General features: G+C 69.0%; 36 protein-coding genes. 23 read left to right on the top strand and 13 right to left on the bottom strand.

What is annotated here, in order from left to right:
- Positions 1 to 3: 3 nt before the first annotated feature.
- Together ABD134_RS14770 and ABD134_RS14775 are read left to right on the top strand one after the other, a co-directional pair.
- The gene (locus tag ABD134_RS14770; protein WP_344230688.1) at positions 4 to 4,899 is read left to right on the top strand and encodes an NAD-glutamate dehydrogenase; all 4,896 of its coding nucleotides are present in this window, start codon (positions 4 to 6) and stop codon (positions 4,897 to 4,899) included.
- Positions 4,900 to 4,908: 9 nt separating this feature from the next.
- Positions 4,909 to 6,546, top strand: coding sequence for a sensor histidine kinase (locus tag ABD134_RS14775; RefSeq protein WP_344230690.1), 1,638 nt, complete (start codon positions 4,909 to 4,911; stop codon positions 6,544 to 6,546).
- A gap of 113 nt (positions 6,547 to 6,659) precedes the next feature.
- Here ABD134_RS14775 and ABD134_RS14780 read toward each other — a convergent pair whose 3' ends face one another.
- Positions 6,660 to 6,908 carry a WhiB family transcriptional regulator gene (locus tag ABD134_RS14780; RefSeq protein WP_010144519.1) on the bottom strand — a complete coding sequence of 83 codons (249 nt, stop codon included), beginning with the start codon at positions 6,906 to 6,908 and terminating at the stop codon, positions 6,660 to 6,662.
- Positions 6,909 to 7,311: 403 nt separating this feature from the next.
- On the opposite strand from ABD134_RS14780, the gene ABD134_RS14785 reads away from it, so the two are divergent.
- Positions 7,312 to 7,668: a hypothetical protein gene (locus ABD134_RS14785; RefSeq protein ID WP_344230697.1), complete on the top strand. Its 357-nt coding sequence runs from the start codon at positions 7,312 to 7,314 to the stop codon at positions 7,666 to 7,668.
- Positions 7,669 to 7,849: 181 nt separating this feature from the next.
- Here the strand turns inward: ABD134_RS14785 and ABD134_RS14790 are convergent, their stop codons facing one another.
- Positions 7,850 to 8,221 carry a DUF1844 domain-containing protein gene (locus tag ABD134_RS14790; RefSeq protein WP_159551538.1) on the bottom strand — a complete coding sequence of 124 codons (372 nt, stop codon included), beginning with the start codon at positions 8,219 to 8,221 and terminating at the stop codon, positions 7,850 to 7,852.
- 361 nt (positions 8,222 to 8,582) lie between these two features.
- Here ABD134_RS14790 and infC point away from each other — a divergent pair, with 361 nt between their 5' ends.
- The 4 genes from infC (at position 8,583) to ABD134_RS14810 (ending at position 11,374) form a co-directional block, all read left to right on the top strand.
- Positions 8,583 to 9,566, top strand: a complete 984-nt coding sequence (gene infC / locus ABD134_RS14795) for a translation initiation factor IF-3 (RefSeq protein ID WP_378108163.1) — start codon at positions 8,583 to 8,585, stop codon at positions 9,564 to 9,566.
- Between the two features lie 125 nt (positions 9,567 to 9,691).
- Positions 9,692 to 9,886: a 50S ribosomal protein L35 gene (rpmI, locus tag ABD134_RS14800; RefSeq protein ID WP_159551536.1), complete on the top strand. Its 195-nt coding sequence runs from the start codon at positions 9,692 to 9,694 to the stop codon at positions 9,884 to 9,886.
- Between the two features lie 88 nt (positions 9,887 to 9,974).
- Positions 9,975 to 10,361, top strand: a complete 387-nt coding sequence (rplT, locus tag ABD134_RS14805; protein ID WP_115931568.1) for a 50S ribosomal protein L20 — start codon at positions 9,975 to 9,977, stop codon at positions 10,359 to 10,361.
- Positions 10,362 to 10,417: 56 nt separating this feature from the next.
- On the top strand, positions 10,418 to 11,374 hold the full coding sequence (locus ABD134_RS14810; RefSeq protein WP_344230701.1) for a TrmH family RNA methyltransferase: 957 nt from the start codon (positions 10,418 to 10,420) through the stop codon (positions 11,372 to 11,374).
- Between the two features lie 101 nt (positions 11,375 to 11,475).
- Here the strand turns inward: ABD134_RS14810 and ABD134_RS14815 are convergent, their stop codons facing one another.
- Together ABD134_RS14815 and ABD134_RS14820 are read right to left on the bottom strand one after the other, a co-directional pair.
- Complete coding sequence (locus ABD134_RS14815; RefSeq protein WP_344230703.1) at positions 11,476 to 11,748, bottom strand: GlsB/YeaQ/YmgE family stress response membrane protein; 273 nt, start codon at positions 11,746 to 11,748, stop codon at positions 11,476 to 11,478.
- A gap of 131 nt (positions 11,749 to 11,879) precedes the next feature.
- Complete coding sequence (locus ABD134_RS14820) at positions 11,880 to 13,130, bottom strand: MFS transporter (protein WP_344230705.1); 1,251 nt, start codon at positions 13,128 to 13,130, stop codon at positions 11,880 to 11,882.
- Positions 13,131 to 13,244: 114 nt separating this feature from the next.
- Here ABD134_RS14820 and ABD134_RS14825 point away from each other — a divergent pair, with 114 nt between their 5' ends.
- The gene (locus ABD134_RS14825) at positions 13,245 to 13,754 is read left to right on the top strand and encodes a (deoxy)nucleoside triphosphate pyrophosphohydrolase (protein ID WP_378108290.1); all 510 of its coding nucleotides are present in this window, start codon (positions 13,245 to 13,247) and stop codon (positions 13,752 to 13,754) included.
- Between the two features lie 4 nt (positions 13,755 to 13,758).
- Here the strand turns inward: ABD134_RS14825 and ABD134_RS14830 are convergent, their stop codons facing one another.
- On the bottom strand, positions 13,759 to 14,877 hold the full coding sequence (locus ABD134_RS14830) for an Rv2578c family radical SAM protein (protein ID WP_344230709.1): 1,119 nt from the start codon (positions 14,875 to 14,877) through the stop codon (positions 13,759 to 13,761).
- A gap of 55 nt (positions 14,878 to 14,932) precedes the next feature.
- Between ABD134_RS14830 and pcp the strand changes: the two genes are divergently transcribed.
- On the top strand, positions 14,933 to 15,664 hold the full coding sequence (gene pcp / locus ABD134_RS14835; RefSeq protein ID WP_344230711.1) for a pyroglutamyl-peptidase I: 732 nt from the start codon (positions 14,933 to 14,935) through the stop codon (positions 15,662 to 15,664).
- A gap of 6 nt (positions 15,665 to 15,670) precedes the next feature.
- Here pcp and ABD134_RS14840 read toward each other — a convergent pair whose 3' ends face one another.
- Both ABD134_RS14840 and ABD134_RS14845 read right to left on the bottom strand, forming a co-directional pair.
- Positions 15,671 to 16,855 (bottom strand): MFS transporter, encoded by a 1,185-nt coding sequence (locus ABD134_RS14840; protein WP_344230713.1) that lies wholly within the window; start codon positions 16,853 to 16,855, stop codon positions 15,671 to 15,673.
- A gap of 226 nt (positions 16,856 to 17,081) precedes the next feature.
- The gene (locus ABD134_RS14845) at positions 17,082 to 17,504 is read right to left on the bottom strand and encodes a hypothetical protein (protein ID WP_344230716.1); all 423 of its coding nucleotides are present in this window, start codon (positions 17,502 to 17,504) and stop codon (positions 17,082 to 17,084) included.
- A gap of 172 nt (positions 17,505 to 17,676) precedes the next feature.
- On the opposite strand from ABD134_RS14845, the gene pheS reads away from it, so the two are divergent.
- The 3 genes from pheS to ABD134_RS14860 all read left to right on the top strand — a co-directional run bounded on the left by pheS (position 17,677) and on the right by ABD134_RS14860 (position 22,214).
- Positions 17,677 to 18,747 (top strand): phenylalanine--tRNA ligase subunit alpha, encoded by a 1,071-nt coding sequence (gene pheS, locus ABD134_RS14850; protein WP_344230718.1) that lies wholly within the window; start codon positions 17,677 to 17,679, stop codon positions 18,745 to 18,747.
- Positions 18,748 to 18,753: 6 nt separating this feature from the next.
- Positions 18,754 to 21,384, top strand: coding sequence for a phenylalanine--tRNA ligase subunit beta (gene pheT, locus ABD134_RS14855; protein ID WP_344230720.1), 2,631 nt, complete (start codon positions 18,754 to 18,756; stop codon positions 21,382 to 21,384).
- Between the two features lie 89 nt (positions 21,385 to 21,473).
- A complete protein-coding gene (locus ABD134_RS14860; RefSeq protein WP_344230722.1) occupies positions 21,474 to 22,214 on the top strand; it encodes a 4'-phosphopantetheinyl transferase superfamily protein in 741 nt (246 codons plus the stop codon).
- Here the strand turns inward: ABD134_RS14860 and ABD134_RS14865 are convergent.
- The 3 genes from ABD134_RS14865 to ABD134_RS14875 form a co-directional block, all read right to left on the bottom strand.
- Positions 22,206 to 23,699 (bottom strand): M1 family metallopeptidase, encoded by a 1,494-nt coding sequence (locus tag ABD134_RS14865; protein WP_344230724.1) that lies wholly within the window; start codon positions 23,697 to 23,699, stop codon positions 22,206 to 22,208. The two genes, ABD134_RS14860 and ABD134_RS14865, sit on opposite strands and share 9 nt — an antisense overlap.
- Positions 23,696 to 27,856: a Pls/PosA family non-ribosomal peptide synthetase gene (locus ABD134_RS14870; protein WP_344230726.1), complete on the bottom strand. Its 4,161-nt coding sequence runs from the start codon at positions 27,854 to 27,856 to the stop codon at positions 23,696 to 23,698. The genes ABD134_RS14865 and ABD134_RS14870 overlap by 4 nt, the downstream gene beginning before the upstream one ends.
- A 187-nt stretch (positions 27,857 to 28,043) precedes the next feature.
- The gene (locus ABD134_RS14875) at positions 28,044 to 29,039 is read right to left on the bottom strand and encodes a quinone oxidoreductase family protein (RefSeq protein ID WP_344230728.1); all 996 of its coding nucleotides are present in this window, start codon (positions 29,037 to 29,039) and stop codon (positions 28,044 to 28,046) included.
- 167 nt (positions 29,040 to 29,206) lie between these two features.
- Between ABD134_RS14875 and argC the strand changes: the two genes are divergently transcribed.
- From argC to ABD134_RS14905, 6 genes are read left to right on the top strand one after another with little or no spacing between them, the layout of a single operon-like run.
- On the top strand, positions 29,207 to 30,247 hold the full coding sequence (argC, locus tag ABD134_RS14880) for an N-acetyl-gamma-glutamyl-phosphate reductase (protein ID WP_344230730.1): 1,041 nt from the start codon (positions 29,207 to 29,209) through the stop codon (positions 30,245 to 30,247).
- Positions 30,244 to 31,404, top strand: a complete 1,161-nt coding sequence (argJ, locus tag ABD134_RS14885; protein WP_344230732.1) for a bifunctional glutamate N-acetyltransferase/amino-acid acetyltransferase ArgJ — start codon at positions 30,244 to 30,246, stop codon at positions 31,402 to 31,404. Before argC ends, argJ begins: the two co-directional genes overlap by 4 nt.
- Before the next feature lie 17 nt (positions 31,405 to 31,421).
- Complete coding sequence (gene argB, locus ABD134_RS14890; protein WP_344230734.1) at positions 31,422 to 32,387, top strand: acetylglutamate kinase; 966 nt, start codon at positions 31,422 to 31,424, stop codon at positions 32,385 to 32,387.
- 9 nt (positions 32,388 to 32,396) lie between these two features.
- Positions 32,397 to 33,791, top strand: coding sequence for an acetylornithine transaminase (locus ABD134_RS14895; RefSeq protein ID WP_378108289.1), 1,395 nt, complete (start codon positions 32,397 to 32,399; stop codon positions 33,789 to 33,791).
- A gap of 2 nt (positions 33,792 to 33,793) precedes the next feature.
- Positions 33,794 to 34,837 carry an ornithine carbamoyltransferase gene (argF, locus tag ABD134_RS14900; RefSeq protein ID WP_344230738.1) on the top strand — a complete coding sequence of 348 codons (1,044 nt, stop codon included), beginning with the start codon at positions 33,794 to 33,796 and terminating at the stop codon, positions 34,835 to 34,837.
- Positions 34,834 to 35,331 (top strand): arginine repressor, encoded by a 498-nt coding sequence (locus ABD134_RS14905; RefSeq protein ID WP_344230741.1) that lies wholly within the window; start codon positions 34,834 to 34,836, stop codon positions 35,329 to 35,331. The genes argF and ABD134_RS14905 overlap by 4 nt, the downstream gene beginning before the upstream one ends.
- 28 nt (positions 35,332 to 35,359) lie before the next feature.
- Here the strand turns inward: ABD134_RS14905 and ABD134_RS14910 are convergent, their stop codons facing one another.
- The 3 genes from ABD134_RS14910 to ABD134_RS14920 all read right to left on the bottom strand — a co-directional run bounded on the left by ABD134_RS14910 (position 35,360) and on the right by ABD134_RS14920 (position 37,769).
- Positions 35,360 to 36,109, bottom strand: coding sequence for a hypothetical protein (locus tag ABD134_RS14910; RefSeq protein ID WP_344230743.1), 750 nt, complete (start codon positions 36,107 to 36,109; stop codon positions 35,360 to 35,362).
- Positions 36,110 to 36,342: 233 nt separating this feature from the next.
- A complete protein-coding gene (gene rpf, locus ABD134_RS14915) occupies positions 36,343 to 37,068 on the bottom strand; it encodes a resuscitation-promoting factor Rpf (RefSeq protein ID WP_344230745.1) in 726 nt (241 codons plus the stop codon).
- 242 nt (positions 37,069 to 37,310) lie between these two features.
- The gene (locus ABD134_RS14920; protein WP_344230747.1) at positions 37,311 to 37,769 is read right to left on the bottom strand and encodes an ankyrin repeat domain-containing protein; all 459 of its coding nucleotides are present in this window, start codon (positions 37,767 to 37,769) and stop codon (positions 37,311 to 37,313) included.
- 221 nt (positions 37,770 to 37,990) lie between these two features.
- Here ABD134_RS14920 and ABD134_RS14925 point away from each other — a divergent pair, with 221 nt between their 5' ends.
- From ABD134_RS14925 to tyrS, 5 genes are all read left to right on the top strand, one after another.
- Positions 37,991 to 39,238: an argininosuccinate synthase gene (locus tag ABD134_RS14925; RefSeq protein WP_344230749.1), complete on the top strand. Its 1,248-nt coding sequence runs from the start codon at positions 37,991 to 37,993 to the stop codon at positions 39,236 to 39,238.
- Positions 39,239 to 39,250: 12 nt separating this feature from the next.
- Positions 39,251 to 40,735 (top strand): argininosuccinate lyase, encoded by a 1,485-nt coding sequence (gene argH / locus ABD134_RS14930; protein WP_378108288.1) that lies wholly within the window; start codon positions 39,251 to 39,253, stop codon positions 40,733 to 40,735.
- A complete protein-coding gene (locus tag ABD134_RS14935) occupies positions 40,732 to 41,460 on the top strand; it encodes a DNA-3-methyladenine glycosylase (protein WP_344230751.1) in 729 nt (242 codons plus the stop codon). Before argH ends, ABD134_RS14935 begins: the two co-directional genes overlap by 4 nt.
- 136 nt (positions 41,461 to 41,596) lie before the next feature.
- Positions 41,597 to 43,837 (top strand): HelD family protein, encoded by a 2,241-nt coding sequence (locus ABD134_RS14940; protein ID WP_344230945.1) that lies wholly within the window; start codon positions 41,597 to 41,599, stop codon positions 43,835 to 43,837.
- An 83-nt stretch (positions 43,838 to 43,920) separates the two neighbouring features.
- The gene (gene tyrS, locus ABD134_RS14945; RefSeq protein WP_344230753.1) at positions 43,921 to 45,267 is read left to right on the top strand and encodes a tyrosine--tRNA ligase; all 1,347 of its coding nucleotides are present in this window, start codon (positions 43,921 to 43,923) and stop codon (positions 45,265 to 45,267) included.
- Positions 45,268 to 45,940: the final 673 nt, after the last annotated feature.

Below are 45,940 nucleotides of genomic sequence, written 5' to 3' on the forward strand. Positions count from 1 at the left end.
CCTTTGTGGACCGATCAGCAGGCCCCCGGCACCCCGGATGCCCCCATCGGTCTCGAGCACCTGGCCCGCGCGTACTTCGAGCATGTCTCGGAGGCGGATTTGGCCGAGCTGGACCCACCAACGCGTGAGAGACTCGTCGCCACGCACGTGGAAATGGCCGCCAGCCGTGGCACCAGCGAAGCGGTCGTGAGGGTAACCCCCAGCCGGCCGCACGGCTTCGTCCAGATCGTGCATGCGGACATGCCCTACCTCGTGGACTCCGTCACGAGTGAGCTGACCCGCCAGGGACACGCCATCCGCATGGTCGCCCATCCGACCGTGATCACCCATCGGGCCAGGGACACCGGGCATCTGACCGCTGTTCACCGAGTTCCCACTCAGCAGGGCACCGCCAGCGGTGACACCACGGCAGCGCTCGCTGACCTCGGCCCCCTGGTCGCCGGTGATGGCGCACGCACCGGGGTCGAGTCCTGGATCGGCGTGCAGACCGTGGGTCCGTTGGACGATGAGGAGGCCGCCCGGCTCGAGAAGGGTCTCGGCCACGCCCTGGCGGACGTGCGCGCCGCCATCGCCGACGCTGACCGCATGCGCGCGGCAGCCTTCACCGCCGCTCGCACCCTGACGCACGATGCCCCGGCGAACGTGCAGAGCGTGCGCGAGAGCAGTGAGTTGCTGAACTGGATGGAGGACGGCCACTTCACGTTCACCGGCTACCGCGAGTACGTGCTGCACAGTGGGGACAACGGCCAGGTGCTGGTCCCGGTGGAGGACACCGGCCTGGGCATCCTGCGCCGGCGGCCCACCACGCCGCCGGCACCCCTGTCCATCGCCGGTCGAAATCAGATCGAGCGACCCATCCCGCTGATCATCACCAAGGCGAACTCGCGTTCCCGGGTGCAGCGTTCCGCCTATATGGACTACGTGGCGGTGAAGACCTACGACCGTGACGGCAAGGTCACCGGTGAACGCCGGTTCGTGGGACTGTGGGATCCCAAGGCGTACTCGGTGTCACTCGAGGACATCCCGCTGGTGCGGGAGAAGGCCGCCGAGGTGCTGCACCGGTCCGGTTTCCCGCGGGACTCCCACTCCGGTGCCGAACTCCAGCAGATCCTCGAAACCTACCCGCGTGACGAACTGTTCCAGGTGGGCGTGGATGAGTTGTGGGAGACCTGCCGGCAGATCCTGCAGCTGCAGGAACGCCGCCGTACCAGGCTGTTCTTGCGGCCGGATACCTACGGTCGCTTCATGAATGCCCTCGTCTTCCTGCCGCGTGACCGCTACAACACGGATGTGCGCGGCCGTATCCAGAATGTGCTCCTCGAAGCTCTGGGCGGGGAATCCCTGGACTTCCAGGTCAGACTCACCGAATCGGTACTGGCACGTCTGTACTTCCGCATCCGGCTGCCCCGCGAGCGCGAACGCGCCGCACCGGTGGACGCCAAGGACCTCGAGGACCGGCTCGTCCGGGCCGTCCGATCCTGGAAGGAGGGGGTGGACGAACAGGCGGTCGAGGCGTTCGGCGCCGATTCAGGCGTGGACGCCGCCCGGTTGTGGGACGAGGCCTTTCCGCCCGCCTACCGGGTGGCCTACGAGATCGACAACGCACTCGAGGACATCGGCCGGTTCAACGGGCTTCCGGGAGAGGGCGCGCCCGTGGTGCATGTCGTCCCCGAGCACCAGGACGAGCGATCACGGATCGCCGAGGAACGGGTCACGGACCTCACGATCGGGCGAATGAAGGTCTATTCGGACCGGCCCCGCACACTCACCGAGATCTTGCCCGTGCTGCAGAACCTCGGCCTGTCCGTGTTGGATGAGCGGCCCTTCGAGGTGGAACCGGCGGACGGACGGAAGTTCTACCTCTACGACTTCGGGTTGGGCTACCCGGTGGGCACTGAATCCGAGGCCACAGCCGGGCTGCTGGAGGACGCGGTCGTCGCCGCCACCACGGGCGTCTCGGAGTCCGACGCCCTGGATCGCCTCGTCCTCGCCCATGGCCTGGATTTCAGAACGGTGAGCGTGCTGCGCGCCTACGCGAAGTACCTGCGGCTGCTCGGGATGCAAAACTCCTTCGACTTCATGGCGGACGCTCTCTTGTCCCACGAAGCCGTGACGCGGGCCCTGGTCGACTACTTCTTCACCCGTTTCGATCCCACGACCCCCTCGGCCGCAGGTGACGACGGCCCGGATGCCGGAGAGACCCGTCGTCAGAGCTTGGAACAGGTCCGTGAACAGGCCGACGAGGCGCTGGAGGCCGTGGCCACCCTGGACGCCGAACGCGTGCTGCGGGGCTTCCTGACTGTCATGCAGGCCACCCAGCGCACCAACTTCTTCCAAGGGCATCGGCGCCTGAGCTTCAAGATCGCGACCTCGGAGATCGATTTCGCCCCGCAGCCCCGGCCCTCGCGGGAGATCTGGGTGTACGACCCGGAGGTCGAGGGCGTGCACCTGCGCTTCGGTCCCATCGCACGCGGCGGCTTGCGCTGGTCGGACCGCCGGGAGGATTTCCGCACTGAGGTCCTCGGACTCGTCAAGGCCCAGCAGGTCAAGAACGCCGTCATCGTCCCCACCGGGGCCAAGGGCGGTTTCTTCGCCAAGCGGCTGCCGGACCCGACGGTGGACCGCGGTGCCTGGATGGAGGCGGGCCGGGAGGCATACCGGACCTTCATCCGCGGCCTGCTGGACATCACCGACCAGCAGTCGCGCAGCACCGACGGAACTGAGATGGTCTTCTCCACCCGAGAGCGGATCGTGCGCTATGACGAGGACGACGCCTACCTCGTGGTGGCGGCGGACAAGGGCACGGCGTCCTTCTCCGACACCGCCAACGCCATCTCCGCCGAGTATGGCCACTGGCTGGGTGACGCGTTCGCCTCCGGCGGTTCGGTGGGCTATGACCACAAGGCGATGGGCATCACCGCCCGGGGCGCCTGGGAATCGGTCAAGAGTCACTTCGCGTCACTCGGCCGGGACACCCAGACCGAGGACTTCACCGTGGTGGGGATCGGGGACATGTCGGGTGACGTGTTCGGGAACGGCATGCTGCTGTCCGAACACATCCGGCTGGTGGCCGCGTTTAACCATCTGCACATCTTCCTGGATCCGACTCCGGACCCAGCCGTGTCCTTCGCCGAGCGCCAGCGGCTGTTCGACCTGCCCCGGTCCTCATGGTCCGACTATGACGCGTCGTTGCTCAGCGAGGGCGGCGGCGTGTATGACCGCAACGCCAAGTCGGTCCCGGTGAGCGCGCAGGTCCGGGAGCTGCTCGACCTGCCGTCGAGCACGACCGAGTTGAGGCCCAACGAACTGCTTCAGACGATTCTGAAGGCTCCCGTGGACCTGCTGTACAACGGTGGCATCGGTACCTACGTGAAGGGAGAGACAGAGGTCCACGCCGAGGTCGGAGACCGGGCCAACAATGCCATTCGCATCAACGGCAGTGAGTTGCGTGCGGCCGTCGTGGGGGAGGGCGGCAACCTCGGCTTCACCCAGCGCGGGAGGATCGAGGCCAGCCTGTCCGGGGTGTTGATCAACACGGACGCGATCGACAATTCGGCCGGGGTGGACTGTTCTGACCACGAGGTCAACATCAAGATCATGGTGGATCAGCTGGTCTCGACCGGCGCGTTGGACGCCGAGGACCGGTCCGGCCTGCTGGAGTCCATGACGGATGAGGTCGCAGAGCTGGTCCTGACAACGAACGTGGACCAGAACACCCTGTTGCGCAATGACTCGCAGAAGGTGTCGGAATGGTTGCCGAGCTTCGAGCGGCACATCCGGTGGCTGGTCGAGCATGCGGACCTGGACCGTGAGCTCGAAGACCTGCCCAGTGATCACGAACTGGGTCAACGCCTCGAGCAGGGCCAGTCCCTGGTCACGCCTGAATTGGCGGTGCTGGTGGCCTACGCGAAGACGAACCTGTCCGACCAGTTGCTGGACTCGGCCCTGCCGGACGATCCCTGGTATGACCGAACCCTGGATGCATACTTTCCGTCCGCACTGCGGGACCGGTATGCCGAGCAGATCCAGCAGCACCCGCTGCGCCGGGAGATCATCGCCACCGTTGTGGCCAATGACGTGGTCAACACCGGCGGCACCACCTTCGTGTTCCGGGCCATGGAGGAGACGGGGGCGGATGCCGCAACCGTGGTCGCCGCCTACTCGGCGATGAAGGAGATCTACGGTTACGGCGACTACTTCGAGTCGATCCGGGCGCTGCCTGCCAGCGTGGACAGCGAGGTCAGGGCCCGTGTCTACCTCGATGCCCGCAGACTCCTGGACCGGGCGGTGCGATGGCTCGTCAACCACCGGGCGGAGGGCGAGGGCATCGGCGCGGTCGTCGAGTACTACGCCGCCCCACTCCAGACTCTCGTCGCGGACCTGCCCCAACTGATGCAGGGCCAGGACGCCGAACGCTTCGCGGAATGGCGGGATGCCTCCCTGGAGGCAGGCCTGCCCGCAGACCTGGCCATCCGGCGGTCCGTCCTGTTCGAGTCCTTCGGTCTGCTGGACGTGGTCCGCCTGGCCCGGCAGACCGGAAGGGAACCGCGGCACGTGGCGGACGTCTACTTCCGTCTCTACGACCGGTTCGACGCTGAGGGGATGCTCAACCTGATCACGGACCTGCCCCGCAGTGGACGCTGGAAGGCGCTGGCCCGTGCCGCCCTGAGGGATGACCTATACGCCCTGATCGTCAACGTCACCACCGATGTCCTGACCGGCGGGACCGGGACGGACGCGGACGACGGGGCCCGCCTGGTCGAGGCCTGGGAGAAGGAGAACGCCACCCGGCTGGAGCGGGCCGAACGCTTCCTCGAGGAGATCCGTGCGTCGGGCTCGGACGATCTGGCCTCGCTCTCCGTGGCGTTGCGCCAACTGAGATCGGTGGCGGCCCAGTAGAACTGATCCATGGCCTTGTTCACCGACCCCCTCCACGACGACCCCACTCTGGCGGAGGGCGATGTCGACTGGCTGCACATGGTGGTCGGTGAGTGGCAACTCATCGCTGATCTGGACTTCGCGGACCTGGTGCTGTGGTATCCGGTTGCGGGCTCGGAGGTCACCGGCCGCGGTTTCGTGGCCCTGGCCCAGGCCCGGCCCTTCACCTCACAGACCTCCCTGCACCGGGACATCGTGGGCAGCCGGGTCCGGAGCGACCTGAAGTCCCTGGTGGACCAGGCCTGGACCACCGGGGAGCCGACGGCGACGGCACCTTCGGTGCACGGTCCGGACAGCTCCATGCGGGTGGCGGTGTGGCCCGTGGTCCGCCTCCACCGGAGCATCGGGGTGGTCACGGTCCACCAGAACCTCACGGGCCAGCGCACGCCGTCCCGGCTCGAGCTGGTCTACCGGGAGAGCGCCACGCACCTGCTGACCATGCTGTCCCGCGGTCAATGGCCGGAGACGGACGACCCCGTCAGCGGCTCTCACCGGGGTTCACCCCGGGTCGGTGACGGTGTCCTGCGCCTGACGGCCGAGGGGTTGGTGGATTTCGCCACCCCGAACGCCGTCTCGGCCTTCCGCCGGTTGGGGGAGACCGAGCCTCTGGAGGGGCGGTCCCTGGCGAGGATGGTCACTGACCTGCAAGATGAGCGCCGACCTGTGGACGAGTCCCTGCCGCTGGTCCTGACGGGCAAGGCCGCGGCCCGCGCCGAGTTGGAGGTCCGCTCGGTCAATCTCACCCTGCACACGGTGCCGCTGCGTGACGACGCGGGCCGTTTCGGGGCGTTGGTGCTCCTGCGGGACGTCACGGAGCTGCGTCGGCGGGAGCAGCAGCTCATCGGCAAGGACGCCACCATCCGTGAGATCCACCACCGCGTGAAGAACAATCTCCAGACCGTGGGGTCCCTGCTGCGCATGCAGTCGCGGCGGATGCACTCAGAGGAGGCGAAGAAGGGCCTGGAGCAGGCGATGCGCCGGGTGGACACGATCGCCCTGGTCCACGAGACGCTGTCCCGGGGCCTGGAGCAGCAGGTGGACATGGACTCCCTGCTGGGGCGCCAGTTCCGGCTCGCTGTGGAGGTTGCCGGTGACGGCCGGGAGGTCAGCACGGAGTTCCGCGGCGGTTTCGGCCAATTGCCCTCCGAGCTGGCGACCCCCTTGGCCTTGGTGATCAACGAACTCGCCATGAACGCGGTGGAACACGGGATCGGGCCGGAGGGCGGCCAGGTGGGGCTCTCGGCGCGGCGGACGCAGACGCCCTCCGGCGAACGACTGGAGGTCCGCCTCTGGGACAGTGGAACGGAGGCGGGCGCGGGGGACCATGGTCGGGTGCCCGACGGCGGCCGCGAGCCTCGGCGGATCGCTGACGGTCCCGAGATGGGCGTCGAGGGCGATTCCCGGCAAGGCCGGGGAATGAAGAATGAGGGTGAGAAGGTCCAGGGCGAGGCGGCCGGCGTCGCCCCGGCGCCGGGGCCGAGCTCCGGACTTGGCCTGCACATCGTCCGCACTCTGGTGGCGGGGGACCTGCGGGGCACCATCGACTGGATGGCGCTGGATTCCGGTGGCACCGAGGTGGTCATCCAGGCACCGGTCCCGGAGCGCTGATCACCGATGGAGTGCCGAAGGCTATGACAGGACACGCCACAGGCCCTGACCTCACGAGGTCAGGGCCTGTGGCCTGGTGCGGTATCCGAGGGGTTCCCGGTCTGGCTACCGGTCTAGGAAGCGCGGCGGGCGCGGGCGGCCCGGCGCTTGAGGGCGCGGCGCTCATCCTCGCTCATGCCGCCCCAGACGCCGGAGTCCTGTCCCGACTCGATGGCCCACTGCAGGCACGTATCGACCACTTCACAGGTGCGGCAGACAGCCTTGGCCTCTTCGATCTGGAGCAGGGCCGGACCCGTGTTCCCCACTGGGAAGAAAAGTTCCGGGTCCTTGTCCAGGCACGCTGCCCGGCTACGCCAATCCATGCTGATCGTTCACTCCTTCGCTGCCGGGCACACGGGTGGCCCCGGCAATACTGTCTCGGGTCATCGGACGGTAGTCCTCAAGCGGGGGCTGATCTGTGGCATCCTGCCGATGGCAACAAAAAAGGGCCGTTGCGACGACCCCCGCTGAACTTCGTGAAATATCTTTTCATGTGGAATACGAGTAAACAAGAGGCCGAGCAGGTTAACTTGCGGTTATCATGCGATGTTGATCACAGCGCTGAAGGGGTGCCGTAGACTATTCCGGCCCGCCGTCACCACTGTCAAGGGTGGGGTCATCAGCCTGCAGCGCAACAGAAAGCCGAATGCCGTGCCCACGTCAGAACACCAGGCCACCCCCCGGTCATCGCCCCCTCGGGAACGCGGGCGCCGGCCGCCGACTGTGGTGACATTGACCGTGCTGTTGCTGCTCCAGGCCATCGCGGTCCTCGGTGTGGCCGTGGTGTTCGCCCTCGAGATCGGCAGCGGCGTGTTGAACCTGGGCGCGCAGATCTTCCTGGTGGTCCTGGTCGCGGCCGCGGGAGCATGGATCGGTGCTGCCGGCCTGGGCCTGTGGGCCGGCAGGGCTTGGGTCCGGGCCGCGGTGGTGGTGATCGAACTGTTCGCTGTGATCCTGTCCGTCAGCTTCTTCTCCGCCGGAAATGTGACGACCGGGCTGCTCTTCCTGCTGCCGGCCGCTGGGATCCTGTTCTTGATGTTCAGCCGGCAGGTTGCCGAGCACCTGGCGGGCCTCCACCGCTGACGGCGCGTACCCGGACGGTGACTCGCCGCGGCCAGTGTCGAGGCCAGTCGAGGCATGCAGACGCCGCAGGGGCCCGGTGCCGTCCGTGGACGGTGCCGGGCCCCTGCGTTGTCCGCTCACGGTGAGGCCATTGGTGTGGCCAGGCGGTGGGGGTCAGGTCATGCGGTCTGTCGGTCTGTGGTCAGTTCACGGCACCGGTGTACTTCTCGCCCGGACCCTTGCCCGGGGCGTCCGGGAAGGGCGAGGCCTCGCGGAACGCCAGCTGCAGCGAACGCAGCCCGTCGCGCAAGGGTCCAGCGTGCTGGCTGCCGATCTCCGGGGCAGCGGAGGTGACGAGGCCGGCCAGCGCGGTGATCAGCTTGCGCGCCTCATCCAGGTCGATCAGCTCCTCGGCGTTCGGCGTGTCGGCCAGGCCGACCTTCACCGCTGACGCGGTCATGAGGTGCACGGCGGCGGTGTTGATGAGTTCCACGGCCGGGACCTCATGGATCTCCCGCACCCGATCGTTGACTGGATCGTCTGAGGGGGAGGGATTCTGCTGTTCGTCATTCATGCTGGTAAGCTTGTCACAGACCAGCTGGTCCCGTGCCTCAATCCACTGCAGTACGTGTGTGAGATGGGTGACGAGATCAGCCATCGAAGTGGAGGCCATCTCCCACCCGCGTCAGCAGGACGTCCGCCTCGGCGGACCGAGTTGCCGGGTCACCGGTCGGACGGCCCCCGGAAGGGGGTTCGTTGACCGATGGGTTGTCGGATACGTTCGTCAGCCAGGCCTCCGTCTGCGTTGAGCACGGAGGCCTTAGTCGTCTCCGGATCTGCGCAGGGAGCCGCACCGGGAAGGTGGCCCCGCATCCACAGCGTCCAGAAACAGGAGTTGCAAGATTAGCGAGCCAAGAATCAACGAACGGATCCGCGTGCCCGAGGTGCGCCTGGTCGGCCCCCAGGGCGAGCAGGTGGGAATTGTGCGCATCGAGGATGCGTTGCGTCTAGCCGCCGAGTCCGATCTGGACCTCGTTGAAGTGGCCCCCACGGCCAAGCCGCCGGTCTGCAAGCTCATGGACTTCGGCAAGTGGAAGTACGAGGCCGCTGTCAAGGCCCGTGAGGCCCGGAAGAACCAGACCAACACGATCCTCAAGGAAGTCCGCTTCCGCCTGAAGATCGACAAGCATGACTATGAGACCAAGACCGGTCATGCCCGAAAGTTCCTCACCGCTGGGGACAAGGTCAAGGCCATGATCCAGTTCCGTGGACGTGAGCAGCAGCGCCCCGAGCTGGGCATCCGCCTGCTCCAGAAGTTCGCTGAGGACGTGGCCGATGTCGGCATGGTCGAGTCGAGCCCTCGCCAGGACGGCCGCAACATGGTCATGGTGATCGGTCCGCTGAAGAACAAGTCCGAGGCCCGTGCCGAGGCCCGCAAGCACCAGGAGCCGAAGCAGGATCGCGTTGGTTCCCGCCGTGACGTGGCGGCTCGTGAGGCGAAGCAGAAGGTCGCCGAGGACACCTCCTCGGCGCCGCTTTCCAGCACGATGTCGGATGCCATGCCGGAAGAGCTGAAGAAGCTGGCTCAGGCCGGTACCGAGGCTCCGGCCACGGAAGCTCCGGAGGCTCCGGTGGAGAAGCCGGCCGAGAAGCCTGCCAGCCAGCAGGCCCCGGCCCAGGCTGCTCCGGCAGACAAGCCGGTTCCGGCCAAGGCAGCTCCGGCCGCCAAGCCGGCGGCCGCGAGGCCAGCCGCCGCCAAGCCCGCTGCGGCCAAACCTGCCGTGGCACCCAAGCCGGCGGCGGCCAAGCCCGCCGCGAAGCCGGCACCGGCTCCCAAGCCGGCCATGCCGAAGCCGTCTGCGGCACCCAAGCCCGGTGCAGTGCCGAGGCCCGGTCCCAAGCCGGGCGGAAGCAAGTAGACCAGCACCACCCTTTCGTCACCGGCTTCTGGCCGGTACGGACCAGATCGGCCCGCCTCAGGGAGGGTCCACGTAGCACTGTCCGCCCGACGGGCGGACAGCCAACATGAAGGAGAACGGCAGCCATGCCGAAGATGAAGACCCACAGCGGAGCCAAGAAGCGCTTCCGCGTGACCGGTTCCGGCAAGCTGATGCGTCAGCAGGCCAACCGCCGCCACTACTTGGAGCACAAGCCCTCCACGCTGACCCGCCGTCTGGCCTCCGACCAGTTGGTCTCCAAGGCCAACGTCAAGACCATCAAGCGGATGCTGGGCATCTGACATTTCCCCGTGGCCTTCTCGGCCGCACACAGCTAGCCGCCGCGACTGACGAAGTACGCGGTGGGCATCGATTCTAAGGAGTACGCACGTGGCACGTGTGAAGCGGGCAGTCAACGCCCACAAGAAGCGCCGGGTGGTCTTGGACCGCGCGGCCGGTTACCGCGGACAGCGTTCCCGCCTTTACCGCAAGGCCAAGGAACAGCTGCTGCACTCGTATGTCTACAATTACCAGCACCGCAAGAAGCGCAAGGGCGACTTCCGCCGCCTGTGGATCACCCGTATCAACGCGGCATCCCGCGCCAACGGCATGACCTACAACCGCTTCATGCAGGGCCTCAAGCTGGCCGGCATCGAGGTGGACCGCCGCATGCTCGCCGAGCTGGCCGTGTCCGACTCTGCCGCGTTCGCCGCCCTGGTGACGGCCTCCCGCGCAGCCCTGCCGGCTGACGTCAACGCCCCGGCAGTCGCGAAGTAAGTACGCGCACCCGATGACGGTGGCCGCCCCAGGTCCGCCACCGAACTCGGAACACCATGAACGAGCGCCCCGATCAGGACGTGATGACCAACCCCCGGGCAGACCGGGTCAGGAAGGTCGCACGCCTGGCGGGGCGCTCGTCGCGTTCCCGGGAGGGCTTGTTCCTCGCCGAGGGACCGCAGTCCTCCCGGGAGGCGCTGCGGGCGCACCTGGGGATGCTGGGGCCTCATCCCGAGCATGATGCCGGCACTGCCCAGTCCGCAGACCGTCAGTCACCCCGTCCGGAGGGTTACACCCAGTGGATTCCGGGGAGGGTCGTGGAGTCCGTCTACCTCTCCGCCCGGGTGGCAGACCGTGACCCGGAGCTGGCGGGCCTGGTCGGCCATGCCGCCGGTCGAGGCGTGATGGTGCGGTGGGCGAGCGACGAGGTCTTGGATGCCATGGCCGATGCCGTCACCGGGCAGGGCATCATCACCGTGTGTCACATCCCGGACACCGACGCCGCTTCCGTCCTCGCCGCCCTGCCGGAGCCGGGTCTGGCCGCTGTCCTGTGCCGAGTCCAGGACCCCGGCAACGCGGGGACCGTCCTGCGGGCGGCGGATGCCTCGGGCGCCGGTGTCGTGGTGCTGACGGCCGGTTCCGTGGATGTGTTCAATCCCAAGGTGGTGCGCTCCACGGCCGGTTCACTGTTCCACGTACCCGTCGTGACCTCGGTGGAGGCCGTTACCGCCGTGGGAACACTCCGGGACCGTGGTCTGGTGGTGCTGGCAGCGGACGGCTACGGGTCCGTGGTGCTGGACCGGCCGCCGTCGGGCCTGCTGACCGGGCCGACGGCCTGGTTGTTCGGCAATGAGGCCCAGGGTTTGTCCGCCGATGAACTGGCGTTGGCTGACGAGAGGGTGGCGGTCCCGCTGTACGGTCGGGCCGAATCACTCAACGTGGCCACGGCGGCGACCGTCTGCCTCTACGCCTCGGCCATGGCGCAGCACGCGCCGGACGGCGCCTCGGCCTGAGGTGATCTGAACCTCCGCCGCAGGCACGGCCACGACACGACGAAGGGCGCCCCCTCAGGAGGGGGCGCCCTTCGTCTTGACGGGGTGGGGGTGGAGGACGGTCAGGCCTCCTTGTTGCTGGTCCGCCGGGTGATGGCCTGCCAGGCGAACGCAACGATCACGCCGCCGATGATGGCGAAGATCCACGTTCCGAAGCTCCAGAACTCGTCCATGGCACCCACGCCGACCAGGCTGGCGATCCAGCCGCCCAGCACGGCGCCGATGAGGCCGGTGATCAGGGCAGTGATCCATCCGCCGCCCTGCTTGCCGGGAAGAATGAGCCGGGCGATGACGCCGGCGATGAGTCCGAGGATGATCCAGCTGATGAAGCCCATGTTGTCTACCCCTTCGTGCTCGTGAATCAGAACGGATACGGAAAGTGTCCGTCCGTGGCGGGCCTGGTCCACGGTTGATGGACGTTCAGGAACTGCGCCTGGGCACAACATAGCAAGCCGGGCCGGAATTTTCAGGTGTTGCGGGACCGTAGTAGCACGAGGGACAGTAGGAGTCCGACGCAGGCGAGGGCCGCTCCGGCGCCCGCCGGCACCTGCAGGCCGAGACCGGCCTGGATCACGGATGCTCCCACCCAGGCGCCCATGGCGTTGGCCAGGTTGAGGGCCGAGTGGTTCAGTGCCCCGGACAGTTGAGGTGCCTGCGGGGCGGCGTCGACGAGCAGGACCTGCAGGGATGGGACCAGCGCTGAGGCGGCCATCGCGGCGGCAAGCAGCGGCACCAGCGAGAGGAGCCACCACTGGGCGGTCAGGCTGAAGCAGGCCAGGGCCACGGCGACGATGGCGAGCATCCACTGCAGGGTCCGCCGTGCTGAGCGGTCGGACAGGGCGCCACCGATTAGGGTGCCTACCACCATGCCGACCCCGTAGAGGGCCATGATGACCGGCACCAGCTGCGGGGCCATTCCACCGACGTCCGTGAAGACGGGGGCGATATAGGTGTAGAGGGCGAACATTCCCGCGAAGCCGATGATGCCGACCACGATCGCCCGCCAGAGCGCCGGCGATCTCAGGGCCGTCAGCTCACCGCGCACGGAGGCTCCGGGGGGAGCCGGGACGCGGGGGACCAGCCAGGCCACGGTGGCCATGGTGGCAGCGCCGAAGAGGCCTGTGACGATGAACATCCACCGCCATCCGGAATTCTGGCCCAACCAGGTGGCCAACGGAACCCCGATGAGGTTCGCGACGGACAGTCCCGCCATGACCCAGGCGATGGCCTGGCCGCGGCGGGCCGGTCCGGCCAGGTGGGCGGCGGCCAGGGCGGCGGCCGAGAAGTACGCGCCGTGTGGCAGACCGGAGATGAACCGGGCCATGAGCATGGTGGTGAAGTCCGGGGCGAACAGGCTGGCGGCGTGGCCGATGACGAACAGTGCCATCAGCCACAGGGCGGAGGTGCGCCGATCGATCCGGGCCATGCCGGCGGCCAGCAGGGGCGCCCCGATGACCACGCCGAGGGCGTAGGCCGAGATGAGGATGCCGCCTGCCGGCAGATCGACTCCCAGGTCTGCCACCGCTTCGGGGAGCAGGCCCATGATGGCGAACTCGGTGGTGCCTATCGCGAAGCCGCCGAGGGCCAGTGCGAGGATGCCCGGCAGGATGGCGCGACGTCCAGGTGGGTCGGAACGCGAAGCGGACGATGACGTAGTTGACGAGGAGGGCGTGGATGGTGAGGCGGAGGAGGGGTCGTCGGAAGCGGTGTTCGGCACTGATACAGACTACGGTCCCCACGCTCCCATGGCGCGCTTCGCGGGCGGTCCTCTCCGGTGGCGATCGCCCGCGCAACGCAGGGGGAGGGTGGGTAGGCTCGGGGGATGAGTGACATCACCTCGGAGCCCCCGGCCGTGCCCCTCCACGTGAAGGATCCGAACGCGGTGTCCCGTCCGGTCTCCCGCCCCGTCTCCCGAACGCCTCGGCCGGTTGTTGGGGCCGCCGTGCTGGACGAGGTGGCGGCCCCGTCGGCGCTGCTGGCCGCCCGGCGAAGCGCACCGGAGGCCCTGGCAGGCCTGTGGGAGTTCCCAGGCGGCAAGGTGGAGCCGGGGGAGGACTCCCGCGCCGCGCTGGTCCGGGAGGTGCGCGAGGAGCTCGGGGTTCACATCCGGCTGGACCGCGAGGTGGCCGCCGACCATCCGGAGGGCTGGCTGCTGGGCAACGGCGCCAGGATGCGCGTCTTCACTGCCGTGATCATCGATGGCGATCCCCGACCACTGGAGGATCACGATCTGCTCGAGTGGCGTGCCCTCGATGGGGCCACGCTGCAGGAGCTGGACTGGATTCCGGCGGACCGACCCATCGTGGATGCACTGGTGGAGCTCGTGCGCCCCGAGGGTTGATGCCCTAGAACAGCGCCGGCTGTGGTGCGGGAACCGGCTGGGCAGGGCCCGTGGTCCCGGCTGGAGCCTGGTGGGCACCCTCGCCGGGGCGATGGGCCGCGGGGCTCGGTCCGCCATCGTCCGGACGGGTGATGCGGTGGGCCCCCTCATGATGCAGGCCATGGCGCCGGGCTGCGGCGGAGGCTCGGCGTCCGAGTGCCTTGCGGTAGGAAGCGGGGGCATAGGAACTGCGGCCGTAGAGCTGGCGGTATCCGTCCAGCAGGTCCGGGTGGTCCTCCTCGATCCACTGCAGGTACCACTGCCGCGCTCCGGGCCGCAGATGTAGGGCCCCAGCCAGCACGGACTGGGCGCCGGCACCGGCCAGTGCGGTCATGAGGTCCTCCAGCTGGCGATCGGAATCCGTGAGCCAGGGCAGCAGGGGCATGGCCATGACCGTGACCTGGGCGCCGGCCGAGGACAGCTTCTCGATGAGCTTGAGCCGTGCCGCCGGTGTGGGCGTGCCCGGCTCGACCCGATGGGCGAGGTTCGCGTCCAGCATGGCCAGGGAGACGGAGACCTGAACCGGCACCTGGCGCGAGGCCGAGGCCAACAGGTCCAGGTCTCGCCCCAGGAGGGTGCCCTTGGTCAGGATGGAGAAGGGGGTGCCCGCGTCTGTCAGGGCCGTGATGATGCCGGGCATGAGCCGGTACCGGCCCTCGGCCCGTTGGTAGGGGTCCGTGTTGGTGCCCAGGGCCACCAGCTCGCGGTTCCAGCCGGGGCGTGCCAACTCCCGCCGGAGGATCTCGGGGGTGTTCACCTTGACGACGATCTGCTGGTCGAAATCGGTGCCCGCGTTGAAGTCCAGGTATTCGTGGGTGCTGCGTGCGTAGCAGTACCGGCATGCATGGGTGCAGCCCCGGTAGGGATTGACGGTCCAGCGGAAGGGCATGGGGGAGGAGTCCGGGACCTTGTTCAGGGCCGACTTGGCCACGACCTCGTGGAAGGTGGTATCCGCGAACTCCGGCGTGGTGATGGAACGCTGCAGGCCGGAGAGCGGGAGCAGGGCGGCCGGTGCGGCCGGAGTGCCGCCGTCGCCCTGCTCGATCCCGTCCCCGGCCTGCAGAGTCTGCGCTTCCCATCGCATGCTTCGATTAGAACACATGTACTAACGGTGGTGCAAGAGGCGTTACGCTGAAGTCATGACCGGTCCCGGCCCCGCCACCGCAGCCCACCACGTCCCTGGCCTCGCACCCCTGCTGCTCACCGGCTTTGAGCCCTTCGCGGGGGATGGGCACAACCCCTCCTGGCCTGCGGCGCAGGAGGCCGCCCGTCGACTCCGGGTCCGCGGCGTCGACGCGGTCGCCGTGAGGCTGCCCTGTTCTTTCGCCGGATCCACCGAGGCCCTGGAGCGGGCACTGTCCGAGCACCGCCCCGGGATCGTCATCGCCTGCGGTCTGGCCGGCGGCAGGACGGGGCTGGCCGTGGAGAGGGTGGCCGTCAACCTTCAGGATGCCCGCATCCCGGACAACGCCGGTGTTCAGCCGGCAGGACAGGCCGTGGACGACGCCGGCCCCGCCGCCTATTTCTCCACCCTGCCGGTCAAGCGCATCGTCGCCGCGCTGCGCGAGGCCGAGATTCCGGCCGAGCTGTCCCTGAGCGCGGGCAGTTTCGTCTGCAACCACCTCTTCTACGCGCTGATGGCCCGGGCGGAAACCAGTTCCGTGCGAACCGCCGGGTTCATCCACGTGCCGTGGGACGAGAACGCGCCGCGAAGAACAACACGGGCGGGTGCGCATGTCCGTGACGGGGCCCGTCTGGAACCGTGGCCGATCGTGCCTGGAACCCAGCAGGCCGAGGCGCTCGTGATCGCGGCGCTGGAAGCGGCGCGGCCGGCGTCGGACCTCGGCGAGCCGGATGGCTCGCTGTACTAGCCGACCCTAGGCGGAGGGCCGCTGTACCGAGGCCCGGGTGGCCAGCAGCCCCGCGGTCGTGAAGGCCAGGGTGGCGGCGAGGACCAGCAGGAGCGGGGCCGTCCAGCCGTCGGTGGCGGTGTGGAGCCAGCCGGCGAATGGCGGGGCGATCGTGGCGGCCAGGTAGCCGCCCGTCTGGACGAAGGCTGAGCCGGAGGCGGCCTCGGAATCGTTGCTGGCCATCCGGGCGATGATCGAGAAGATGGCCGTGAAGCCGCCACCCTGCGCCACACCACCGGTGAGTGACCACAGCACGTAGGCATCGGGCGCCAGCAGCAGACCGAGCGGCAGGGACAGCCACAGGGCCGCGACCACGGCCAGGGGGACCCAGGGCCTCGAGCGGGTGGCCAGCAGGGGGACGCCGAGGGCTCCCACGATGGCGGCGACCTGGAACAGGGATGCCGTGGCCCCCGAACCTGCCGTGTCCAGTCCGTGGGTCTCCGTGAGGATCGTGGGCAACCAGGTCGTGGTGGTGAAGTAGCCGGCCGACTGGCCACTGAAGGCGATGACCAGCAACCACATGACCCGGCGGAATCGACGTGCGGATCCATCACCGCTCCCCGGGGCCGGTGGAGCCTTCTGCCCGGATTCCGTGCCGGTCTCGGCGGCATCCGGCTCGTGGCCTGGGGTCTTCCGCAGGCGCCGCCGGACCAGTCCCAGCCAATAGCCCATTCCGAGGACGGCGAGGACGCCCCAGGGGGCGAGGGCCCACCGCCACCCCACGGCGGTTGCCAGCGGGCCGGTGCCGAGAAGGGTGACCATCGCGCCGAGGTTCATGGCCGCCGAGTACAGGCCCGTGGCGAGGGAGACCCGGTCCCAGGTCACCTCGCGGCGGATGATGACGGGCACCACGATGTTCCCCAGTGTCAGCGACAGGCCGATCACCACGGTGCCGGCCAGGACCATCCACGCGGGGCCAGTAGACCGCAGCACGGTACCGGCCAGTACTCCCGCCAGGCAGGCGAACACCGTGGACTCGGGGCCGAGGCGCCCGATGGTCCGAGTGGCCAGGGGCGTCGCCAGGGCGAAGAGCAGGATCGGCAGGCCGGTCAGCAGGCCGGCACCGGTGGCGTTGAGGCCGGTCTCTGCCTGGATCTGGCCGAGGATCGCGGTGGGCGCGATGATCGGGGACCGGAGGTTGAGGGCCAGCACGACGACGCCGACGATGATCCACGGCAGGAGAGGGCTGGCTATGGGTGGGCGGCGCGAGGGGTCTCCCAACGGTGGGCGGACAAGAGGAGTGCAGGGCCGGGAACGGCGGCGAAAACAGGACCAGGCACACATTCCGGCCGACGCCGGAACGTGTCGATCCTAGTCAACGGACGTCGACGCCGGCCCCACCGTCTCGGTGCGACGCTCACCGACGGCACTGCCGCCGTCACCGGATCCGGTGCCGCGGCCACCGCACCGGGCGCTCGCGGTAGCCGCCGGCCACCAGGCCGGCATGGCGTTCGAAGGGATTCCGCGAGGCCGGATCACCCGTTCGCAGCACGGACCAGCCGGCTGCGGTGAAGTACAGCACCAAGAACGGCAAGCCCAGGCACCACGCGTACTGGGTGGCGTGCCGTGACTCGTGCTCCAGCAGCCGGGCCGTCGGAGCGGCGTGGGGTCGGATCAGGACCATGTTGCCCACGGTGAAGGCGCCGCCATCGGGAAAGGCCCAACGGTATCCGAACGCGAGGACCAGCCCTTCCGGGCCCCGCTGGATCCGGCAACCAGAAGCCAGGGCCAATGCGAGACCCAGGGGCGTGGTCAGGTTGGCGGCGTTGCACAGTTGGCGGAACCGCAGACGGAGGGGCATGGATCCATTCTGCCCGGACAGCCCCAGGCGTTGTCGGTATGCCGGGCCTGCCCTCCGGCCAGTAGACTGGCCAAGGCCTTCCGCCGGGTGCGGGTGGTCACGCCCAAGGTCAAAACCGTAAAGCTACGTTTTTTACATTCGCAACCTCAGGACATGAAGGTCGTTGCCCACCATGACGGAAACCCCCCAGTCGGACTCAAGCGGGCCGGAGATCTCCCCGGCGGACGAAACCGCAGTGCACATCGCCGTCGAGCAGGCCATGGCCGACTTCGCCGCCGCAGCCAACCTCGATGAGCTCAAGGCGGCCCGGCTGGCGCACACGGGGGAGAAGGCTCCGCTGACGATGGCGAACCGGAGGATCGGTCAGCTGCCCAAGGACCAGAAGGCCGTAGCCGGCAAGCTCATGGGCGGAGCCCGCAAGTCCATGGAGCGAGCGCTCGCGGCCCGCACGGAGATCCTCGAGGCCGAGCACGCCGCCCGCATGCTCGTCGAGGAGACCGTGGACGTCACCACGGCCGTGCGCCGCCGCCGCGTGGGCGCCCGCCACCCGTTGTCCGTACTGCAGGAGCGCGTCTCGGACATCTTCATCGGTATGGGCTGGGAAATCGCCGAGGGGCCCGAGCTCGAATCCGAGTGGTACAACTTCGATGCGCTGAACTTCAAGCCGGACCACCCGGCCCGCGAGATGCAGGACACCTTCTTCGTGGACCCCGCCGAGTCCCACCTCCTGATGCGCACCCACACCTCCCCGGTGCAGATGCGGGCCATGCTGCAGCGTGGCACCCCTGTGTACGTGCTGTGCCCCGGCCGGACCTTCCGCACTGACGAGCTGGACGCCACCCACACGCCGGTCTTCCACCAGTTCGAGGGCCTGGCCGTGGACAAGGGCCTGACCATGGCGGACCTGCGCGGCACCCTCGAGTACTTCGCCCGTCAGATGTTCGGCCCCGAGGCCACGATCCGGCTGCGATCCAACTTCTTCCCATTCACCGAGCCCAGCGCGGAGATGGACATCTGGCATCCCGGCGCCAAGGGCGGCCCTCAATGGATCGAATGGGGCGGCTGCGGCATGGTGCACCCGAACGTGCTGCGTGCCGCCGGGTTGGACCCGGAGGTCTACTCCGGTTTCGCCTTCGGCATGGGCGTGGAACGCACCCTGATGTTCCGCAATGAGGTCCTCGACATGCGAGACATGATCGAGGGCGACGTCCGCTTCTCCCAGCACTTCGGAATGGAGATCTGATCACCCGTGCGCATCCCGCTGTCATGGCTACGTGAATATGTCCCGGTCCCGGCGGACGCCACCGCCGAGGACGTCATGGCCGACCTCGTGAGGATCGGCTTCGAGGAGGAGGACGTCCACCGTCCGTTGAACGAGCTCTCCGGCCCCCTCGTGGTCGGCCAGGTCCTGGAGATGGTTCCAGAGCCGCAGAAGAACGGCAAGACCATCAACTGGTGCCAGGTCCGCGTGGTGCCCGAGGGCCAGGACCAGACCCTGATCGGCGAGGGCATCGACCCCTCTGGCGTGCAGGGCATCGTCTGCGGCGCCCACAACTTCCAGGTAGGGGACAAGGTCGTCGTCACCCTGCCCGGCGCCGTGCTCCCCGGTGACTTCCGCATCACCCCGCGCCAGACCTATGGTCATCTCTCCGCCGGGATGATCGCCTCGGCGCGCGAGCTCGGCTTGGGGGAGGATCACGATGGCATCATCGTGCTGTCCTCACTCGGCTTCTCGCCCGAGAACGGCAACGACCCTGAGCCCGGCACGGACGTGTACGACCTCCTGCACCTGCGGGACGAGGCCGCCGAGATCAACGTGACCGCGGACCGCAGCTACGCCTTCTCCATCCGTGGCGTGGGCCGTGAGTACGCGCACGCCACCGGGCTTCCCTTCACCGACCCGGCTTCCCTGGTCACGGCTCCCGAGCCGGACGGCCAGGGCCACCCCGTGCGCCTGGAGGACGAGCGCCCCATCTACGGCGTCCCCGGTTGCGACCGCTTCGTGACCCGCACCGTCACCGGCATCGACCCGAGCCGTCCCACCCCGCCGTGGATGGCCCAGCGCCTGCGTCTGGCCGGCATGCGGTCCATCTCCCTGGCCGTGGACATCTCCAACTACGTGATGTGGGAACTCGGGCAGCCGCTGCACTTCTATGACGCGGCCAAACTGCAGGGCCCGATCGTGGTCCGCCGCGCCACCGAGGGGGAGACGCTGACCACCCTGGACGGCAAGTCGCGGACGCTCTCCGCCGAAGACCTGCTCATCACCGACGACCGCGGGCCGATCGGCCTGGCCGGCGTGATGGGTGGCGGCGAGACCGAGGTGTCCGAGTCCACCACCACGATCGTCATCGAGTCCGCGCACTTCGACCCCGTGTCCATGGGCCGCACCCGTCGCCGCCACCGCCTGCCTTCCGAGGCCTCCAAGCGCAACGAGCGCGGCGTGGACTGGGAGATCGCGGACGAGGCAGCCGAACGGGCCGCCCAGCTGCTGGTCCAGCTGGCCGGCGGCATCGCTGATGCAGGAATCACCGACGTGGGCACCCGCCCGGAGCCGAACGTCATCGAGCTGCCGGCCTCCTACCCGGTGGCCCGCATGGGCATCGAGTACACCGAGGACCAGATCGAGACGACCCTGAAGGACCTGGGCGCCTCGGTCGAGCGCGGCAGGGCAACGGATTCGGGAGTTCCCGACGCCGGCGCGGCCGGGCCGGTCTTCACTGTCACCGCCCCGACCTGGCGCCAGGACCTGGAGATCCGGGACGACCTGGTCGAGGAGATCGCCCGCCTGATCGGGTACGACCAGATCCCGTCCACGCTCCCGGTGGCCCCTCCGGGGCGTGGGCTGACCCGGGAACAGGCGGCCCGGCGCCGGGTGGTCCAGGGTCTGGCCGACGCCGGACTGACCGAGGTGCTGGCCTACCCCTTCGTGTCCGAATCGCAGAACCGCTTCTTCGGCTCCGCCACCGAGGACGAGGGTGCCGCACAGAAGATGGTGCACCTGGCCAACCCGATCTCCGCCGAGTTCGGGTACCTGCGCACCTCCCTGTTGCCTGGGCTGCTGGACATCGCCCGCCGCAACCACTCCCGCGGTTTCCGGGACGTGGCCCTCTACGAGTCCGGGTTGGTCTTCCTGCCCGGTGAGCAGTTGGGCTCGGCCACGATCCCGCCGCTGGGCGCCCGCCCCGCGGACGAGGTGTTGGCGGACCTGGAGGCCGGTATCCCGGACCAGCCGCGGCACTTGGCCGCAGTGCTCACGGGGAACGACTCCGCGCCGGGTGCCGGCCACCAGCCCCGCACATACGACTGGCAGGACGCCATCGGTGCCGCCCTGGACGCCGCGGCGATCCTCGGCGTGGACCTGCAGGTCGCCCAGGGGTCCCACCAGGCCTTCCATCCGGGCCGTACGGCCGAGCTGCGGTGGGCTGGTTCTGCCGGTTCCCCGGGTACAGGCGGCACCGTCATCGGCGTGGCCGGAGAACTGCTGCCGTCCTGGCTGGAGGACGCCGACCTGCCCGCCCGCACCGTGGCCATGGAACTCGACCTGGACGCCCTGATCGCCGCAGCGGCCGACGTGGTGGTGGCCCGGCCGATGTCCACCTTCCCGCTCACGAGCCAGGACGTGGCCCTCGTGGTCGCGGACGATGTGGTGGCGGGAGAGGTCCTGGAGACCCTGCGTGAGGGGGCGGGGGACCTGCTTGAGGATGTCAGCCTCTTCGACGTCTACTCCGGGCAGGGTGTGGAGGACGGCCACCAGTCGCTCGCCTTCTCGCTGCGCTTCCGTGCTCGGGACCGGACCCTGACCGCGGACGAGGCCTCCGCGGCCCGTGCGGCCGCCACCGAACTGGCTGCCCGACGTCACGGAGCCGTCCAGCGCTAGCGTGTACTCGACCACGAGGTCGGGGACACCGCCGGCAGATCCGGCAGAGCAAGCCGGGAACCCAGCTGACCCGAGGAGGAGAAGGGGCCATGGGCACAGGTGACGGGCAGGCATCCGGCCCGGGATGGCACGTGGTGGTCACCGGTCCCCGGACTGGTGACCAGCGCCGTGAGGCCCTCGACTTCCTCGCCGTGTCCTTGGGGCATCGGCCGGGGACCTTCGAGGTCACCCACCGTTGCGCCCAGTGCGGTTCCGAGAACCACGGCCGGCCGGAGCTGCGTCACAGCCGGTTGGCCCGGCACCGGCGGGGTCCGGACGCCCTCACAACGGGGGGACTGGCAGCGCCACTGCCGGCCGTGAGCTTCAGCCGGGCTGGTGGGTGGCTCGCCACCGCCTGGCTCGGGGTGCCGGACACAGTGGCGGGCTGGCGGATCGGGGTCGACCTCGAACAGGCTGGGTCCGCGGCCTTCGCCGAGCCCGCCGAACTGGCCGGCGTCGGCTTCTCTGCGGAGGAGGAGTGGCTGGTCGGTGCCCTGGACGACCATGTGCGCCCGGGAATCCGCGGCCTGCTGTGGTGTGCCAAGGAGGCCCTCGCCAAGGCTCGGGGCACCGGCTTCACCGGTGACCCGGCAGATGTGGCCGTCACGGTGCCCGGGACTCTGGACCTGACGGTGCCGGACCGGCCAGGGTCTGTCATCGTTCCGGATCGCGATTGGCCAGGAGGCCATGCCCCCGATCACCTGCTCGGCGCCGTCGTGCTCCTGCCGCCAGCCGGGCACCGGCCTCCGGCGGAGACGGGTTCCGAAGGAACGCCCGCCGCGTCAGCGTGACGCAGGGAAGGCCGGCAGCCCGGGCTCGCACAGCCAGGGGCGCAAGACCGTGCGTGCATGGCCGGCCGGGTGACCGGCTGCCTCGGCATGGCGGTCGGCATGGTCCAGGAACATCCCTGTGTCCACGGAGGCGTGCCGGTGCTCGGCCACCCAGGAGCGGATCAGGTCGGTGAACACCTCGTCGCCGAGGGCCCGGTCGAGGGCGAACAGGGTCAGAGCTCCGCGCTTGTAGATGCGGTCGTCGAACATCAGCGCAGGCCCCGGGTCCGCCACCACCAGGTCCTGCGCCTTCAGAGCCAGACCTTGCCAGGCTGTGCGGGCCAGCGAAGCCAGCGTGCCGTGCCCGGATTCCGCGCCCCACAGCCACTCGCTGTAGCAGGCGAATCCCTCGTGCAGCCAGATGTCCTTCCACTGGCGCAGGGTCAGCGCATTGCCGAACCACTGATGCGCCAGTTCGTGGGCCACCAGCCGCTCGGCGGCCCAGGAGCCCGTCAGGTGGTTGGCCCCGAAGATGGACAGGGACGCCGCCTCCAGCGGAATCTCCAGGTCATCGTCCGTCACCACGGCCGTGTACCGGTCGAAGGGGTAGGGACCGAAATGCCAGCTGAAGCACGCCATCATCTCGGTCTGCCGTCCGAGGACCTCCTGCGCGCGGGCCTGCAGTGCCGGGGAGACGGCGAGGAAGACCGGAGCCGATTCTCGTTCAGACGCCGGTTCGGACATCTGACCGGGCGTCCGGCCGGCAGTCTGAGCAGACGTCTGGTTGGAGCTCCGGCCCGGTGCTCCGCCGGCGCCCTGGCGGGGGACAACGGCGTCCGTGGCACGGTGGCGTCCGGTGGGGTGCTCTGGCACGGCCACCAGCTGGTACCGGCCGATCTGCAGGGTCACAAGGTAGCTGGGAGCCGGGTCACGCAGTTCCCAGGTCCACTCCTCGCGCGAAGAACGGCGCCGGTGCCCGGTGGGCAGCCCGTTGCAGACCGGCAGATAACCGGCGTCCGTGGCTACGGTGAAGTGGTAGGTGGACTTCACCGAGGGGTGGTCCACGCAGGGGAACCAGGTGGCGGCGCCGTTGGGCTGGCCGGCCACGAGCACCCCGTCGGTCAGTTCCTCCCAGCCGATCTCGCCCCAGGGCCCCGTCAGCATCGTCGGGACGCCGGCGTAGGAGACCTCGAGCGCGAGTGGCGCGCCGGCGTCGAGGGGGGCGGCCAGGTCGATGACCAGCCGGCCCTTCCGCGTTGCGGTCTTGGCCACCTTGACGGTGCGGCCCTGCGAGGCTGCGGTGACCTTGCTGACCGAGAGCTCGTGCAGATCCAGTTCGATCCGCTTCGCCGGCCGCAGGACGGTTCCCTCGAGGCGGGCCCGTCCGGCGATCCGGTTGGCCGCCAGCTTGACCTCCAGCTGCAGTTCGTAGTGGCCCACCGTGAAATCCGGGGTTCCCGATCCTGGGATGTAGGGATCGGGCAGGACCGGGGTTTCCTCACTCACGGGTGGCTGTGCTCCTCGGGTTCATCGGCGGTGTTGACGGTCTTCGTGGCCTGCTCGGCGGCGTCCCGGTTGGCGGCCCTCACGGCTGCCCGGCCGGCCTTCTCCTCGAGCCGTTCCAGTCTAGTGATCGCCGCAGCGCGGCCCTTGACCTTGGGTCCCTTCCACGGCGCCACCGGGTTGCCGGTCCACCATGAGTGGCCCGGGACGATCTCCCCTCGCATGATGAGCGATCCGGCGCCGACCGTGCCGCCGTCGTCGATGGAGGCTGCCGGCAGGATCACGGAGTTCGGACCGAGGGTCGAGCCCGCGCCCAGCGTCACGGTGTCCAGGGACATGACGCGGTCATGGAACAGGTGGGTCTGGACCACGCAGCCCCTGTTCACGGTCGAGGAGTCGCCCAGGGTCACCAGGTCCGCCTCGGGCAGCCAGTAGGACTCGCACCACACACCGTGGCCGATCCGGGCGCCGAGCGCACGCAGCCACCAGACGAGAGAGGGGGTGCCGGACGCGATCCGCCCGAACCAGGGGGCGGAGACCACCTCGATGAAGTTGTCCACCACCTCGTTGCGCCAGATGAAGGAGCTCCACAGGGGATGCTCGCCGGTTCTGATCCGACCGACCAGGACCGTCTTGGCCAGCACGGAGCAGCCTGCGGCCAGGGCGCCGGCCAGCATCAGCACCACGCCGCCGAGCATGGCGGCGAGCCACCAGCCGCCTGGCCCGGCCCCGGTCGCAGCGCCGCCGCCCAGCTGTGCGAGCCCGTCGAGGGCGATCACCACGGCCACGGCGATGACCACGGAGCACCAGACTGCCAACAGGCGCAGGGACTCCCAGGCGCTGCGCACCACCTTGAGCCTCGCCGGCGGAGCGTAGGTCAGGGCGTCGTCACCCTCGACCTCCGTGCGGCGAAGACGCACTGGTGGGGACCCCAGCCAGGAGGAACCGGACTTGGTCTTCTTCGGGGTGGCGGACAGGACCGCCACGAGGGAGTTCTTGGAGAGCTTGCGTCCGGCGGCGACCATGCCGGAGTTGCCCACGAAGGACCTCTTGCCGACCTTCGCCTGCCCCACGTGCATCCAGCCGCGCTGCAACTCGTAGGAGCCGATCATCGTGTCGTCGGCGAGGAACGCGCCGTCGCCGATCTGGGTCAGTGCCGGCTGGAGGATGACCGTGGAAGCCTCCACGTTGGTGCCGACCTCCGCCCCGAGCCACCGCAACCAGACCGGGGTGAAGCGGGAGGCGTACAACGGGAACAGCAGATCACGCGCCGTGTCCAGCACCCGCTCCGTGGCCCACAGCTGCCAGCCGATGCGGGAACGAACGGCGTGGTAGCCCTCCGTCACCCCGAGGGACAGCAGGCGCACGGAGACCACGGTGAAGAGCATGTTCGCCCCGAACCACACCGCGGCGATCAGCGGGGTGGCCGCCAGCAGTCGCCACGCGGAACCGAAGACGGTCTCGGGTGCGGTGGGCGATCCGGGCTCGCCGGACTGGCCGACCTGCGGGGCGTCCGGCCACCAGATCAGGGACCACAGGCCCACTAGGGCCGCTGCCAGCGCCGCGGCCGCGGGCAGCAGGGCCAGGACGCCGGAGCCGATGGTGGACAACACGAGCCACCCTGTGGCGCGCGGCGGGTCGATGTTGGGGCCGTCGTACCGGGCCTTGCCGAGCCGCTGTGCGGGCGAGCCGGCGTACTCGAGGCCGTCCTTGGCCTTGCCGATCACCGTGGACCCGGGCTGGACCACGGTGCCGGTGCCGACCGCGGCACCGGGCATCAGGGTTGATCGGGTGCCGACCACGGCGTCCTGACCGACGGTGACGGCACCGATGTGGACCACGTCTCCGTCGATCCAATAGCCGGACAGATCCACCTCGGGTTCGATCGAGCTGCCCGTGCCGAGGTCGAGGAGGCCGGTGACCGGGGGGACCGAGTGCAGGTCCACGTTCCGGCCGATGGTGGCCCCGAGCAGGCGGGCATAGGTGGGGACCCACAGGGCACCGCCCAGGGAGACCGGGTCCACGAGGTCGGAGATGTGCTGCGCCAGCCACAGCCGCAGATGGACCTTGCCGGACCGCGGATAGGAGCCTGGCTGGATTCCACGCAGCAGCAACCGGGCCGTCACCACAGAGAGGGCCATGCGGCCCGGCGGGGACACGAACACGAGCCAGCCGGCCAGTACCCACCACCAGGAGACGGTCGGGGCGCCGGGCAGGACACCCCAGGCCGCGGCCAGGTTGGCGCCGGCGGCCAGGTAGACGACCCAGCGCATGGCCACGAGGATGACCAGGGGGATGCCCATCAGCGTCTGGAACACCTGGGCCCGGCGGGCGGTGCGGACTACCGGGCGCGGTTCCACGGGCTCGGCAGGTTCCACCGGCCTGCCATCGTTGCCGGTGACGGCCTCCAGCAGGGCTCCGGCGCGGGGGTGGGCGTAGACGTCCCGCACGGTGACGGAGGGATAGCGGGTGCGCAGCCGGGAGACGAGTTGGGCTGCGGCCAATGACCCGCCGCCGGAGGCGAAGAAATCGGTGTCCAGGTCCTCGGGGGCGGTGCCCAGCACATCCGCCCAGTGGGTCAGCACCCAGCCTCCTGGGGACTCGGGATCCACGGGGAGGTCGGTGCTCGGGCCGGAGCCGCCGTGGCCGGCGCCCGCTCCCACTTGACCCGGAAGCGGCCAGGGCAGCGCGTTGCGGTCCACCTTGCCGGACGTCTTGGTGGGCAGGGTCTCCACCGTGACCAGGCGGGGGACCAGTGCTCCGGGCAACTCCTGCTCGAGGAGTCGGCGGAAGGCTTTCAGGTCCGGCCCGTCCTGCCCCGTCGTCGACGCCGGCACTGCCAGGTACCCGATGAGCAGTTGGGTTCCGGCCGGGGTCGTCTGGACCGCGGCGGCACCGCCGGCGACGCCCGGCAGGGCCTGGAGCGCCGCATCGATCTCTCCGAGTTCGATGCGGCGGCCGCCGAGCTTGACCTGCTCATCGGCTCGGCCCACGAACAGCAATCCGTCCGGGTCCCACACCACGAGGTCCCCGGAACGGTAGGCGCGGTCCCACCCGAGGGACTCCATCGGGGCATACTTCTCGGCGTCCTTGGCCGGGTCGAGGTAGCGGGCCAGTCCCACCCCGCCGATGATGAGCTCGCCCGTCTCGCCCTCGGCGACGGGGATCCCCGTCGCCGGATCCACGATGGCCAGGTCCCAGCCGTCCAGGGGCAGACCGATCCGGACCGGCCCTTGACCGTCCATGGGAGCGGCACAGGCCACCACGGTGGCCTCGGTGGGCCCATAGGTGTTCCAGAGTTCACGGTCGTCCTCGGCCAGGCGGGCGGCCAGATCCGGCGGGCACGCCTCACCGCCGAAGATCAGCAGGCGCACGTTCTCCAGGGCCTCCGGAGGCCACAGGGCGGCCAGCGTCGGTACGGTGGAGACCACGTTGATGGAGCGGGAGACAAGCCAGGGGCCGAGGTCCATGCCGGAGCGGACGAGAGAACGTGGGGCGGGAACCAGACAGGCACCGTGGCGCCATGCCAGCCACATCTCCTCGCAGGAGGCATCGAATGCCACGGAGAGCCCGGCCAGGACCCGGTCGCCCGGGGCGAGAGGATCGTCCTGGAGGAAGATCCGCGCCTCGGCGTCCACGAACGCGGCGGCGTTGCGGTGAGTGACGGCCACACCCTTGGGCGTGCCGGTGGACCCGGACGTGAAGATGATCCAGGCATCGTCCTCCGGCCCGGGCGCACGGGGACTAGGGAACGGCTTGGGACGCTTCGAGGACGTCTGCACCCGGCCCTGACCGGAGAGGATGGCGGCGACCTTGGCCTCGGAGAACACCAACCGGGCCCTCTCGTCCGGGTCGTCCGCGTCCACCGGGACGTAGGCGGCACCGATGTACAGGGTGGCCAGGATGGAGACGTAGAGCTCCACCGTTCCGGACGGGACCCGGATGCCGATCCGGTCCCCGGCGCCGAGGCCGGCACCGTGCAGGGCTCGCCCTGTCGCTTTCACCTCGTCCAGCAGCTCCGCATAGGACAGGACGGTCTCGCCGTCGTCCAGGGCCGGTGCCTCGGGATGCTGCTGGGCGGTGGCCTCCAGCAATTGGACCAGGGTCCGGACCGGAGGGGCCTTCTCAGCGGCGGGCAACTGTGGCGCATGGGGGGACACGGCGGCGTTCGGCCTACTTCCAACTCAGGGTCAACGGGATCGAAACGGGATAAACGTGCGGATCGAAAAAAGAATGCCTGTCATCTTATCGTGATTGCTGTCCGATGGCTGAGAGATGTGGCCGCTTGGCGGACATCCGCCGTTATGCCCGGCCGCTGACCCGTCCACCGGCAGGCCACCGGCGGGCCTACGGCAGGAGCAGTGACTTTCCGGTGGTGCGGCGGGACTCGAGGTCCCCGTGCGCCCGGCCTGCCTCGGCCAGGGGGTAGGTGGCGCCGATCCGGAAGTCGAGGGTGCCGGCGTCGAGGGCGGAGAACAGTTCCCGGGCCCGCCACCGGGTCTCGTCGGCGGTTAACGTGTGGTGCACCAGGGTGGGGCGGGTGAGGAACACCGAACCGGCGGAGTTGAGGCGCTGGGGGTCCACCGGCGGCACCGGCCCCGAGGCGCCACCGAAGAGGGCCAGGGTTCCACGGATCCGCAGGGAGGCCAGGGACTCGTCGAAGGTGTCCCGGCCGACTCCATCGAACACGGCGTCCACGCCGCGGCCACCGGTGAGGTCCCGCACGGCGTCGGCGAACCCCGAGTAGTCCAGGACGTGGCTGGCGCCCGCCGCGCGGGAGAGCGCCTTCTTCTCCTCGGTGGAGGCCGTGGCGATGACGGTCGCGCCGTGGGACACGCACAACTGGGTCAGCAGCAGGCCCACGCCCCCCGCGCCGGCATGCACGAGGACCGTCTGGCCCGGCTGCACCTCCACGGTGGACCGGCACAGGTAGTGGGCGGTCATGCCCTGCAGGGGGATGGCCGCGGCCTCCGCCGGGTCCACCCCGCCCGGCACCGGCAGCAACTGGTCCACCGGGGCGGTGAAGTACTCGGCGTAGGTGCCGGAACCGGCCGCCGTGGCCACCACATCTCCGACCGTCACGGACGCAGCGTCGGCCTCGGGGCCGAGGGCCACCACCGTCCCCGACCCCTCCGAGCCGGGGATGAAGGGGTGGGGCATCCGGTATACGCCCGAGCGCTGGTAGGTCTCGATGAAGTTGAGGCCGGCGGCCGCTGTCCTGACCAGGACCTCCCCGGGGCCCGGTGACGGGACGGGGACCTCCGTCCACTGCAGGGCCTCCGGTCCTCCGGAGGCGTGGACACGAACGGCATGCTGGGCGCTGGGAAGGGAAATCTCGGTCATGGTGCCTACCGTAGTCGCGCCCGGCGGCCCCTGGGGCGGTGATGCGTAGACGGTGCGTGGTCCCACGGTGACCGTCGGGTGAACAATCCTCCGGTGCCGGACGACCCGGTGCGGCCCGGTCTTGCATAAATATTGGCATCACTGCATATTTCCCCTAGCATGGGCGCATGAGCCTCACAGTTGCCGTCTCCGGCGCCAGCGGATATGCCGGAGGAGAAGTCCTGCGCCTTCTTCTCGCCCACCCCGAGGTGGAGATCGGGGCCATCACGGCCCACTCGAACGCCGGGGAGCGACTGGGCTCGCTCCAGCCGCACCTGCACGCCCTGGCTGATCGCGTCCTGCAGGAGACCACCGCGGAGGTGCTGGCCGGACACGACGTCGTCTTCCTGGCCCTGCCGCACGGCGCCAGCGGTGCGATCGCCGCCGAACTCGAGCTGCTCTCGCCCGGCACCCTCGTGATCGATGCCGGCGCGGACCACCGGCTGCAGTCACCGCAGGCCTGGGAGAGGTTCTACGGCTCCAACCACGCCGGGACCTGGCCCTACGGCCTGCCCGAGCTGCCGGGGCAGCGGGCGGAGATCGCCGGGGCGTCGCGGATTGCCGTCCCGGGCTGCTATCCGACCACGTGCCTGCTCGCCCTCGCCCCCGGTTTCACCGCCGGTCTCCTCGTGCCGGAGGACGTGGTGATCGTGGCCGCCACCGGGACCTCCGGAGCGGGCAAGGCCCTCAAGCCGCACCTGCTGGGCAGCGAGATCATGGGCTCCATGAGCCCCTACGGCGTGGGGGGCGGGCACCGCCACACCCCGGAGATCGAGCAGGGGCTCACCCAGGCGGCGGGGGAACCCGTCACGGTGTCCTTCACTCCGACGCTGGCGCCCATGCCCCGTGGCATCCTGGCCACCGCCACGGCCCGTCTGCATCCCGGAGTGGACGCTGACGAGGTCCGGGCCGCCTGGGAGCAGGCCTACCGTGAGGAGCAGTTCGTCCACCTGCTGCCCGAGGGGCAGTGGCCCACCACCCAGTCCGTGCTGGGCTCCAACCACGTGGTCATGCAATTGGCCGTGGACGAGCATGCCGGCCGCGTCATCATCACCGCCGCCCTGGACAACCTGACGAAGGGTACCGCCGGCGGCGCCGTCCAATCCATGAACCTCGCTCTCGGCCTGGCCGAGGAGACGGGGCTGACCCAGCAGGGGATCGCACCATGAGCGTCACCACAGCCCAGGGATTCCGCGCCGCCGGTGTGGCCGCCGGACTGAAGTCGACCGGGAAGCCGGACGTGGCCGTCGTCGTGAACGACGGACCGGACCGCCACGCGGCAGCCGTCTTCACGACCAACCGGGTGGCTGCCGCCCCCGTGGTCTGGTCGCGCCAGGTGGTCGCGGACGGGCGTGTGGATGCTGTGGTGCTGAACTCGGGCGGGGCCAATGCCGCCACCGGCCCCCAGGGGTTCCAGGACACGCACGCCACCGCCGAACATGCCGCCGGACAGCTCGGGATCTCTCCCGGGGACGTGCTGGTGTGCTCCACCGGCCTGATCGGCCTGCCCCAGCCGATGGACCGGTTGATCCCGGGAGTGGCCGCCGCCACCGGAGCGCTGGACGTTGAGGGTGGAGCCGATGCGGCCGAGGCCATCATGACCACGGACTCGGTGCCCAAGACCGCGGTCCACCGAGGCGCCGGGTACGTGATCGGCGGCATGGCCAAGGGTGCTGGCATGCTCGCACCGGGAATGGCGACCATGCTGTGCGTCATCACCACCGACGCCGCGGTGGAACCCGCCGAGCTGGATGGGGCATTGACCGAGGCGGTCCGGACCACGTTCAACCGCACGGACTCCGATGGCTGCATGTCCACGAACGACACCGTGGCGCTACTCGCCTCCGGTGCGAGCGGGACCCGACCGGACGCAGCGGAGTTCCAGGAGGGTCTGCGCACGGTCTGCGCGGACCTGGCGCGGCAGCTGATCGCCGACGCCGAGGGCGCCGCCCACGAGATCTCCATCCAGGTGGTCGGCGCGAGCACCGAGAAGGCTGCCGAGGCGGTGGCCCGCGCGGTGTCCCGGTCCAACCTGTTCAAGGCCGCCGTGTTCGGTCAGGACCCCAACTGGGGGCGTGTCATCTCGGCCGTCGGCACGGTTCCGGAGGAGCTGGCCCCGTTCGACGCCGGGCGCCTCGACGTGCACTTCAACGGCGTCCAGGTCTGCCGTGACTCCGGGGTGGGCGAGGACCGGGAGCTCGTGGACCTCTCCCCACGCGAGGTGAGCGTGGTGATCGACCTGCACGCGGGAGAGGCCACCGCCACCATCTGGACCAACGACCTCACGCACGACTATGTGCATGAGAACTCCGCGTACTCGAGCTGAGGACCACCATGCGTGAGATGACAGACACGACCGGTGCTACTGACACCGGCGGGACCACGGGGACCACCGACGTTCCGGGTTCCCCGGACGATGCTGCAGCCAAGGCCGCCGTGCTGGTGGAGGCCCTGCCCTGGATCAAACGCTTCGCCGGCACCACCATGGTGATCAAGTACGGCGGCAACGCCATGGTGTCGGATGAACTGCGCAGTGCCTTCGCCGAGGACATCGTCTTCCTCCACCACTGCGGCATCCATCCTGTCGTGGTGCATGGCGGCGGGCCACAGATCAACACCATGCTGAGCCGGCTCGGAATCGAGTCCGAGTTCGCCGGGGGACTGCGTGTTACCACCGCCGAGGCCATGGACGTGGTCCGAATGGTCCTCACGGGCCAGGTCGGCCGGGAGCTCGTGGGCCTGGTCAATGGGCACGGGCCCTATGCCGTCGGCATGTCCGGCGAGGATGCCGCCCTGTTCCAGGCACAGCGGACCGGCACCGTGGTGGACGGCGAGCCCGTGGACCTCGGGCTGGTCGGCGAGGTCACCCAGGTCAACCCGAGTGCCATCCGGGACCTGGTGGAGAACGGGCGGATCCCCGTCGTGTCCTCAGTGGCCCCGGAGATCAGCGCCGACGGGCAGGCCACGGGTGAGGTGCTGAACGTCAACGCGGACACGGCCGCTGCGGCACTGGCCGTGGCGCTCGGTGCCTCGAAGCTCGTGGTCCTCACTGATGTCGAGGGCCTGTACTCCCACTGGCCGGACCGGACATCCCTGATCTCATCGCTGTCCGCCGGCCAGCTGCGCGCGCTGCTGCCCACTCTCGAGGCCGGGATGATCCCCAAGATGGCCGCCTGCCTCCACTCCGTCGACGGCGGGGTGCCCCAGGCCCACATCGTGGACGGCCGGGCGCCACATTCGATGCTGCTCGAGGTCTTCACCACGGCCGGGGTAGGGACCCAGGTCCTGCCCGATGACCACACCGACTGAGGGACCATGATGAACAACCCCACCGCTGGCGCCGCCGCTGATTTCGCCGATCACGCCGCCACCTCTGCTACGACACCTGCCGGTCCCACGGCGGCACCTGCTGCCGTCGGAACCGGCTCTCCCTCCCAGACAGGACTCCTCGGACGCTATGCCACCTCGCTGACCGGAGTCTTCGGTGCCCCCAGCCGGGTCCTGGTCCGTGGCGAGGGTGTGCATGTCTGGGATGCCGACGGCCGCCGGTACACGGACTTCCTCGGGGGCATCGCCGTCAACGCGCTCGGCCACGCCCACCCGGCACTGGTGGCAGCGGTGACCGAGCAGCTCGGCACCCTGGGCCACATCTCCAACCTCTTCACCTCCGGCCCGCAGATCGCCCTCGCCGAGCGACTGCTGGAGTTGGCCGTGGCCCCTGAGGGATCCACCGTGTTCTTCGCCAACTCCGGGTCCGAGGCCAATGAGGCCGCCCTGAAGCTGGCGCGCCGCCACGGGCGCGAGGATCCCTCCGGCCGCCGCACCCGGGTCCTGGCCCTGGAGAACAGCTTCCACGGCCGCACCCTCGGCGCCCTGGCCATGACGTGGAAGCCCGCCTACCGTGAACCGTTCGAACCCCTGCCCGGGGGCATCGAGTTCATTCCCGCCGGTGACGCGGCAGCGCTGGAGGCCGCGCTCGATGAGACCGTGGCCGCCGTCATCCTCGAACCCGTGCAGGGCGAGTCCGGCGTGCACGGCTGGCCGGCCGGTTACCTACAGGCCGCCCGTGACCTCACCCGCCGTCACGGCGCGCTGTTGATCTTCGACGAGGTCCAATCTGGCACCGGCCGCACCGGGACCTGGTTCGCTCACCAGAATCCCGCTGTCACCGGGGAGGACGAGCCGGTGGTGCCGGACGCGATGACGCTGGCCAAGGGCCTGGGCGGCGGCGTCCCGATCGGCGCCATGGTCAGTTTCGGCCCGCAGGTCTCCGCCTTGCTCACGGCCGGTCAGCACGGCACCACCTTCGGCGGCAACCCCGTCGCCACCGCCGCCGGGCTGGCGGTGCTGGACACGATCGCCCAGACCGGCCTGCTGCAGCACGTCCATGACCTCGGCGCCCGGTTGGCGCGCGGACTCGGCGCCGTGGCCGGGGTCACCGCGGTGCGCCAGTACGGCCTTCTCATCGGCGTGGACATCATCGTGCCCTCCGGCATGGAAACCCCGGTGCCCGATGGCGGCCTGGCGCCGGCCGTGGTCCGCGCCGGTCTCGAGGCAGGATACCTGCTCAACGCCACCGGACCCTCCACCCTCCGCCTGGCCCCGCCACTTGTCCTGGGGGAGGAGGAGGCCGACCGAGTGGTGGCCGATCTCCCGTCGCTCCTGGAAGCGGCCCTGCAGGCACACCGGCAACAGCACGATCAGGAGAATTGAGCATGACCCCCAGCACCACGCCGTCCGCGGCGGCGCCACTCCGGCACTTCCTCGTCGACACCGATCTCACCGCGGCCGAACAGTCAGAGGTCCTGGACCTGGCGCAGGCCATGAAGGCCGACCGCTACCTGCACCGGCCCCTGGCCGGGCCGCAGACCGGCATCGTTTTCTTCGACAAGACCTCGACCCGGACGCGGGTGTCCTTCGCGGCTGGCATCGCCGACCTCGGCGGGCAGCCCCTGATCGTCAATCCCGGTGAAGCCCAGCTGGGCCACAAGGAGTCCATTGCGGACACCGCCCAGGTGCTGTCCCGGATGGTGTCCGTCATCGTCTGGCGAACGTACGGTCAAGCGGGTCTGGAGGAGATGGCCGAGCATGCCACCGTGCCCGTGATCAACGCACTCTCGGACGACTACCACCCCTGCCAGTTGCTGGCCGACCTGTTGACGGTGCGCGAGCACAAGGGGCGCACGGAGGGCTTGGTCATGACCTACCTCGGGGACGCCGCGAACAACATGGCCAACTCATACCTGCTGGCCGGCGTGACCGCGGGGATGCACGTGCGCGTTACGGGGCCCTCGGGATACCTGCCGGACGTGGCCGTGGTAGCGGCCGCCGAGGCCCGCGCTGCCGCAACAGGGGGGTCGGTGCTGGTCACGACCGATGCCGCGCAGGCCCTGGACGGTGCTGACGTCGTGGTCACCGACACCTGGATCTCCATGGGCCAGGAAGAGGAGAAGGAGGCCCGGCAGACCCTGTTCCGTGACTACGCCGTGGACGCCCGAGCCATGTCGAAGGCCGCGCCGGATGCGGTGTTCCTGCACTGCCTTCCGGCCTACCGGGGCCTCGAGGTCTCTGCAGAGGTCATCGACGGACCGCAGTCAGTGGTGTTCGACGAGGCCGAGAATCGCCTGCATGCCCAGAAGGCCCTGATGGCCTGGCTGCTCTACCGTTCCGGCCTTGCCGCCACGCCTGCCACCGAGTCGGCCGGCGCGGCGCTCGGTGATGGACGGGTCTCCACCGTCGGTTCCGCTGACGTCCGATGAGCGCTCCGGCCACCAAGACCGCACGTCAGGCGGCCATCAAGGACGTCCTTGCCGCCACAGACGTGCACAGTCAGGCCGAGCTGCTGACAGAGCTGGGCGTCCGGGGTGTCTCGGTGACGCAGGGGACGCTGTCCCGTGATCTCGTCGAGCTGGGCGCCTACCGGGTGCGCGCTGACAGCGGACAGCTGGTCTACTCGGTTCCGCCGGAAGGGCCGGTGCCGGGGGAGCTCGCCGCGCGGCGTGCTCCGGAAGCACTGGAGCACCGGCTCTCCAGCCTGTGCCGGGACCTGCTGGTGGCGGCTGAATCCAGCGCCAACCTGGTCATTCTCAGAACTCCACCCGGCGCGGCACAGTTCCTCGCCAGCGTCATCGACCAGTCACGCCAACCGGACATCCTCGGCACGATCGCCGGAGACGACACGATCATGATCGTGACGCGTGCGCCGGACGGGGGAGTCGCCGTCGCCGGGCGGTTCCTCGAATACGCGGGGTAGCCCGCGCGGTCTCGCCGAGCGGGCGGGACTAGAGCCCCGGGACGGAGAAGATCGTATCTTCGGCCGGCATCTCCACCGTCTCCACGGCGTCCCACTCGGAGAAGTCGATCGTGCCGGTGCCGGACGAGGAGCCCGAGGGGGAGGCGGACTCGTCGTCGGAGGACGCCGCTTCGGCCTCGAGGCGGACCAGCTTGTTGTCCTTGGACACGTAGAGGCTCACGGGATCTTCGGAGTCCTCGGTGCTGCCGGTGTACTTGTAGACCTCTTCGCCGTTCAAGTCGACCGCTTCGGACGTGTACTCGGAGTCGCTGAACTCATCGGAGGAGGGAATGTCCTCGGTGAAGGCATCCCAGAGGGTGGACATCGTGAAACCGCCCTGTTCGGCGGGCATCTCCAGCCACTTGTCACCCACCATCTCCTGCAACTGGGCGCCGCCCCCGTTCTCCTCGTAGAAGGCGGTGTTCGGCTTCATGTAGGTGTACTCGTCATTGCCGAGGATCTCGACCGAGACGTCCCCCATGGCCACGTTGCCGGAGTAGGACGAATCGTCGATCTGACCGGAGATGGACACGGTCATGTCCTGGTCGCCCTGGGTCACGCTGCCGTCGATGGCCACGGAGCTCGTGTCCTCGATCGAGGCGTGCGCCTCGGGCCATACGTCCTCCAGCGCCGGAACGCCGGAGCCTGCGCAGCCGGCCAGGGTCAGGGCCGCAGTGGCACCCAGGGCGGTGATGCCCAGAACGCGGAGCGGCTGGCGCTGGGTGGTGGTGATGCTCATCGGCATAGAGGTCCCCCTCGAGACTGTTGATCCGGTGATGTCCGGCCGCAGGGTGCGACAGGGCGAAACGATCACGGATCAGTCCAGCCTATCGGCGCCCGGCACCAACGCAGAACGCGTTGGATGGGGAGTACTCCCCATCCAACGCGTTCGTTGTGTGCTGCTGGCAGCCGGCGTGGACCACTGGTCCGTCCGGTGCCGTCAGCCGGTGCTACAGATCCGAGCGGTCAGAATCAGGCCGGCAGGTGCAGGGTCTGGCCGACGAAGATCAGGTTCGCATCGGACACGGTGTCGGCGTTGGCCGCGTACAGTGCCTCCCAGCCGCCGTCGACCCCGTGGGCCTCGGCCAGCTTGTACAGGGTGTCGCCGGCCTGGACGGTGATGGTCTCGTCCGACTTCTCGACCGAGGACACGGCGGAGGCGCGCTCCTCCTGGACCGGAGCCTGCTGCTGGGGTGCCTGCTGCTTCGGCTCGGCCTGCTTCTTCTCGGCCTTGGGCGCGCTCTGCTTCTTCTCGACCTTCGGAGCAGCCTCCTGGGTCTGGGAAGAGGACTCGGCGGACTGGGTGGTGACCTCGGCGCTGCCGCCGTTGCCGTAGAGACCCAGCTTGGCGGAGCAGGCGGGCCAGGCGCCCCAGCCCTGCATGGAGAGCAGGTTCTCGGCCACGCGGATCTGCTCGGCCTTGGAGGCCTGGTGCGGCATGCCGGAGCCGCCGGCGGCGCTCCAGGAGCTCGGGGAGAACTGCAGGCCACCGTAGTAGCCGTTGCCGGTGTTGATGGACCAGTTGCCGCCGGACTCACACTGGGCCAGGGCGTCCCAGCTGGAGGCCGGGGCTGCGGTGGCGGGTGCGGAGAGGGCGGTCAGGCCGGCGCCGGCGACGGCAACGCCGGCGAGGCCTGCGGCCGAGCGGCGGATGATGGTGCGGCGAGTGGACTGGGAGGCAGTGGAAGTCTTCTGCATGGTTTTCTGGGGTTTCGGCCCACCACTGCTCAGGTCGTCCCCGACCGTCCATGCAGCACCGTCCGCCGTCCGCGATGGATTTCACGGCACGGGGTTCCCAAGGGACGGTGCAGGTGGGGGAACCCCGCAGGCTTCCTGCCAGATCACGAAAAGATCACGAAGCAGGACTAGGTCCAGTGAAATGCATCAGAACGATAACGTCAAATTATCCCCGGAGTTCCGAGTGGATTCTCATCCTGCTCTCATGCGCGGAGCTCGGGATCGTCCAGGAGTGCCCGCATTGAATCGAGTCCGAACATGTCGACGGCGGCGCGGGCGCTCACGGGACCTTCGTCCGGGTCCGCCCCGGCCGCCAGAAGCGTCCGCACCGACTCCTCGTTCTGCACGAAGACAGCGCAGGACAGTGCTGACTGTCCGCGGCCGTTGAGTCGATGCACGTCGGCGCCCCGGCTGATCAGGTCCGTGACCAGCCCCGGATGGTTGTTGTAGGTCGCCAGGATCAGCAGGGTGTCGCCCTTGTGGTTGGCGAGGTCGACGGGGACCCCCTGGTCGAGGACGGGCAGCAGCCGGTCGCCGTCCCCGGCGCGGGCCAGGTCAAAGAGGGAGTTCAGGAATTCCAGCTCCTCGTCGGTCAGCTCCGGCGTGCTGTTCGCTGTCGGCTGGTCGTCGGACTGGCTGGAGTGTGGGGTATCGCTCGTCATGGCACCAGATTACGGTGAGAGCACGGCGTCGTGGAGGAAGTTCTGTGGAGGGAACGACGCGGTCTGCTTGGCACCGCAGGTCGGTTCGGCTTGCCATGCATAAATATGTAGACTCGTGCATAGAGCAGGTCGGCCGTTCCGTACGTGGTGCGCGGCCCCGTGACACGCAGCATCGCAGGCGGCAACGCCGGCACTATCGCAGGCAACAGAAGGAGTACGCAATGACAGAGCGCATCGTCTTGGCCTATTCAGGCGGACTGGATACGTCGGTGGCCATCGGTTGGATCAGCGAGGCCACGGGTGCCGAGGTGATCGCCGTGGCCGTGGACGTGGGCCAGGGTGGCGAGGACCTGGAGACCATCCGCCAGCGCGCCCTCGACTGCGGTGCCGTCGAAGCCTATGTCGCTGATGCCCGGGACGAGTTCGCCGAGCAGTACTGCATGCCCACACTCAAGGCCAACGGCCTGTACATGGATGCCTATCCACTGGTCTCGGCCATCTCCCGGCCGGTCATCGTCCGCCACCTGGTCGCCGCCGCCCGCCAGTTCGGGGCCTCCACCGTGGCCCACGGCTGCACCGGCAAGGGCAATGACCAGGTGCGCTTCGAGGTCGGCATCCAGACCCTGGGCCCGGACCTGAAGTGCATCGCGCCCGTCCGTGACCTCGCCCTGACCAGGGACAAGGCCATCGAGTATGCCGAGCGCCATGAGCTGCCGATCGTCACCACCAAGAAGAACCCCTTCTCGATCGACCAGAACGTCTGGGGCCGCGCCGTGGAGACCGGCTTCCTCGAGGACATCTGGAACGGACCGACCAAGGACGTCTACGACTACTCGGACGACCCGGCCTTCCCTCCGGCCCCGGACGTGGTCACCGTGACCTTCGAGCAGGGGGTGCCCACCGCCCTGGACGGCCGTTCCCTCTCCGCGTTGCAGATCATCGAGGAGATGAACCGCCGCGCCGGCGCCCAGGGTATCGGCCGCATCGACATCGTCGAGGACCGCCTGGTCGGCATCAAGTCCCGGGAGATCTACGAGGCCCCCGGCGCGATGGCGCTCATGACCGCCCACCGGGAACTGGAGAACGTGACGCTCGAGCGCGAGCAGGCCCGCTTCAAGAAGACCGTGGACCAGCGTTGGACCGAGATCGTCTATGACGGACAGTGGTTCTCCCCACTGAAGAAGAACCTGGACACCTTTGTGGACGAGACCCAGAAGTATGTCTCCGGAGACATCCGGATGGAGATGCACGGCGGCCGCGCCACCGTGCAGGGACGTCGCTCCGACACCGGCCTGTACGACTACAGCCTGGCCACCTACGACGAGGGCGATGCCTTCGATCAGTCCTCAGCGCGCGGGTTCATCGACATCTTCGGCCTGTCCTCGAAGGTCGCCACCGAACGCGACGAGCGCGTGGCCGGGGACATGGACTCGCTGGCCGACGTCGCCCAGCTCTCGAACGAGAGCTGAGCCGTGCCCGAGATCGTGCCGGAGGACCGCCGGGGTCCAGGGGCCCCAGGCCGCCCTGGGCCGACGGAACGCCATGGCACCAACGAGGGCTCGTTGTGGGGCGGCCGGTTCGCCGGCGGCCCCGCCGATGCCCTTGCGGCGTTGAGCAAGTCCACCGACTTCGACTGGCGGCTGGCCCGGTATGACATCGCCGGGTCCCGGGCCCACGCCCGAGTGCTGCAGGAGGCCGGCCTGCTCGACGACGGGGAGCTCCGGGGCATGCTGGCCGCCCTCGACCGTCTGGAGGACGATGTCATCTCGGGCGCCTATGTCGCCTCCGAGGCGGATGAGGACGTGCACGGCTCCCTGGAGCGTGGACTCATCGAGCGGGCCGGGCCGGAGCTGGGCGGCAAGCTCCGCGCCGGCCGGTCCCGCAACGACCAGATCGCCACGCTGGGCCGGATGTTCCTGCGCGACCACGCCCGGGTGATCGCCGCCCGCCTGGTGGAGACGATCGACGCCCTGGTGGCCCAGGCCGAGGCGCACCCGTACGCGCCGATGCCCGGCCGGACGCACCTGCAGCACGCGCAACCGGTGCTGCTGAGCCATCACCTGCTGGCTCACGCCTGGGCGATGGCCCGGGACGTGGAACGCTTCGTGGACTGGGACCGCCGTGCGGCCGTGTCGCCCTACGGTTCGGGTGCCCTGGCCGGCTCCTCGCTCGGATTGGACCCGAACGCGGTCGCCACCGAGCTGGGATTCAACTCCGCGGCCTGGAACTCGATCGACGGCACCGCCGCGCGGGACGTCTTCGCGGAGTTCGCCTGGGTGAGTGCCATGGTCGGCGTGGACCTGTCCCGCATCAGTGAGGAGATCATCTTCTGGGCCACCAAGGAGGCCGGCTTCGTCACCCTGGACGATGCCTACTCCACCGGCTCCTCGATCATGCCGCAGAAGAAGAACCCGGACGTCGCCGAACTGGCGCGCGGCAAGTCCGGGCGCCTGATCGGCAACCTGGCCGGTCTGCTGGCGACACTCAAGGGACTGCCGCTGGCGTACAACCGTGATCTGCAGGAGGACAAGGAGCCGGTCTTCGACGCCGCGGACACCCTGGAGCTGTTGCTGCCGGCGGTCTCCGGGATGATCGCCACGCTGACCTTCAACACGAAGAAGATGGCCGAGCTGGCGCCGCAGGGTTTCGCCCTGGCCACGGATATCGCGGAATGGTTGGTACGCCAGGGCGTGCCGTTCCGTGAGGCCCATGAGCTGTCCGGTGAGGCGGTCAAGCTGGCCGAGTCTCGTGGCGCGGAGTTGTGGGATCTCACGGACGAGGACTACGCCTCCATCTCCCCGGCCCTGACGCCGGCGGTCCGTACGGTCCTGTCGACCGAGGGCTCACTCAACTCCCGCAGCGCGCAGGGCGGCACCGCCCCAGTGGCCGTCGCGGCGCAGCTGTCCGAGCTCAGGTCCCAGCTGGAACCGCTGCGCGCCTTCGGGGACTCCTCGGTCCTTCCATGATTCCGAGAGGGCTGGAGCCCCTGGAACGCGGGAGCCTGCACGCGGCACCGCTGTTGCTGGGCTCCACGCTGACCGTGGCCCGTCAGGGGGCGCCGGTCAGCGTGCGCCTGACGGAGGTCGAGGCCTACGAGGGGAGCCGCGACCCCGGCTCGCACGGCTTCCGGGGGCGCACCGCCCGCACCGCCACCATGTTCGGTCCGGTCGGTCACATCTACGTGTACTTCACCTACGGGATGCACTGGTGCGTGAACATCGTGTGCGGTCCGGAGGGAACCAGCTCGGGCGTGCTGTTGCGCGCCGGCGAGGTGGTCGCGGGGATGGGCACCGCCCTCGAGCGCCGCGGTGTCGGTGCTGCGGCCGATTCTGCAGTCCGCCACCGACCGGCCAAGGTGGCCCGTCAGCTGGCCTCCGGCCCAGCCCGCCTGGCCCAGGCGCTGGGCATCGGCGCCGGCGACGACGGCTCAGCCCTGCTCCTCGGCCCGGCACCCGGCCAGGTGCTGGATCCGACCCCGGGACAGCCGGTACCGGACGGGATCTGGTTGTCCGGCCTGCGGTCCCGACGCCGGCCGGGGACCCTGAGCGGTCCACGCACCGGGGTCTCAGGCGACGGGGGCGGACCGGACTACCCGTGGCGCTTCTGGCTGCCGGACGAGCCCTCGGTGTCTCCTTACCGGGCGGCCAAGCCCCGGCGCCGTCGGGAGGGCCGGGAAGAGAGACGGGATTAATATGGCGTTCACCCCAACGGCTGTACCATGGATGGTCACTCGTTCCGAAGTGCCCAGCGGTTCTGGCGGATTCGTCGGACCCTTCGGGCACCATCGATAGCCCTAAGGTGTGCAAGGCATGACTGATGTGGTTCCGATCCACCAGACCGAACTGGAGCATGAGCGCGAATACGTCGCCGGGCTCTATGAGCGCCTGGACGAACTGCGTGCCGAGAAGGAGCGTCAGCTGGCCCGCGTCCGCAAGGACGGCCCGCAGGGCTCGGTGCAGAACGTCTCGGAGCGAGATGCGTTCGCCAGCCTCTACGAGGACCGCCTCGCTCAGCTCTACGCCGTCGACGACCGGCTGGTGTTCGGACGGCTGGACATGGACGAAGGCGATGAACGCTACATCGGGCGCATCGGCCTGACGGACGAGGAACAGGTCCGGCTCATGGTCGACTGGCGGGCCCCGGAGGCCGGCGCCTTCTACCAGGCCACCGCCCATCAACGGCTCGGGGTGCGCCGCCGCCGTCACCTGATGCTGCGCGGTCGCACCGTGGCCGATCTCGAGGACGACGTCCTGGACGCCACGCTGCTGGACGATGAATCGACCCATCACGGCGCTGGTGCCCTCCTGGCGGCCGTCACGGCCCGGCGCACCGGCCAGATGGGCGACATCGTCGCCACCATCCAGGCAGAACAGGACGCCATCATCCGCTCGCCCCTCAAGGGCGTACTGGTGGTCCAGGGAGGTCCCGGCACCGGCAAGACAGCCGTGGCCCTGCACCGCGCCGCCTACCTGCTCTACACCCACCGCGAACGGCTGAAGACGGCGGGCGTGCTGCTCGTGGGGCCGTCCCAGTCGTTCATGCGCTACATCGACCGCGTGCTGCCCTCCCTCGGCGAGACCGGCGTGGTCATGTCCTCCCTCGGCCGGCTGATGCCCGGCATCAAGGCCGTCCCCGAGACGGACCGGCGCGTCGCGAAGGTGAAGGGCCGGCTGTTCATGGCCGAGGTGGTGGCCAACGCCGTGGCCAACAGGCAGCGCCTCCCGGACGGGCCGCGCCGGGTGGATGTCGGCGGGACCACCCTGACCATCCGCCCGAAGCAGGTCCGCCGGGCGCGTGACCGAGCCCGGGCCACGGGCAAACCGCACAATGAGGCCCGCACCACCTTCGTCAAGATCATGGTGCGCGAGCTCGCCGATCAGCTGAAGGACAAGCTGGAGAAGTCCTCGGGAGCGGGCAACAACATCGACCGCGCCTATCTCTCCGAGGACGTCCGCACATCTCGGGACGTCCGGATCGCCTTGAATCTGTGCTGGATGCCGCTGACCCCGGAGAAGCTCCTCACGGATCTGTTCTCCAAGCCCGGGCACCTGGAGATGGCCGCACCGTTCCTCAAGGCGAAACATCGCCGCCGCCTGCTGCGTGCGGCCGACGCGCCCTGGACCGAGGCGGACGTCCCGCTGCTGGATGAGGCTGCCGAGTTGTTGGGGGAGTGGGACGCCAGTGCCGGCCGTCATCAGGCCTCACAGCAGGCCGACCGCAAACGGGACGTGGCCAACGCGGAGGCCACCCTGGAGAACGTCCACGCCATGCTCGAGGACTTCGGGGTGGATGGCGTTGTCTCCGCCGAGGCCCTGGCAGATGCCAATCAGGCCGGGGACCATTACGTCTCCGCCGCCGAGCGGGCCGCCACGGACCGGACCTGGACCTATGGACACGTGGTGGTCGATGAGTCTCAGGAACTCTCGCCCATGCAGTGGCGGTTGCTCATGCGCCGCTGTCCACTGAAGTCGTTCACCATCGTCGGGGACATCGCCCAGGCCTCATCGGCCGCCAACGTGACCTCCTGGGCCGACGCCCTCGAGCCGTTCGTCGAGGACCGCTGGCAGCTGGAGGAGCTGACGGTGAACTACCGCACCCCGGCCAAGATCACCCGGCTGGCCGCACGCGTGGCCCAGGAGGCCGGCCTGCCGGTATCCAGCCCGCAAGCCGTGCGCGAGGGTGACTGGGACCCGACGGTCTCCCGGGTGGCTCCTGCAGATCGGCGGGATGCCCTGCTGTCCGGCATCGCCGAGGACTTGGAACGGATCGACGGCGGGCTGCTTGCAGTGATCGCACCCGTCTCCCTTGAGGATGAGATCACCACCATGCTGCGTGCCAAGTACGGCGATCGGGTCGGCTCAGGCGGTGGGGGGCTGGGCCAGGACATCGTGGCCACCACCCCGGGCGAGGCCAAGGGGTTGGAATTCGACGCAGTCGTACTGCTCGAGCCGGCCCAGATCGTGGCGGAGGCCGGCGGAATCGTCGGCGATCTCTATGTGGCCATGACCCGGTCCACCCAGACCCTGCGGATCCTGGCCACCGGCGAACTGCCGGCCGGGCTGGAGTAGCCGCCGGGCCGGCGCCGGGCCCCGACCGCCACCGACGCACCCGCTGACCCTGACGCATCGACACTCCCCGAGAGGCCCTCCCCGTGACCAGCACGTCCACCACCGGTGCCCCCACCGTGAACCCGGCTCTGGCCGGACAGTCCAATGACCCGTCTTTCCCCACCCTCTGGCAGGAACTCCAGTGGCGCGGTCTCGTCCACGTCTCCACGGACGAGGCGGCCCTGGAGGAGTTGCTCGATGGCGATCCGGTCACCTACTACTGCGGTTTCGACCCGACGGCCCCATCCCTCCATCTGGGCAACCTGGTGCAGATCCTGCTACTGCGTCGGATCCAGCTGGCCGGGCACAGGCCCCTTGGCCTGGTGGGCGGCTCCACCGGACTGATCGGTGACCCACGGCAGACGGCCGAACGCGTGCTGAACGACCGGGACACCGTCACCGAATGGGTCGGGTACCTGCGCGGCCAGATCGAGCGCTTCCTGTCCTTCGAGGGAGACAACGCCGCGCGAATGGTCAACAACCTGGACTGGACCGGTCAGCTGAGTGCCCTGGACTTCCTGCGGGACGTGGGCAAGCACTTCCGGGTGGGCACCATGGTCAAGAAGGAGACCGTGGCCAAACGCCTGAACTCGGACGAGGGGATCTCCTACACGGAGTTCTCCTACCAGGTCCTGCAGGGGATGGACTTCCTGAACCTGTACCGCGACTACGGCTGCCTGCTGCAGACGGGAGGCTCGGACCAGTGGGGCAACCTGACCTCGGGGACGGACCTGATCCGCAAGGTCGAGGGTGTCTCTGCCCACGCCATCGGCACTCCGCTGATCACGAATTCGGACGGGACCAAGTTCGGTAAGTCGGAGGGCAACGCCATCTGGCTGGACGCCCGGATGTGCTCGCCGTACACCTTCTACCAATTCTGGCTGAACACCGCGGACGCGGACGTGCTCGACCGCCTGAAGGTCTTCACCTTCCTGACCCGCGAGCAGATCGGGGCCCTCGAGACCAAGGTGCGTGAAGAACCCTTCCGTCGGGAGGCGCAGAAGACGCTCGCTTGGGAGGTGACGACACTCGTGCATGGGGAGGAGGCCACCCGCAAGGTGATCGACGCTTCGGCGGCGATCTTCGGTCAGGGAGATCTGGCCTCGGTAGACGAGTCCACGCTCGCCGCGGCGACCGCCGAGCTTCCGACCGCGGACGCGGGCCTGGGAACGCAGGGTCCCGTCGGCATCGTGGACCTGCTGGTCTCCACCGGCTTGTCGGCGTCCAACTCGGAGGCACGTCGCACGGTCAACGACGGCGGTGCCTCGGTGAACAACGTCAGGGTCACAGATCTGGAAGCCACCTTTGGGACGGATAACGCCCTGCACGGGCGATACCTCCTGGTGCGCCGCGGAAAGAAGAACATGGCTCTGGTGGATCTGACTGCCTGACCACTGGGTCTGCCTGCGCGCCAGACCCCTTGACCACCCGCGTCTCGAACGCTCGAAGGGCCACCTCCCGAATCGCAGGACGGTGCCTCACCGACTGGCCGCTCCCTCACCGAGGGGGCGGCCAGTTCCGTTTCAGATCTGACCAGAAGGTCGGGGGAGACCTGCCTCACACCCTGGGTCGACTGCGGGTCGCGAGCCTGAGAATCCCCGGAATCACGGGCATCTGAGGTTGTGGAATGACCCCTGAGGCGGATTTTGCGGCGACGCGAATCCGTGTGTATAGTTCTTCAAGTCGCCAGCCGCGAAAGCGGGAAATCAGGTGGCCACCCCGAACTGAAATGCAGACCTAGACTACTGCGCCCTTCAAGGTGTAGTGTTAAGGTCCCGCATGAAGTACGGGCCATGCAGGAAGACGTGATTGAGCCCCTGAGCGGCCGTCACGGATCGCCTGGATGGGTATAACCGAAGAACTGAGATTTGATTCGAAAAATCGCCGGAAACGCGGATTTGACGGGATGAAATCGAAGGGATAAGGTTGAGAACCGCGGATGAGGAAAGCCGGAAAGCGGCCCAAAGAATTGGGTTTATCTGGTTAGTATTTATTACGTACCTGTTGTTTGAGAACTCAATAGTGTGCCAAGTTTGTTGATGCCAATTTTTTGAATTGGTTGAT

It is taken from the genome of Citricoccus alkalitolerans (assembly GCF_039528175.1).
Classification (GTDB): Bacteria; Actinomycetota; Actinomycetes; order Actinomycetales; family Micrococcaceae; genus Citricoccus; species Citricoccus alkalitolerans.

Coding starts and splice junctions, on each gene's coding strand:
- ABD134_RS14775 (WP_344230690.1), top strand. CDS start 4,909: ATGGCCTTGTTCACCGACCCCCTCCACGACGACCCCACTCTGGCGGAG.
- ABD134_RS14925 (WP_344230749.1), top strand. CDS start 37,991: ATGACAGAGCGCATCGTCTTGGCCTATTCAGGCGGACTGGATACGTCG.
- ABD134_RS14860 (WP_344230722.1), top strand. CDS start 21,474: ATGGGCACAGGTGACGGGCAGGCATCCGGCCCGGGATGGCACGTGGTG.
- ABD134_RS14845 (WP_344230716.1), bottom strand. CDS start 17,504: ATGCCCCTCCGTCTGCGGTTCCGCCAACTGTGCAACGCCGCCAACCTG.
- ABD134_RS14935 (WP_344230751.1), top strand. CDS start 40,732: ATGATTCCGAGAGGGCTGGAGCCCCTGGAACGCGGGAGCCTGCACGCG.
- argC (WP_344230730.1), top strand. CDS start 29,207: ATGAGCCTCACAGTTGCCGTCTCCGGCGCCAGCGGATATGCCGGAGGA.
- rpf (WP_344230745.1), bottom strand. CDS start 37,068: ATGCAGAAGACTTCCACTGCCTCCCAGTCCACTCGCCGCACCATCATC.
- argB (WP_344230734.1), top strand. CDS start 31,422: ATGACAGACACGACCGGTGCTACTGACACCGGCGGGACCACGGGGACC.
- pcp (WP_344230711.1), top strand. CDS start 14,933: ATGACCGGTCCCGGCCCCGCCACCGCAGCCCACCACGTCCCTGGCCTC.
- ABD134_RS14790 (WP_159551538.1), bottom strand. CDS start 8,221: ATGAATGACGAACAGCAGAATCCCTCCCCCTCAGACGATCCAGTCAAC.
- argF (WP_344230738.1), top strand. CDS start 33,794: ATGACCCCCAGCACCACGCCGTCCGCGGCGGCGCCACTCCGGCACTTC.
- argJ (WP_344230732.1), top strand. CDS start 30,244: ATGAGCGTCACCACAGCCCAGGGATTCCGCGCCGCCGGTGTGGCCGCC.
- ABD134_RS14910 (WP_344230743.1), bottom strand. CDS start 36,109: ATGAGCATCACCACCACCCAGCGCCAGCCGCTCCGCGTTCTGGGCATC.
- ABD134_RS14905 (WP_344230741.1), top strand. CDS start 34,834: ATGAGCGCTCCGGCCACCAAGACCGCACGTCAGGCGGCCATCAAGGAC.
- ABD134_RS14895 (WP_378108289.1), top strand. CDS start 32,397: ATGAACAACCCCACCGCTGGCGCCGCCGCTGATTTCGCCGATCACGCC.
- ABD134_RS14875 (WP_344230728.1), bottom strand. CDS start 29,039: ATGACCGAGATTTCCCTTCCCAGCGCCCAGCATGCCGTTCGTGTCCAC.
- ABD134_RS14810 (WP_344230701.1), top strand. CDS start 10,418: ATGAACGAGCGCCCCGATCAGGACGTGATGACCAACCCCCGGGCAGAC.
- pheS (WP_344230718.1), top strand. CDS start 17,677: ATGACGGAAACCCCCCAGTCGGACTCAAGCGGGCCGGAGATCTCCCCG.
- rpmI (WP_159551536.1), top strand. CDS start 9,692: ATGCCGAAGATGAAGACCCACAGCGGAGCCAAGAAGCGCTTCCGCGTG.
- ABD134_RS14780 (WP_010144519.1), bottom strand. CDS start 6,908: ATGGATTGGCGTAGCCGGGCAGCGTGCCTGGACAAGGACCCGGAACTT.
- ABD134_RS14830 (WP_344230709.1), bottom strand. CDS start 14,877: ATGCGATGGGAAGCGCAGACTCTGCAGGCCGGGGACGGGATCGAGCAG.
- ABD134_RS14920 (WP_344230747.1), bottom strand. CDS start 37,769: ATGACGAGCGATACCCCACACTCCAGCCAGTCCGACGACCAGCCGACA.
- ABD134_RS14815 (WP_344230703.1), bottom strand. CDS start 11,748: ATGGGCTTCATCAGCTGGATCATCCTCGGACTCATCGCCGGCGTCATC.